This window comes from Enterobacter sp. 725m/11, assembly GCF_011683705.1.
Lineage (GTDB): Bacteria > Pseudomonadota > Gammaproteobacteria > Enterobacterales > Enterobacteriaceae > Enterobacter > Enterobacter bugandensis.
Genome location: NZ_JAAQOK010000006.1, coordinates 57,672 through 115,342, shown reverse-complemented (window position 1 = coordinate 115,342; position 57,671 = coordinate 57,672). Strand labels below are relative to the sequence as shown.

At 55.8% G+C, this 57,671-nt stretch carries 46 protein-coding genes (2 of these 46 cut by a window edge); 30 read left to right on the top strand and 16 right to left on the bottom strand.

Going from position 1 to position 57,671, the window contains the following annotated elements:
- A protein-coding gene (gene poxB / locus HBA26_RS04290) for a ubiquinone-dependent pyruvate dehydrogenase (protein ID WP_041910648.1) crosses the window boundary here: on the bottom strand, positions 1–1,035 show its 5' portion. 684 nt of this gene lie to the left of the window's left edge; only the first 1,035 of its 1,719 coding nucleotides appear in the window; its start codon is at positions 1,033–1,035; the stop codon falls past the left edge of the window.
- Between the two features lie 151 nt (positions 1,036–1,186).
- On the opposite strand from poxB, the gene HBA26_RS04285 reads away from it, so the two are divergent.
- On the top strand, positions 1,187–1,621 hold the full coding sequence (locus HBA26_RS04285; RefSeq protein WP_126345185.1) for a DoxX family protein: 435 nt from the start codon (positions 1,187–1,189) through the stop codon (positions 1,619–1,621).
- 274 nt (positions 1,622–1,895) lie between these two features.
- Here HBA26_RS04285 and hcr read toward each other — a convergent pair whose 3' ends face one another.
- The 4 genes from hcr to aqpZ all read right to left on the bottom strand — a co-directional run bounded on the left by hcr (position 1,896) and on the right by aqpZ (position 6,448).
- Positions 1,896–2,864 (bottom strand): NADH oxidoreductase, encoded by a 969-nt coding sequence (gene hcr, locus HBA26_RS04280; RefSeq protein WP_100170538.1) that lies wholly within the window; start codon positions 2,862–2,864, stop codon positions 1,896–1,898.
- Positions 2,865–2,874: 10 nt separating this feature from the next.
- Positions 2,875–4,527: a hydroxylamine reductase gene (gene hcp, locus HBA26_RS04275; protein WP_088204926.1), complete on the bottom strand. Its 1,653-nt coding sequence runs from the start codon at positions 4,525–4,527 to the stop codon at positions 2,875–2,877.
- A 144-nt stretch (positions 4,528–4,671) separates the two neighbouring features.
- The gene (locus HBA26_RS04270) at positions 4,672–5,571 is read right to left on the bottom strand and encodes a lysine exporter LysO family protein (protein ID WP_028012543.1); all 900 of its coding nucleotides are present in this window, start codon (positions 5,569–5,571) and stop codon (positions 4,672–4,674) included.
- A 181-nt stretch (positions 5,572–5,752) separates the two neighbouring features.
- Positions 5,753–6,448, bottom strand: a complete 696-nt coding sequence (gene aqpZ / locus HBA26_RS04265) for an aquaporin Z (protein WP_126345186.1) — start codon at positions 6,446–6,448, stop codon at positions 5,753–5,755.
- 291 nt (positions 6,449–6,739) lie between these two features.
- Between aqpZ and HBA26_RS04260 the strand changes: the two genes are divergently transcribed.
- Entirely contained in the window at positions 6,740–8,398 is a 1,659-nt protein-coding gene (locus HBA26_RS04260) for an ATP-dependent endonuclease (protein WP_041910643.1), read from the top strand.
- Here HBA26_RS04260 and HBA26_RS04255 read toward each other — a convergent pair.
- Complete coding sequence (locus HBA26_RS04255) at positions 8,395–9,351, bottom strand: VirK/YbjX family protein (protein ID WP_045630014.1); 957 nt, start codon at positions 9,349–9,351, stop codon at positions 8,395–8,397. The genes HBA26_RS04260 and HBA26_RS04255 overlap by 4 nt on opposite strands.
- Positions 9,352–9,510: 159 nt before the next feature.
- Between HBA26_RS04255 and macA the strand changes: the two genes are divergently transcribed.
- Together macA and macB are read left to right on the top strand one after the other, a co-directional pair.
- Positions 9,511–10,626 (top strand): macrolide transporter subunit MacA, encoded by a 1,116-nt coding sequence (gene macA / locus HBA26_RS04250; protein ID WP_041910641.1) that lies wholly within the window; start codon positions 9,511–9,513, stop codon positions 10,624–10,626.
- A complete protein-coding gene (gene macB / locus HBA26_RS04245; protein ID WP_048999361.1) occupies positions 10,623–12,563 on the top strand; it encodes a macrolide ABC transporter ATP-binding protein/permease MacB in 1,941 nt (646 codons plus the stop codon). The genes macA and macB overlap by 4 nt, the downstream gene beginning before the upstream one ends.
- A 70-nt stretch (positions 12,564–12,633) precedes the next feature.
- Here macB and cspD read toward each other — a convergent pair whose 3' ends face one another.
- Positions 12,634–12,855 carry a cold shock-like protein CspD gene (gene cspD, locus HBA26_RS04240; RefSeq protein ID WP_006809408.1) on the bottom strand — a complete coding sequence of 74 codons (222 nt, stop codon included), beginning with the start codon at positions 12,853–12,855 and terminating at the stop codon, positions 12,634–12,636.
- A 267-nt stretch (positions 12,856–13,122) separates the two neighbouring features.
- Here cspD and clpS point away from each other — a divergent pair, with 267 nt between their 5' ends.
- From clpS to HBA26_RS04225, 3 genes are all read left to right on the top strand, one after another.
- Positions 13,123–13,443 (top strand): ATP-dependent Clp protease adapter ClpS, encoded by a 321-nt coding sequence (clpS, locus tag HBA26_RS04235; RefSeq protein WP_006174393.1) that lies wholly within the window; start codon positions 13,123–13,125, stop codon positions 13,441–13,443.
- A gap of 27 nt (positions 13,444–13,470) precedes the next feature.
- The gene (gene clpA, locus HBA26_RS04230) at positions 13,471–15,750 is read left to right on the top strand and encodes an ATP-dependent Clp protease ATP-binding subunit ClpA (protein WP_028012550.1); all 2,280 of its coding nucleotides are present in this window, start codon (positions 13,471–13,473) and stop codon (positions 15,748–15,750) included.
- Positions 15,751–16,153: 403 nt separating this feature from the next.
- Positions 16,154–16,603, top strand: a complete 450-nt coding sequence (locus HBA26_RS04225; RefSeq protein ID WP_048999362.1) for a hypothetical protein — start codon at positions 16,154–16,156, stop codon at positions 16,601–16,603.
- A gap of 71 nt (positions 16,604–16,674) precedes the next feature.
- Here the strand turns inward: HBA26_RS04225 and infA are convergent, their stop codons facing one another.
- The 5 genes from infA to trxB all read right to left on the bottom strand — a co-directional run bounded on the left by infA (position 16,675) and on the right by trxB (position 22,498).
- Positions 16,675–16,893, bottom strand: coding sequence for a translation initiation factor IF-1 (infA, locus tag HBA26_RS04220; protein WP_002211347.1), 219 nt, complete (start codon positions 16,891–16,893; stop codon positions 16,675–16,677).
- A 284-nt stretch (positions 16,894–17,177) separates the two neighbouring features.
- Positions 17,178–17,882, bottom strand: a complete 705-nt coding sequence (gene aat / locus HBA26_RS04215) for a leucyl/phenylalanyl-tRNA--protein transferase (RefSeq protein WP_041910636.1) — start codon at positions 17,880–17,882, stop codon at positions 17,178–17,180.
- A gap of 45 nt (positions 17,883–17,927) precedes the next feature.
- The gene (gene cydC / locus HBA26_RS04210) at positions 17,928–19,649 is read right to left on the bottom strand and encodes a cysteine/glutathione ABC transporter ATP-binding protein/permease CydC (protein ID WP_166720812.1); all 1,722 of its coding nucleotides are present in this window, start codon (positions 19,647–19,649) and stop codon (positions 17,928–17,930) included.
- On the bottom strand, positions 19,649–21,415 hold the full coding sequence (gene cydD, locus HBA26_RS04205; RefSeq protein ID WP_126345188.1) for a cysteine/glutathione ABC transporter permease/ATP-binding protein CydD: 1,767 nt from the start codon (positions 21,413–21,415) through the stop codon (positions 19,649–19,651). The genes cydC and cydD overlap by 1 nt, the downstream gene beginning before the upstream one ends.
- A gap of 114 nt (positions 21,416–21,529) precedes the next feature.
- Positions 21,530–22,498 (bottom strand): thioredoxin-disulfide reductase, encoded by a 969-nt coding sequence (gene trxB / locus HBA26_RS04200; RefSeq protein ID WP_028012555.1) that lies wholly within the window; start codon positions 22,496–22,498, stop codon positions 21,530–21,532.
- A gap of 544 nt (positions 22,499–23,042) precedes the next feature.
- Between trxB and lrp the strand changes: the two genes are divergently transcribed.
- The 10 genes from lrp to HBA26_RS04150 all read left to right on the top strand — a co-directional run bounded on the left by lrp (position 23,043) and on the right by HBA26_RS04150 (position 37,074).
- Positions 23,043–23,537 (top strand): leucine-responsive transcriptional regulator Lrp, encoded by a 495-nt coding sequence (gene lrp, locus HBA26_RS04195; protein WP_000228469.1) that lies wholly within the window; start codon positions 23,043–23,045, stop codon positions 23,535–23,537.
- A 135-nt stretch (positions 23,538–23,672) separates the two neighbouring features.
- Complete coding sequence (locus HBA26_RS04190; protein WP_126345189.1) at positions 23,673–27,368, top strand: DNA translocase FtsK 4TM domain-containing protein; 3,696 nt, start codon at positions 23,673–23,675, stop codon at positions 27,366–27,368.
- A gap of 127 nt (positions 27,369–27,495) precedes the next feature.
- Positions 27,496–28,110 (top strand): outer membrane lipoprotein chaperone LolA, encoded by a 615-nt coding sequence (gene lolA / locus HBA26_RS04185; RefSeq protein WP_028012557.1) that lies wholly within the window; start codon positions 27,496–27,498, stop codon positions 28,108–28,110.
- Positions 28,111–28,119: 9 nt separating this feature from the next.
- Positions 28,120–29,463 (top strand): replication-associated recombination protein RarA, encoded by a 1,344-nt coding sequence (gene rarA, locus HBA26_RS04180; protein WP_028012558.1) that lies wholly within the window; start codon positions 28,120–28,122, stop codon positions 29,461–29,463.
- A 92-nt stretch (positions 29,464–29,555) separates the two neighbouring features.
- Positions 29,556–30,848 carry a serine--tRNA ligase gene (gene serS, locus HBA26_RS04175; RefSeq protein ID WP_008499983.1) on the top strand — a complete coding sequence of 431 codons (1,293 nt, stop codon included), beginning with the start codon at positions 29,556–29,558 and terminating at the stop codon, positions 30,846–30,848.
- 211 nt (positions 30,849–31,059) lie between these two features.
- On the top strand, positions 31,060–33,504 hold the full coding sequence (gene dmsA / locus HBA26_RS04170) for a dimethylsulfoxide reductase subunit A (protein ID WP_126345190.1): 2,445 nt from the start codon (positions 31,060–31,062) through the stop codon (positions 33,502–33,504).
- Positions 33,505–33,514: 10 nt separating this feature from the next.
- Positions 33,515–34,132 (top strand): DMSO/selenate family reductase complex B subunit, encoded by a 618-nt coding sequence (locus tag HBA26_RS04165; RefSeq protein ID WP_014883208.1) that lies wholly within the window; start codon positions 33,515–33,517, stop codon positions 34,130–34,132.
- Between the two features lies 1 nt (position 34,133).
- Positions 34,134–34,997 (top strand): dimethyl sulfoxide reductase anchor subunit family protein, encoded by an 864-nt coding sequence (locus tag HBA26_RS04160; RefSeq protein WP_166720811.1) that lies wholly within the window; start codon positions 34,134–34,136, stop codon positions 34,995–34,997.
- A 275-nt stretch (positions 34,998–35,272) separates the two neighbouring features.
- Entirely contained in the window at positions 35,273–36,421 is a 1,149-nt protein-coding gene (locus HBA26_RS04155; RefSeq protein ID WP_126345191.1) for an MFS transporter, read from the top strand.
- Positions 36,422–36,543: 122 nt separating this feature from the next.
- Positions 36,544–37,074 (top strand): anti-virulence regulator CigR family protein, encoded by a 531-nt coding sequence (locus tag HBA26_RS04150; protein ID WP_047368209.1) that lies wholly within the window; start codon positions 36,544–36,546, stop codon positions 37,072–37,074.
- Between the two features lie 36 nt (positions 37,075–37,110).
- On the opposite strand, the gene pflA is transcribed toward HBA26_RS04150, so the two are convergent.
- The 4 genes from pflA to ycaO form a co-directional block, all read right to left on the bottom strand.
- The gene (gene pflA, locus HBA26_RS04145; RefSeq protein WP_028012563.1) at positions 37,111–37,851 is read right to left on the bottom strand and encodes a pyruvate formate lyase 1-activating protein; all 741 of its coding nucleotides are present in this window, start codon (positions 37,849–37,851) and stop codon (positions 37,111–37,113) included.
- A 203-nt stretch (positions 37,852–38,054) separates the two neighbouring features.
- Positions 38,055–40,337, bottom strand: coding sequence for a formate C-acetyltransferase (pflB, locus tag HBA26_RS04140; RefSeq protein WP_023338210.1), 2,283 nt, complete (start codon positions 40,335–40,337; stop codon positions 38,055–38,057).
- A gap of 51 nt (positions 40,338–40,388) precedes the next feature.
- Positions 40,389–41,246 (bottom strand): formate transporter FocA, encoded by an 858-nt coding sequence (focA, locus tag HBA26_RS04135; protein WP_028012564.1) that lies wholly within the window; start codon positions 41,244–41,246, stop codon positions 40,389–40,391.
- 406 nt (positions 41,247–41,652) lie between these two features.
- Positions 41,653–43,413: a 30S ribosomal protein S12 methylthiotransferase accessory factor YcaO gene (gene ycaO, locus HBA26_RS04130; RefSeq protein ID WP_164558219.1), complete on the bottom strand. Its 1,761-nt coding sequence runs from the start codon at positions 43,411–43,413 to the stop codon at positions 41,653–41,655.
- A 127-nt stretch (positions 43,414–43,540) separates the two neighbouring features.
- Between ycaO and HBA26_RS04125 the strand changes: the two genes are divergently transcribed.
- The 13 genes from HBA26_RS04125 to HBA26_RS04065 form a co-directional block, all read left to right on the top strand.
- Complete coding sequence (locus HBA26_RS04125; RefSeq protein WP_028012566.1) at positions 43,541–44,233, top strand: DUF421 domain-containing protein; 693 nt, start codon at positions 43,541–43,543, stop codon at positions 44,231–44,233.
- Positions 44,234–44,395: 162 nt separating this feature from the next.
- Positions 44,396–45,484, top strand: coding sequence for a 3-phosphoserine/phosphohydroxythreonine transaminase (gene serC / locus HBA26_RS04120; protein ID WP_126345193.1), 1,089 nt, complete (start codon positions 44,396–44,398; stop codon positions 45,482–45,484).
- 69 nt (positions 45,485–45,553) lie between these two features.
- A complete protein-coding gene (gene aroA / locus HBA26_RS04115; protein WP_126345194.1) occupies positions 45,554–46,837 on the top strand; it encodes a 3-phosphoshikimate 1-carboxyvinyltransferase in 1,284 nt (427 codons plus the stop codon).
- A 185-nt stretch (positions 46,838–47,022) separates the two neighbouring features.
- Entirely contained in the window at positions 47,023–47,706 is a 684-nt protein-coding gene (gene cmk / locus HBA26_RS04110; protein WP_013097305.1) for a (d)CMP kinase, read from the top strand.
- 111 nt (positions 47,707–47,817) lie between these two features.
- The gene (gene rpsA, locus HBA26_RS04105) at positions 47,818–49,491 is read left to right on the top strand and encodes a 30S ribosomal protein S1 (protein ID WP_008499966.1); all 1,674 of its coding nucleotides are present in this window, start codon (positions 47,818–47,820) and stop codon (positions 49,489–49,491) included.
- A 170-nt stretch (positions 49,492–49,661) separates the two neighbouring features.
- Positions 49,662–49,949, top strand: coding sequence for an integration host factor subunit beta (ihfB, locus tag HBA26_RS04100; RefSeq protein WP_008499965.1), 288 nt, complete (start codon positions 49,662–49,664; stop codon positions 49,947–49,949).
- Between the two features lie 214 nt (positions 49,950–50,163).
- The gene (locus HBA26_RS04095; protein WP_126345195.1) at positions 50,164–52,428 is read left to right on the top strand and encodes a ComEC family protein; all 2,265 of its coding nucleotides are present in this window, start codon (positions 50,164–50,166) and stop codon (positions 52,426–52,428) included.
- A 36-nt stretch (positions 52,429–52,464) separates the two neighbouring features.
- On the top strand, positions 52,465–54,213 hold the full coding sequence (gene msbA, locus HBA26_RS04090) for a lipid A ABC transporter ATP-binding protein/permease MsbA (RefSeq protein WP_028012570.1): 1,749 nt from the start codon (positions 52,465–52,467) through the stop codon (positions 54,211–54,213).
- Positions 54,210–55,187, top strand: coding sequence for a tetraacyldisaccharide 4'-kinase (gene lpxK, locus HBA26_RS04085; protein ID WP_126345196.1), 978 nt, complete (start codon positions 54,210–54,212; stop codon positions 55,185–55,187). Before msbA ends, lpxK begins: the two co-directional genes overlap by 4 nt.
- 44 nt (positions 55,188–55,231) lie before the next feature.
- Positions 55,232–56,461: a winged helix-turn-helix domain-containing protein gene (locus tag HBA26_RS04080; protein ID WP_126345197.1), complete on the top strand. Its 1,230-nt coding sequence runs from the start codon at positions 55,232–55,234 to the stop codon at positions 56,459–56,461.
- Between the two features lie 45 nt (positions 56,462–56,506).
- Positions 56,507–56,689 (top strand): protein YcaR, encoded by a 183-nt coding sequence (gene ycaR, locus HBA26_RS04075; protein WP_006174474.1) that lies wholly within the window; start codon positions 56,507–56,509, stop codon positions 56,687–56,689.
- Positions 56,686–57,432 (top strand): 3-deoxy-manno-octulosonate cytidylyltransferase, encoded by a 747-nt coding sequence (kdsB, locus tag HBA26_RS04070; protein WP_126345198.1) that lies wholly within the window; start codon positions 56,686–56,688, stop codon positions 57,430–57,432. Before ycaR ends, kdsB begins: the two co-directional genes overlap by 4 nt.
- Before the next feature lie 141 nt (positions 57,433–57,573).
- Positions 57,574–57,671 carry the 5' end (the start) of a YcbJ family phosphotransferase gene (locus HBA26_RS04065; protein ID WP_126345199.1) on the top strand. It continues 796 nt past the right edge of the window, so the window shows 98 of its 894 coding nt (coding positions 1–98); the start codon lies at positions 57,574–57,576; the stop codon falls past the right edge of the window.

Sequence of the window (57,671 nt, the reverse complement as noted above, 5' to 3'; positions counted from 1 at the left end):
CCCCTTGCGCGCGTCGCGATAATCGCTCAATGCCTTATCCAGGAATTTGCGGTCGGTTTTCTCTTCCAGCAGCGGCAGCAGGGCGGCAAGGGTGGATTTAATATCGCCCACCAGCGCCATATCGACCTTGCTGTGCGCACCGATGCTGGCCGGGTTGATATCAATCTGAATGATTTTGGCGTCCGTCGGGTAGAACGCGCGGTACGGGAACTGGGTGCCGAGCAGGATCAACGTGTCGGCGTTCATCATGGTGTGGAAGCCGGAAGAAAAACCGATCAGCCCGGTCATGCCCACATCGTACGGGTTATCGTATTCGACGTGCTCTTTGCCGCGCAGGGCGTGGACGATCGGCGCTTTAAGCTTTCCGGCAAATTCCAGCAGCTCTTTATGCGCGCCCGCACAGCCGCTGCCGCACATCAGGGCGATATTGCTGGAGTAACGCAGCAGCTGCGCCAGCTTTTTCAGCTCCTCTTCGGCTGGCGTTACCACCGGCTGCGGAGCGTGATACCAGTGGGTGCTGGCCCCTTCAGGTGCAGCCTTGAGCGCCACGTCTCCCGGGATAACGACCACGGAAACGCCACGGTTTAGCACGGCTTTGCGCATGGCGATCGCCAGCACCTGCGGGATCTGCTCCGGGGATGAAACCAGCTCACAGTAGTGGCTGCATTCACGGAACAGCTCCTGCGGATGCGTCTCCTGAAAATAGCCGCTGCCGATTTCGGAAGAGGGGATATGGGCGGCAATCGCCAGCACCGGCACGTGATTACGGTGACAGTCGAACAGGCCGTTGATCAGATGCAGGTTGCCAGGCCCGCACGAGCCTGCACACACGGCCAGTTCTCCTGTGAGCTGCGCTTCGGCACCGGCGGCGAAGGCAGCGACCTCCTCATGACGGGTCGGCATCCATTCGATGGTTTTCATCTTGTTCAGGCTGTCGCTGAGCCCGTTCAGGGAATCGCCGGTCACGCCCCAGATACGTTTTACGCCAGCCTGTTCGAGCGTTTTCGCTATATATGCAGCCACGGTTTGTTTCATGGTTGTCCGTCTCCTTTTTGTGATATCGCTTACAAGCTTAGAAGAAAGTCACTGTATTGCCCGTCAAATCCCCCCATTTAAAAGGTGCTTTTCACGCGCCACGCTTCGGCATAATCTGGTGATGCCTCAGTGAAAACAGGAATCATTTCAAATGGTTAAATCATTGTTAATTGCTGTTAATGAAAAGCTATCGTGCGACGATATCGGCAAACTCTTGTTACGACTTGCCGTCGGTGGGCTGATGCTTTTTCACGGTTTGCATAAGCTGTTTGGTGGCGTGGGCTTTATCAGCGGCATGCTGGTAGAGATAGGGCTGCCAGGATTTATTGCCTACGGCGTGTTGATTGGCGAAGTGGTGGCACCGATCCTGATTATTGTCGGGCTCTTTACGCGCCCGGCCGCGCTGGTGCTGGCGTTTACGATGATCGTGGCATGGCTGATGGTGGGAGTGGGTGAAACGTTCGCGCTCGATAAGGTTGGGGCATGGGCGATTGAAAGTCTGGTGTACTTCTTTGTTGGCTCGCTGGCGGTGGCGTGTTTAGGGGCAGGGCGGTTTGCGTTAGGGAAAGCGCCTGCTTGGCAATAAAGCTGGGTGCTAAAAATATAAGGGTCTCTGGACCCTTTTTTTGGAGGTTTTTAAGTCTTTGATTTTATTAAGCGGAATTATTTGTGATGAAAAAAGGGTTTAAGGGGTATTTTTTAGGGGAATTCTTTATCTGACAAGGTGATAGGTGTACATTGTTCCAGTTCACTGCCGTACAGGCAGCATGCACAACGTAGGCCGGGTAAACGCAGTGCCACCCGGCAAAAAAGCCCGGTGGCGCTGACGCTTACCGGGCCTACGATCGAACGTTTATCGCTTATGCGAGGACCAAATCCCCCTGCGGGTGGCACGAGCACGCCAGCACGTAACCCTCGGCAATTTCCGCGTCGGAAAGCGTCATGGTGCTGGTGACGGTATATTCCCCGGAAACCACTTTCGTTTTACAGCAGCCGCACACGCCCGCACGGCAGGCCGCGACTACCGGCACCTTGTTGCTTTCCAGCGCTTCCAGCAGCGTGGTGCCCACGCGGCCAAAGAAGGTCTGTGCGGGCTGCAGTTTGGTGAACTGAATCCCGCTGGTTGCCGCTTCCGCCACCGGCGTGAAGAACTGCTCTTTGAAGAAGCGGGTCACGCCAAGCGCTCTAACTTCTTTCTCCACGATATCCATGTACGGCGCCGGGCCGCAGGTCATCACGGTACGGTTCGCAATGTCCGGCACGCTTTGCAGCAGCTCGCGGCTCAGGCGACCGGGCACAAAACCGTGGGTCGCGTTGTGTTCCGCCACCAGCGTCACCGGATAATTACGCCACTCATCGGCAAAAATCACATCTTCCGGAGAGCGCACGCTGAAGATTGTCTGCACGTCGGCCTGCGGGCGGTTCTTCGCCAGCCAGCGGCGCATCGACATGATCGGCGTTACGCCACAGCCCGCCGCCAGCAGCAGGAATTTATTGTCTGCCTTATCGTCACAGGTGAAATCCCCCTGCGCGTCAGACAGCCAGATGTAATCTCCGCGCTTCACGTCACGGGTCAGCCACTGAGAGCCTGCACCGTCATCAATGCGGCGGATAGTGAGCGTAATGTACTCGCTCACGCCCGGCGTGGAGGAGATCGTATAGGCGCGAAGCGTGTCCGCCGAGTTGCGAACGCTGACCAGCGCATACTGGCCCGCACGGTACGGATAGTAGTCGTGGCAGAGCAGCGACAGCGTCCACACATCCGGCGTCTCCTGATGGATGTGATGAACCTGCATCCGCCACGGACATTGTGAGGTTGGCATGGTCATGAATCGCTCCTTACGCGCTCAGCAGTTGCTTCATATCATCTTCAACGTTGGTCACGGAACGCAGACCGAATTTCTCGTTCAGCACCGCCAGCAGGTCCGGCGTCAGGAAGCCTGGCGCGGTCGGGCCGGTTACGATGTTGGTCACGCCGAGAGAGAGCAGGGTAAGCAGAATGACAATCGCTTTCTGCTCGAACCAGGAGAGCACCAGCGACAGCGGCAGATCGTTGACGCCGCAGCCGAGTTTTTCCGCCAGCGTGACCGCCAGAATGATGGCCGAGTAAGCATCGTTGCACTGGCCTGCATCAATCAGGCGCGGCAGGCCTTCGATGTTGCCGAAGTCCAGCTTGTTGAAACGGTATTTACCGCACGCCAGGGTCAGGATCAGGCAATCATCCGGCACGCTGGTGGCGAAATCGGTGAAGTAGTTACGCTCGCCGCGCGCGCCGTCGCATCCCCCAACGAGGAAGATGTGGCGCAGCTTTTCACGGCTGACGAGGTCAATCAGAGAATCTGCCGCACCCAGCAGCGTTTCGCGACCGAAGCCAACGGTGATCAGATGTTCGATTTCGCTGTACGGGAAGCCCGCCATCTGCTGCGCCTGCTCGATAACCGGACCGAAATCGTCGCCTTCAAGGTGGCTCACGCCCGGCCAGCCGACGATGCTGCGGGTCCAGATGCGGTCGTCATACGCGCCCACGGTAGGGTCGATGATGCAGTTGGAGGTCATCACGATAGGGCCAGGGAAGCGGGCGAACTCTACCTGCTGATTCTGCCAGCCGCTGCCGTAGTTACCCGCCAGATGCTTGAACTTGCGCAGTTCCGGGTAGCCGTGGGCGGGCAGCATTTCGCCGTGGGTATAGACGTTAACGCCGGTGCCTTCGGTCTGCTTCAGCAGGTTGTAGAGATCTTTCAGGTCGTGCCCGGAAATCAGGATGCATTTGCCTTCGGTCGCTTTGACGTTGACCTGCGTCGGGGTCGGATGACCGTAGGTGCTGGTTTCACCGGCATCCAGAATGCTCATGACCTTGAAGTTCATCTGGCCGATTTCCATTGCGCACTCGAGCAGGGCGTTCATGTCGGAAGGCCAGGTGCCGAGCCACGCCATAATTTTATGGTACTGGGCGTAAATGTCGTTATCTGACTTCCCGAGAACGTGCGCGTGTTCCATATAAGCCGCTGCACCTTTCAGGCCGTACAGGCACAGCAGACGCAGGCCGAGGATATTCTCGCCAATCGCCGCTTTGTCCTTATTAGGGGTAAATTCTGCGGCCTGGCGCTGTAGCTCGCCCAGGTCGTCGCTCACCAGCTGAAGCTCCGCCATTGGGTTGTCCACGCGGGCACTGGTATCGGCATTCAGGCACTGCGCTTTCAAAGCTTCGCGCAGGGCAATCGCTTCGCGGGCATAGCCGACGATGCGCGGAGAATCGAAGTTGACGTTAGTCAGCGTGGAGAAAAACGCGCGCGGCGCGAAGCTGTCGACGTAATGGTCGACGATGCCGTATTCACGGGCTTTGAAGGCCCAGGCGGAAAGACCATGCAGGGCGGCTATCAGCAGATCCTGCAGGTCTGATGTTTCTGCGGTTTTACCGCACATACCCTGCGCGTAAGAGCAGCCATTGCCTGCCGGGGTACGGATGGTTTGTTCACATTGCACACAAAACATAATCACACCTGTAAAAGTTATATTTAATATACATGTTTAAGGGTATGCCTGTGCCAGAACGGTGAAAAGAGCTTTCTGCGACAAAATAGAGGGAGATTGATTTAGCGCAATTTTGGCGGCAGGAGCCCTACCGCCACAGAGGTATCAGGCAGAGAAAAACGCCATCAGGACGGGAACCAGCAGGCTCAAAATAAAGCCGTGAACGATGGCTGCGGGCACCATCTCCAGCCCGCCCGACCGCTGGAGGACCGGCAGGGTAAAGTCCATCGACGTGGCGCCGCACAGGCCCAGTGCCGTCGAGCGGCTGCGGCGAACCAGACCCGGGATCAGCATGATGGCAATCAGCTCTCGAGCCAGATCGTTAAAAAAGGCAGCGCTGCCGATCACCGGGCCGAAGGATTCGGTCAGCAGAATACCGGAGAGGGAGTACCAGCCAAACCCGGAGGCCATCGCCAGGCCGGTTTTTAGCGGCAGATCGAGAATAAAGGCATTAATCACGCCCGCGACCATGGAGCTGACGACAACCATAACGGCAACGATCATTCCCCGACGGTTCAGGACAATCTGTTTCAGCGTCATACCGTTATTTCGCAGCTGAATACCAATCAGGAACAGCAGGAAGATCAGGGTATATTCGCTGGCGTCCGTCGCGTGCTGCAAAAATGTCCATCCGGTAAGGCCCAGAAGAAATCCAAGCACCACGACGCCGCAGAGCTTTAATGATTCCAGCGCCATTGCAATTCGGGAGGGAAGCTTTTCCTGGTGGTGATTATTTTTCCACGGAATAGTGCGTTCCAGCCACAGCAGGGCGGCAATATTGCACAGCAAAATAACCACCACGGTGACCGCAGAATAATGCAGGATGGAAAGTAAATTTGTCGCCAGATTATCCAGGAAGGCCAGGCTGATCCCCATAAAGAACAGAATGACGTAAACAATCCAGCTGAGAAAACGGTTAATAAGCTTTAAGGCCGATTCATGACGCAGCGGAATAAGATAGCCCACAATCAGGGGCAGCAGAATAATGAGGAGTCCTGAAAACATGAACAGCCGGTCCTTTTGAGTTTCTGTTAAGCGCCAGAGACACTACCCAATAAAGGCTGTCAGGTAAAGGAGCAATAAAAAAGCCGGGTGGCGGCTGCGCCTTACCCGGCTTGTGTCTATGTGGGGGTGCGGCCTGTTGCCCTCACCCCGGCCCTCTCCCACGGGGAGAGGGAGGGAAAGATTAATCGCGTTTTTCCAGCAGAGTGCGGTACAGCACGCCGCCCAGAATACCGCCGACGATCGGCATCACCCAGAACAGCCACAGCTGTTCAAGCGCCCAGCCGCCCTGGAAAATGGCGACGGCGGTGCTGCGCGCCGGGTTAACGGAGGTGTTGGTCACCGGAATGGAGATCAGGTGGATCAGCGTCAGCGCCAGACCAATGGCGATGGGAGCGAAGCCTGCAGACGCGTGTTTGTCGGTTGCACCGTGGATCACCAGCAGGAGCCCTGCGGTCAGTACAATTTCAATTACAATGGCAGAAAGCATGGAATAACCGCCCGGAGAGTGTTCGCCGAAGCCGTTAGAGGCGAAGCCGCTGGCCGCCGCGTCAAAGCCTGCTTTACCGCTGGCAATGACGTACAGCACGCCCGCCGCAATAATACCGCCAACCACCTGCGCCACGATGTAGCCAATAACCTCTTTCGCCGGGAAACGCCCGCCCGCCCATAAGCCTAATGTCACCGCCGGGTTAAAATGACCGCCGGAAATATGCCCCACGGCGAAAGCCATGGTTAATACGGTTAAGCCAAAGGCCAGCGCGACGCCGACAAAACCAATACCTAATTCCGGGAATGCTGCTGCCAGAACGGCGCTACCGCAGCCACCAAATACCAGCCAGAATGTACCAAAGCATTCTGCTGCCAATTTTCTAAACATAACCACCTCAAAATAATTTTCCACGCGTTTTCCCGCGCGCGGGATATATCGCCATAAAGGGATGACGACTCAAAGAGCCCGTATTTTAAAAACCAACAACATCCCTTCGCCACTTAAATAAATTCGGTTAATTTGATTTAAGGCAATGTGATGTCAATCCTTGTTCAAATCAGCGGTAAATAGAGCATAGTTCAAATCCCGCAAGGTTGAATGTTCTGCTGTCGTGCCAGGGTTCCTGCCGCTATACTGCTGATAACTTAAAGGAAAAAGTGATCATTTCGCGGGGGATTTATGCTTCTCGAACGTGTGGAAATTGTCGGGTTTCGCGGTATTAACCGCCTGTCGCTGCAGCTGGAGCAGAACAACGTCCTGATCGGCGAGAACGCGTGGGGTAAGTCCAGCCTGCTGGATGCGCTGACGCTGCTGCTTTCACCCGAAGATAAGCTGTATCACTTCGTCCACGATGATTTCTGGTTCCCGCCCGGCGATATCGCGGGCCGCGAGAAGCACCTGCATATCATCCTGACGTTCCGTGAATCCGAACCCGGCCGTCACCGCGTGCGTCGCTTCCGCCCGCTGTCGCCCTGCTGGGTGCCCTGCGACGACGGTTTCCACCGGATTTTCTATCGGCTGGAAGGTGAGATGGCGGAAAACGAGGGGGTACTGACCCTGCGTGAATTCCTCGATGAGAAAGCCAACCCGATTCCGCTGGAGAATATCGACGATCTGGCGCGTCATCTTATCCGCCTGACGCCGGTGTTACGCCTGCGCGATGCGCGCTTTATGCGCCGTATTCGTAACGGCACCGTACCGAATATGCCGGAGGTGGAAGTCACCGCCCGCGAGCTGGATTTCCTGGCGCGAGAGCTGGTGTCGCGTCCGCAAAACCTCACCGATGGTCAAATTCGTCAGGGGCTGTCGGCGATGGTGCAACTGCTGGAGCACTATTTTTCCGAGCAGGGCACCTCGGAGTCGCGCCATCGTTTGATGCGCCGCCGTTCTCATGATGAACAGCGCAGCTGGCGCTATCTCGACATCATCAACCGGATGATCGACCGGCCCGGCGGGCGTACCCATCGGGTGATTTTGCTGGGGCTGTTTTCAACGCTTCTGCAGGCGAAGGGCACCGTACGTCTTGACCGGGATGCCCGCCCGCTGCTGCTGGTGGAAGATCCGGAAACGCGCCTGCACCCCATCATGCTCTCCGTGGCGTGGCACCTGCTGAATCTGCTGCCGCTCCAACGGATTACCACCACCAACTCCGGTGAGCTGCTATCGCTGACGCCGGTGGAGCACATCTGCCGTCTGGTGCGCGAGTCCTCCCGCGTATCCGCATACCGCCTCGGGCCCGGCGGGATGAACGCCGAAGACGGGCGGCGAATCGCGTTTCATATACGCTTTAATCGCGCCTCGTCGCTCTTCGCCCGCTGCTGGCTGCTGGTGGAGGGGGAAACGGAGACCTGGGTCATCAACGAACTGGCGCGCCAGTGCGGCCACCATTTTGATGCCGAAGGTATTAAGGTGATCGAATTTGCCCAGTCGGGATTAAAACCTCTGATAAAATTTGCCCGCCGAATGGGAATTGAATGGCATGTGCTGGTGGACGGCGACGAGGCGGGGAAAAAATATGCCTCAACCGTGCGCAGCCTGCTGAACAACGAGCGGGAAGAAGAACGGGATCATTTAACGATGCTGCCCGCGATGGACATGGAGCATTTTATGTACCGTCAGGGCTTTGACGACGTATTCCACCGCATTGCGATGGTGCCGGTCGACGTCCCGATGAACATGCGGCGCGTGATCGCCAAAGCTATTCACCGTTCGTCGAAACCGGACTTAGCCATTGAAGTGGCGACGGAAGCGGGAAGGCGGGGCGTAGAGGCGGTTCCGACCCTGCTGCGGAAAATGTTCTCCCGCGTGCTGTGGCTGGCACGCGGAAGGGCGGATTAACGTTCGGTCGCCTGTTTCACCTGCTGAATCAGGCTATCCAGCAGCGCGTAGCGGCGACGGTATTCGGCGCGTTTTTTGCTCGCGATCTCTTCTACGGGTTTACGCGGCATGGCAAGCGGCAGCATAAAGTGGCCGCTCTCCTGTTTTTCCCCACCGAGGGAACTCCAGAAGCCGTCGTAATCGGCCAGCAGTTTTCCCTCTTTTTTCTTGCGGTAGCGCCAGCTGCGATAAATATGGGTGGCATTACTGACGGCAACAATCTGCGCGACCGGGAATGCGGCGCCGAACGTCATGGCGGCTTCAACCAGCAGGCGTTTCGGGAACAGACCGTGGCAGGCCTTCGTCGCTTTCTGGATCAGCTCATGGGGAACATGCGCTTTCGCGCCCTGCAAACCGCCGATGAACAGCGTCGATTTTCCTTCAAACTGGCAGAGCGTAAAGGTTAGCTCCGCCAGCACCGTATTCTGAACGTCGCAGAAGGTGAGGGTGGCCTCTCCCTCTTTATCCAGGAACGCATCGGCACACAGGCGGACGGTAAATTGCTGTTCATCTTTCCCGGTTAAGGTCAGCAGTGTAGTCCCCTGCGTCGAAAGATAGCCCTTCAGGAGCGTGGCCGGGAGCTGGCGGCTCATGGCCTGATAATGCCAGTTCAGGGATTCCAGCGCGTGCTGGCGATCCATCTTCACCGTCAGCCAGGGACGATGAAGCCGACACGGCAGACCGGGCTGCACCTGCAGCATCTGCATCAAACGCGGCTGCTTAGCGAGGTTTGTTAACAGGCGAGAGGTGCTCACGGGCGTCGCCAGAGAACGCAGCATGAACTTACGGCGATAGGCGGGGTTCTGCCATGCAAGGCCGGGCGCGATCTTGCCGAACGCCAGATTTTTGAAGAGCTGCCAGCCGGATGTCGGCTGCGTCAGGTTTGGAAGAGGTGTATCGACGATAGAAGACATGATAAATCCTGAGTCTTTTGGAATACCGCTATTTCAGCAGGGGAAATATCAACGTCTTGTAAACAAATTAGGGTGATTTCGGAGAACAGGGGTTTCGTTAAGGAGTCGTTTAGATAGAATCAACGTTTATTATTGCCAGAACATTTATTTGGAATATTTATGAACCTCAAGGGAAAACGCAGAACGCTGTTTCTGCTGCTGGCGCTGGTGATTGTAGCCGGTGGATTCTGGTTATGGCAGGTGCTTAACGCGCCTGTGCCGCAGTACCAGACGCTGATCGTTCGTCCGGGTGAACTGCAGCAAAATGTCCTTGCGACGGGCAAACTTGATGCGCTGCGCAAAGTTGACGTCGGCGCTCAGGTCAGCGGCCAGCTGAAAACGCTGTCGGTAGAGATTGGCGACAAGGTGAAAAAAGGCCAGCTGCTTGGCGTTATCGATCCCGAGCAGGCTGAGAACCAGATCCGCGAAGTGGAAGCGACGCTGATGGAACTGCGCGCGCAGCGTGCGCAGGCGCAGGCAGAGCGTAACCTGGCGCAGGTGACGCTGACGCGCCAGCAGGCGCTGGCGAAAACCCAGGCTATCTCGAAACAGGATTTAGACACCGCCGCGACTGAACTGGCGGTGAAACAGGCGCAGATTGGCACGATCGACGCGCAAATCAAGCGTAACCAGGCCTCGCTGGATACGGCGAAAACCAATCTTGATTACACAAAAATCGTCGCGCCGATGGCCGGGGAAGTGACGCAAATTACCACGCTGCAGGGCCAGACGGTGATTGCCGCCCAGCAGGCGCCAAACATTCTGACGCTGGCGGACATGAGCACCATGCTGGTGAAGGCCCAGGTCTCCGAGGCGGACGTGATCCATCTTAAGCCGGGGCAGAATGCCTGGTTTACCGTACTCGGCGATCCGCAGACCCGCTACGAAGGCGTGCTGAAAGACATTCTGCCGACGCCGGAAAAGGTTAACGACGCCATTTTCTACTATGCGCGTTTTGAAGTGCCAAACCCGAAGGGCGTGCTGCGCCTGGACATGACCGCGCAGGTGCACATCCAACTGACCGGCGTGAAGAACGTGCTGACCGTTCCGCTCTCCGCGCTGGGTGAATCCGCCGGGGACAATCGCTACAAGGTGAAAGTGCTGCGCAACGGTGAAACGCGCGAGCGCGAGGTGGTGATTGGCGCGCGCAACGACACCGACGTGGTGGTGGAGAAAGGGCTGGAAGAGGGCGAGGAGGTTGTTGTCAGCGAAAGCCTGCCCGGAGCCGCTAAATGACCGCGCTGCTTGAGCTGAAGGACATTCGTCGCAGCTATCCGTCCGGCGACGGCCCGGTGGAGGTGCTGAAGGGCATCTCCCTGCGCGTCGAAGCGGGCGAGATGGTGGCGATTGTAGGCGCATCGGGCTCCGGTAAATCGACGCTGATGAACATTCTCGGCTGTCTGGATAAACCCACCAGCGGTACGTACCGCGTGGCCGGGACGGACGTCTCGACGCTGGACGGCGACGCGCTGGCGAAGCTGCGCCGGGAACACTTTGGCTTTATCTTCCAGCGTTACCACTTGCTCTCTCACCTGAGCGCGGCGCAGAACGTGGAGGTTCCCGCGGTGTATGCGGGCGTTGAGCGGAAGAAACGCCTTGAGCGCGCGAAGGCGCTGTTAACGCGTCTGGGGCTGGCGGAGCGGGTGGAGTACCAGCCGTCGCAGCTGTCCGGCGGCCAGCAGCAGCGCGTGAGTATTGCCCGCGCCCTGATGAACGGCGGGCAGGTGATCCTCGCGGATGAACCGACCGGGGCGCTCGACAGCCGCTCCGGCGAAGAGGTGATGGCGATCCTGCACCAGCTGCGCGATCAGGGCCACACGGTGATTATCGTTACCCACGATCCGCAGGTAGCGGCGCAGGCCGAACGGATTATAGAGATCCACGACGGCGAGCTGGTGAGCAACCCGCCGCCGCGTGAGTCCCGCGCGGCGGCACCGAAGGAAGCGCTGCCTGCGTCGACCGGCTGGGCGCAGTTCTCCAGCGGCTTTCGTGAAGCGCTGACCATGGCCTGGCTGGCGATGGCGGCCAACAAAATGCGCACCCTGCTGACCATGCTCGGCATCATTATCGGTATTGCCTCGGTGGTGTCGATTGTGGTGGTGGGCGACGCGGCCAAGCAACTGGTGCTGGCGGATATCCGCGCCATCGGGACCAACACCATTGACGTTTATCCCGGCAAAGACTTCGGCGACGACGAGCCGCAGTATCAGCAGGCGCTCAAGTATGACGATCTGGCGGCGATTCAGAAGCAACCGTGGGTGAACTCCGCCACGCCTGCGGTCTCGCAAAACCTGCGTCTGCGCTACGGCAACATCGACGTGGCGGCCAGCGCCAACGGCGTGAGCGGCGACTACTTCAACGTCTACGGCATGACCTTCAGCGAAGGCGCCACCTTCAACGCCGAACAGCTGGCGGGGAGGGCGCAGGTGGTGGTGCTGGACGCCAACTCGCGCAGGCAGCTTTTCCCCAATAAAGCGAACGTGGTGGGCGAAGTGATCCTCGTCGGCAACATGCCTGCCACGGTCATTGGCGTGGCGGAAGAGAAGCAGTCGATGTTCGGCAGCAGCAAGATCCTACGCGTCTGGCTGCCGTATACCACCATCTCCGGGCGGATTATGGGCCAGTCGTGGCTTAACTCCATCACCGTGCGCGTGAAGGAGGGCTACGACAGCGCGCTGGCGGAACAGCAGCTGGAACGGCTGTTAACGTTGCGCCATGGGAAGAAGGATTTCTTCACCTGGAATATGGACGGCCTCTTGAAAACGGCGGAAAAGACCACACGTACTCTTCAGTTGTTCCTGACGCTGGTGGCGGTGATCTCGCTGGTTGTTGGCGGTATCGGGGTGATGAATATCATGCTGGTGTCGGTAACTGAACGCACCCGGGAGATTGGCATCCGCATGGCGGTCGGGGCCAGGGCCAGCGACGTGCTTCAGCAGTTTTTAATTGAAGCGGTGCTGGTATGCCTGGTGGGCGGCGCGATGGGCATTGCGCTCTCGATGATGATTGCCTTTGCGCTCCAGCTTTTTTTACCCGGCTGGGAGATTGGCTTCTCGCCGATGGCGATACTCACCGCGTTTTTGTGTTCCACCTTTACCGGGATTTTGTTTGGCTGGCTGCCTGCGCGCAACGCGGCGCGGTTGGATCCGGTGGACGCGCTGGCTCGGGAATAACCCGAAAATAAAAATGCCAGCCGATCGGGCTGGCATTTTGACTGCGTGATGTACACAATAAAACAGAGAGCTATGCAACCGTTTCTGCTTCAACGGGTACGATTAGGCTTGCATGATTGCCTTTTGGTCCCTGGTGTACATCGAACCGGACGGACTGCCCGGCTTTGAGCGTCCTGTAACCATCCATCTGAATGGTGGAATAGTGAGCGAAGATATCTTCGCCGCCGCCTTCGGGGCAGATGAAGCCAAACCCCTTGGCGTTGTTGAACCACTTAACAGTACCCATTTCCATGCTTCGACATCCTTCGTAAATCTTATAAATTAAGATGGAATGAACCGGTGGTGGAGTGGGGGCTGTTCAAAACCTCGCCATCTCACGCTTGTACAATTTAGATAAACGAAAGACGTCGTCAAGCGTTTGGCGCTGGAGTTGGGACAATAATCAACCAAAGTTTGAAGCAGTTAACGCTATTGCAACAGTTTGTGACAGACATCGCGGATGACAGTAATAGATGATTGTTATCTAACATCTGAGGTAGATTCAAAGTGGTTATGCAAAATGGGTAAGACCAACGACTGGCTGGATTTTGACCAGCTGGCGGAAGATAAAGTGCGCGACGCGCTAAAACCGCCATCTATGTATAAAGTTATGTTAATGAACGATGATTACACGCCGATGGAATTTGTTATTGACGTGCTACAAAAGTTCTTTTCTTATGATGTAGAACGTGCAACGCAACTGATGCTTACCGTTCATTATCGTGGCAAAGCTATCTGCGGCATTTTTACCGCCGAAGTGGCGGAAACCAAAGTGGCGATGGTGAACGACTATGCGAGGGAGAACGAGCATCCGTTGCTGTGTACGCTGGAAAAGGCCTGATAAGGCATAAAATTGGGGGAGGTGCCTATGCTCAATCAAGAACTGGAACTCAGTTTAAACATGGCTTTCGCCAGAGCGCGTGAGCACCGACATGAGTTTATGACCGTCGAGCATTTACTGCTCGCACTGCTTAGCAACCCATCTGCCCGCGAAGCGCTGGAAGCCTGCTCCGTGGATCTGGTGGCGCTACGTCAGGAACTCGAAGCCTTCATCGAACAAACCACACCGGTGCTGCCAGCCAGTGAAGAGGAGCGCGACACGCAGCCGACGCTCAGCTTCCAGCGCGTGCTGCAGCGCGCGGTATTCCACGTCCAGTCTTCCGGACGTAGCGAAGTGACTGGCGCAAACGTCTTAGTCGCCATCTTCAGCGAGCAGGAGTCACAGGCTGCCTATCTGCTGCGCAAACACGAAGTCAGCCGCCTCGACGTGGTTAACTTTATTTCTCACGGAACGCGCAAAGACGAGCCTAACCAGGCATCGGATTCCAGCAATCAGGTCAATAACAATGAAGAGCAAGCAGGCGGGGAGGATCGTATGGAAAACTTCACCACCAACCTTAATCAGCTTGCTCGCGTTGGCGGCATCGACCCGCTGATTGGCCGCGATAAAGAGCTGGAGCGCGCGATTCAGGTGCTGTGCCGTCGCCGCAAGAACAACCCGCTACTGGTGGGCGAGTCAGGCGTGGGTAAAACGGCGATTGCCGAAGGTCTTGCCTGGCGCATTGTGCAGGGCGACGTGCCGGAAGTGATTGCCGACTGCACCATCTACTCGCTGGATATTGGCTCGCTGCTGGCGGGCACTAAATACCGCGGTGATTTTGAAAAACGCTTCAAGGCGCTGTTGAAACAGCTGGAGCAGGACACCAACAGCATCCTGTTTATCGATGAGATCCACACCATCATCGGCGCAGGTGCGGCCTCCGGTGGCCAGGTGGATGCGGCAAACCTGATCAAACCGCTGCTTTCAAGCGGCAAGATCCGCGTGATGGGCTCCACGACGTACCAGGAGTTCAGCAACATTTTTGAGAAAGATCGCGCGCTGGCGCGTCGTTTCCAGAAAATCGACGTCACCGAGCCGTCGGTTGACGAAACGGTGCAGATCATCAACGGCCTGAAAACCAAGTACGAAGCGCACCACGACGTGCGTTACACCGCGAAAGCGGTGCGTGCGGCGGTGGAGCTGGCGGTGAAATACATCAACGACCGTCACCTGCCGGATAAGGCGATTGACGTGATTGATGAGGCCGGGGCGCGTGCGCGCCTGATGCCGGCCAGCAAGCGTAAGAAAACCGTGAACGTGGCGGATATCGAGTCCGTGGTCGCCCGCATCGCGCGTATTCCTGAGAAGAGCGTTTCTCAGAGCGACCGCGATACGCTGCGCACCCTCGGCAATCGCCTGAAAATGCTGGTCTTTGGTCAGGATAAAGCCATTGAGGCCCTAACCGAAGCGATCAAGATGGCCCGTGCCGGCCTGGGGCATGACCACAAGCCCGTTGGTTCCTTCCTGTTTGCCGGCCCGACCGGCGTGGGGAAAACCGAGGTGACGGTTCAGCTCTCTAAGGCGCTGGGCATCGAGCTGCTGCGCTTTGATATGTCCGAGTATATGGAGCGTCACACCGTCAGCCGTTTGATTGGTGCACCTCCGGGCTACGTGGGCTTTGACCAGGGCGGCCTGCTCACTGACGCGGTGATCAAGCATCCGCATGCGGTCCTGCTGCTTGATGAAATCGAGAAAGCGCATCCGGACGTGTTCAACATCCTGTTGCAGGTGATGGACAACGGGACGCTGACCGATAACAACGGGCGCAAGGCGGACTTCCGCAACGTGGTGCTGGTGATGACCACTAACGCCGGGGTACGTGAAACCGAGCGCAAATCCATCGGCCTGATCCACCAGGATAACAGCACCGATGCGATGGAGGAGATCAAGAAGATCTTCACGCCGGAGTTCCGTAACCGTCTGGACAACATTATCTGGTTCGATCACCTGTCTACCGAGGTGATCCATCAGGTGGTGGATAAGTTCATCGTCGAGCTGCAGGTTCAACTGGATCAGAAAGGCGTCTCGCTGGAAGTGAGCCAGGAGGCCCGCAACTGGCTGGCCGAGAAAGGCTACGACCGCGCGATGGGGGCCCGTCCGATGGCGCGCGTGATTCAGGACAACCTGAAGAAACCGCTGGCGAACGAGCTTCTGTTTGGCTCGCTGGTGGACGGCGGTCAGGTGACCGTGGCGCTGGATCAGGCGAAGAACGAGCTGACGTACGATTTCCAGAGTGCGGCGAAGCACAAGCCGGAAGCGGCTCACTGATTTCTTACGTAGGTCTAAAAACCGGGCTATAGCCCGGTTTTTTTATGCCTGCTTTTTTCCTTTCGCTGTGGGAGAGGGCAGCAGGCCGCAGAGGAATTTTGCGAGGCGCTTTCCAGTTTCTTTCGACGTTTGTTGCTGGATAAAACCACAGTAATAGAATGGCGGCGCACCTGCAAAATCAGGTGCCGGGATTGGCGTCCTGAAAGTGTGTGAGCAGCAGTAATGCTGAAGGCTTCGTTCGCCCTAAGGAAAGGGGTATAATTCTGCATCTGGCGGGCGAATCGGAAGCTTCTCTTGAAGCGCCAGTAGCACACACACTGGTACGCCAATTCCTTTTCGTCCGCCGCCAGCGAATTGGCGTTTCCTGCGGTGGTAAATTCAAAGTGTGTGAAGGAATTACCCAATGAATACAGAAAACAATTTGGCCCATTTATATAGCGAACTCTCCCTCAACCCCGATCTCTCAACCCTGGCCGAGCGCTGCAACCTGCTCACCGAAATCCTGCTCGACTGCAAATCACTCCCACAAACGCAGCCCGTATGTCGTTGCCTCGGGGCTTATCTGGAAGTAGTTAAAACCGGACTCGCAGAATCCATGCGTGATTTTCAGGTGATGGAATTTGAGGAAGAAGCGGAACAACCGCGACAAAAGGAATGGCTGCTGGAAGATACAGAAACAAAGTGTGATTACTGCCGGGCGTTGAATCATGTGTTGCTGGTGTCGCATTTTGACCGCGATATGCTGCCGCACCTGACGGGACTACTGCATGACATTACCCACGCGATAGCTGAAGATTTAATCGTACCTATGAACCCGAGCATGACTATACATCTGCCGACACAGCCACACTAAGACCATAAATAAAAAAGGCCGGGAATATCCCGACCTTTTAAATATTCATCTGCCATTACAGGCGAAAACAATTAGCGACTACGGAAGACAATGCGGCCTTTGCTCAGGTCGTACGGGGTCAGTTCAACAGTCACTTTGTCGCCCGTCAAAATGCGGATGTAGTTTTTGCGCATTTTACCGGAGATGTGCGCAGTTACCACGTGACCGTTTTCCAGCTCTACGCGAAACATGGTATTAGGCAACGTATCAAGTACGGTACCCTGCATTTCAATATTGTCTTCTTTGGCCATCTAATCCTCTGGGGTATCACTACCAAGTTTTGAACCGGCAAGATAATGCCGAAATTCATCAATTAAGTAAAGAATTGCGCGATTAAAACGCAGCAAAACAGTTTCGGCGCATTGCCCAAGCGTCACGGTACAACCGAACAGGAAGCGCATTCGTAAAGGGGAGACGACAGGATAAACGTCAGGACGTTATCTGAAGCGAGGGTCCCAAACGGCGGCGGGGCAACAGGCAGAAGCTACTCTGCGGCATAATTATAACACCCTCACAAAAAATATGCGGAAAACATTTAAGCATTGGGCATAAAGAGCGTTCTGGGGATCCAGAAGTCGCGCGGGAGCTTCTCCTGACGGCAGGCGTCCAGATGCTCGATATACTGTCGTCGCGGGATGTCAACTGCACCGAGAGAGGCCGTGTGCTCGTTGAGCACCTGACAATCGATCAGGCGTCCGCCGCGCTGGGCAAAGGCCTCGCAGAAGACCAGCAGCGCGGTTTTCGAGGCGTTAACCGCACGGGAGAACATCGATTCGCCGCAAAACAGCGTCCCTTGCGCCACGCCGTACATGCCGCCAACCAGTTCCCCCTTTTCCCAGACCTCAATGGAGTGGGCGTAGCCAAGCTCATGGAGCTGGTGGTAGGCGTTGACGATATCGCGGGTGATCCACGTCCCTTCATGGCGATCTTCGGCACAGCCTTCTATCACCTGCCCAAAGGCGTGATTCAGCGTGACGCGATATGGGGATTTAGCATGGAAACGCTTCATGCTGCGGCTCAGATGGAACTGCGCTGGCCACAGCACGGCGCGCGGGTCGGGAGACCACCATAAAATCGGGTCGCCGGGAGAAAACCACGGGAAGATGCCGCGCTGGTAGGCCATTAATAGCCGCGCAGGGCTAAGGTCACCGCCAAGGGCCAGCAGCCCGTTGGGCTCACGCAGCGCTCCCTCCGGCGAAGGAAACGCGATGTTATGACGAGAAAGCTGGACCAGGCGCATGACAGCAAAACTCCAGTACGCGAGTGAGGACGCTACAAATATAGTCTACAGACGCTGTTTGAACTGGTAGTAGCGACCCTGTTTCGCCAACAGCTCTGCGTGACTACCTTGCTCAATAATGTGTCCGTTGTCTATCACAATTATCCGATCAAAACTTGCCAGCCCGCGCAGGCGGTGCGTCACCATCAGGACGGTTTTTCCTGCCATAACGTTTGCCAGTAAATCAAGGATTTGACTCTCGGTTGTCGCATCAAGCCCTTCTGTAGGTTCGTCGAGCAGCATCAGAGGTGCATCATGCAGCAGCGCACGCGCAATGGCCAGACGGCGCAGCTCTCCGCCGGAAAGCTGACGACCGCCTTCTCCCAGCCAGCTGTTCAGTCCTTCGTCCTCAAGCAGCTTTTGCAGTCCGACCTGCTCCAGTACGGCGCGAAGATCATCGTCCGAAGCCTCTGGCGCGGCCAGCAGCAGGTTATCGCGCAGGGTGGCGCTAAACAGATGCACGCGCTGTGGAACAACGCTCACGGTCTTGCGCAGGGCCTGCTCGCTGAAATCAGTCAGCAACGTGTTATTAAAACGAATCTGACCGTGCTGTGGATCCCAGGCGCGCGTCAGCAGCTGCAGCAGCGTCGACTTACCGCAGCCGGTACGGCCGAGGATCGCAATCCGCTGCCCTGCATTAACGGAAAGGTTGATACCCTCCAGCGCGTTCTGCGCCTGTTTGTCATAGGCGAAGGTCACGTTATCAAGCGTCAGCGCCACCTGCTCAGGCACGGTGGTTTGCCCGGCACTGAACGTGACTTCAGGCTCCTGTTCGGCAATCTGGGTGATGCGCAGGGCAGAGGCGATCACCTGTCCAAGATGCTGGAAAGCGCCCGTCACCGGGGCCAGAGCCTCAAATGCGGCCAGCGCGCAGAAAACAAAGAGGGCAATAAGAGGGCCTGGCTGGGTATTACCGCCAATGCCGCCTGATGCCAGCCATAGCATGGCGATCACCGCCACGCCGCCGATTAACACCATCAGCGCCTGCGAGAAGGCCGTCAGTTCCGACTGGCGGCGCTGGGCTTCATGCCAGTTCAGCTCCGTACTTTCCATTCGGGCACGGTAGCGCTTGCTGGCTCCAAAAATGGTCAGCTCCGCCTGGCCCTGAAGCCAGGAGGTCAGCTGCTGGCGGTAATCCCCGCGCAGCCGCGTCAGGTTTTCCCCGGTGGATTTCCCGGCGCGATAAAACAGCGGCGGCAGAATAATGAGCGTCAGCAGCATAATTCCACCCAGCGTCAGCGCAACGGGAACATCCAGAACGGACAGCCCCAGCGTAACTACCGCAATCACCACAAACGCGCCCACTATCGGGGAGATCACCCGCAGGTATAGGTGGTCCAGCGTGTCGACATCCGCAACGACACGGTTCAGTAATTCGCCCTGGCGAAAACGCGCCAGCCCGGCAGGGGAGAGGGGAAGCAGTTTACTGAAGGTGTAAATGCGCAGGTGCTGCAGGACGCGGAACGTCGCGTCGTGGCTGACCAGCCGCTCGAAATAGCGTCCGGCAGTACGGGTAATGGCGGTACCCCGCACGCCTGCCGCCGGCAGCATATAGTTGAAGCTGTATAATCCGGCGAACCCGGCTACGGCGGAGGCCGACAGGAACCAGCCGGAAAGCGTGAGCAGGCCGATGCTGGCGAGCAGCGTGACAATCGCCAGCACGATCCCCAGCGTCAGCATCCACTTGTGGCGTTTATAGAGCGCAAGATAAGGCAGCAGAGCACGCATCAGATGTCCTCCTGACGGTTCGCCAGCAGGGCGGCGAACGGCCCCTGCGCGGCAACAAGCGCGGCGTAATTGCCTTGCTCAACAATATGACCGTTTTCCATCACCCAGATCTCATCCCAGTCAGCAATGCCTTCCAGCTGATGGGTAACCATAAGGGTGGTTTGCTGCAGGGAAGCGGCGCTCAGGGCCGCCATGACGCGCTGTTCACTGTGTGAATCCAGGCTGGCAGCAGGCTCATCCAGCAGCATCAGCTGGCACGGGTTCAGCAGCGCACGGGCGACGGCCACGCGCTGTGCCTGGCCGACAGACAGCCCGGCAGACTGATCGCCTACCACGGTATCGACACCCTGCGGGAGCAGCGGCAGAAATTCACTGACCCACGCGCGGTCGAGAACGGACTGCAGTTCGTCTTCACGAGCATCCGGGCGTGCCAGGAGCACGTTTTCGCGCAGCGTGGAAGCAGGTAGCTGAGGGTTTTGTCCGACCCAACTGAGCTGCTTACGCCAGGCGTCGGGATCGAGATTACGCAGTTCAGTTTTGTTTATCCGCAGCGAACCGGTGTAGGCCATAAAACCGGATAACGCATTCAGCAGAGAACTCTTCCCTGAACCGCTGGTGCCGACCAGCACCACGCGTTTTCCGGCGGGCAGGCTAAAGTTCAGCGGGCCAGCCAGCACTTTTCCTTCCGGCGAGAGAATGCAGAAATCGCTCGCTTCGACGGTTACCGGCTCTTTAGCGTTTAGCGCCACGTCACCGCGCTCCGGGTGCGCCAGCGGCGTCTCCAGGAAGGTTTTCAGGCTGTCGGCCGCGCCAACGGCCTGCGCTTTGGCATGATAGAAGGTCCCCAGGTCGCGAAGCGGCTGGAAAAACTCCGGAGCCAGGATGAGCGCGAGGAAACCGGCAGAAAGGGTCACCGCCGTGCCGTAGTGGCCGAAATCCAGCGCGCCGAGATAGGAGAAACCGAAATAAACCGCCACGAGGGCAATCGACAGCGAGGTAAAGAATTCCAGCACGCCGGACGAGAGGAACGCCAGGCGTAACACTTCCATCGTGCGCTGGCGGAAGTCCTGTGATGCCTGGCGAATGTTCTCGGTTTCCGCTTCACCGCGACCAAAAATACGCAGGGTTTCCATCCCGCGCAGACGATCGAGGAAATGTCCGCTCAGCCGGCCCAGCGCCAGGAAGTTGCGGCGGTTGGCATCAGCCGCCCCCATGCCGACCATCGCCATAAACAGCGGGATCAGCGGGGCGGTCCCCAGCAGGATCAGCGCCGCCACCCAGTTAACCGGGAAGATGGCAATAACAATCAACAGCGGCACAAAAACCGCCAGCGCCATCTGCGGAAGATAGCGCGCGTAGTAATCGTGCATATCGTCGATCTGCTCAAGGATCAGCGTCGCCCAGCTTCCGGCCGGTTTACCCTGGATCCACGCGGGCCCGGCTTCCTGCAGGCGGTCGAGCACCTGACGACGGATCTCGTAGCGGATATGCTGTCCGGCGTGGAAGCCAACACGTTCACGCAGCCACACCACCCAGGCGCGCAGGACAAAAACCAGGATCAGAACGATAAAGGGCAGCAGGAGCGCTTCGCGGGGAATGTTCTCCATAATCATGTGATTAAGAATGCGGGCCAGCAGCCATGCCTGGGCAACAATCAACAGACCGCTAACGAACCCCAGAAGACGGGAGATCGTAAGCCAGCGGCGGGAAATAACGCTTTGCTGTTTCAGCCAGCGTGTTAACTCTTGTTGACGGGTTTTTTCCATTGCGTATTTTGCAGGTGACGTTATAAGAAATTAGACATCTGCATGTTACACGCGAGCAAAAATAAAGGCGACCTGTGGCCGCCTTTATTTACGTTTGTTACTGACTTGTAAAGATTATTTACCTTGTTCAGCCAGTCCGTCGAGGTAGCGTTCAGCGTCCAGCGCGGCCATACAGCCGGTGCCCGCAGAGGTGATCGCCTGACGATAAATATGGTCCATCACGTCACCGGCAGCGAACACGCCCGGGATGCTGGTCTGGGTCGCGTTACCGTGAATGCCGGACTGCACTTTGATATAGCCGTTTTCCAGCTCCAGCTGGCCTTCGAAGATCGCGGTGTTCGGGCTGTGGCCGATTGCCACAAACAGGCCCGCCACTTCCAGCGTTTCGACGTTATCGGTGTTCTGGGTATCACGAATGCGCAGTCCCGCAACGCCCATCTGATCGCCGGTGACTTCTTCCAGGGTACGGTTGGTGTGCAGCACGATGTTGCCGCTCGCTACTTTATCCATCAGGCGCTTAATAAGGATCTTCTCGGCGCGGAAGGTGTCACGACGGTGGATCAGATGCACCTCAGAGGCAATGTTCGCCAGGTACAGCGCTTCTTCCACCGCGGTATTACCGCCGCCGATAACCGCGACTTTCTGGTTACGGTAGAAGAAACCGTCGCAGGTCGCACAGGCAGAGACGCCGCGGCCTTTGAACGCTTCTTCAGACGGCAGGCCGAGATAGCGGGCAGAGGCGCCAGTGGCAATGATTAGCGCATCGCAGGTGTATTCACCGCTGTCACCCGTCAGGCGGAACGGACGGTTCTGCAAATCCACTTTATTAATGTGGTCGAACAGGATTTCGGTTTCGAATTTGGCGGCATGCTCGTGCATGCGTTCCATCAGCAGCGGCCCGGTCAGATCGTTCGGGTCGCCCGGCCAGTTTTCCACTTCCGTGGTGGTGGTCAACTGACCGCCTTTTTCCATGCCGGTGATCAGTACCGGCTGCAGGTTTGCGCGTGCAGCATAGACCGCCGCGGTATATCCCGCAGGTCCAGAACCAAGGATTAACAACTTACTGTGTTTGGTCGTGCCCATGAGATCCCCATTGTTGTTGGCAGGCAATGGGCTGGATTGTAGGGAATTTGTTGCCGTAAAAAAAGAGCACTGGGATTTTGCTTTCGATATATGTAATAGCTGCGCCCGATGAATCCAGTGCCGTTACGTCACGTTTTCTACTGAAAACCGCTCGTTTATAAAGCAGTAAAATGAGGATTAATACCCCCCCGTAATGAATATCCGGCATCTTGTACTAAAAAACGATGTTTTGCTTTGACAATCCCCTGCGCATTTGCGAAAACATTCAAGGAAGAAAAAAAACCGCGTTAACCGTATGCCGCATAGGCATGCACGTAAATGCCATTTTTACCGTGTCAGTGAAATCTACGCATGGCGTGGACAGACGCCATACGTGATGTCGGTGACAGCCTTCGGGCAGCGGTCTTCTTACCAACAGAACCCGAATCCGCATCGCGTCTAATACATAACCAGGCGATGTGATGACTAACGGGTACAGGCTCTGAACAGTGATGTGCACAGGGTCCAGGCAGGAGTAGGGAAGGAATACAGAGAGACAATAATAATGGTAGATAGCAAGAAGCGCCCTGGCAAAGATCTCGACCGTATCGATCGTAACATTCTTAATGAATTGCAAAAGGATGGGCGTATTTCCAACGTCGAGCTTTCAAAACGTGTGGGACTTTCCCCGACGCCGTGCCTTGAGCGTGTGCGCCGACTGGAAAGACAGGGTTTTATTCAGGGCTATACGGCTCTGCTGAACCCGCATTATCTGGATGCCTCACTTCTGGTATTTGTTGAGATTACTCTGAATCGTGGTGCGCCGGATGTGTTTGAGCAATTTAACGCCGCTGTACAAAAACTTGAAGAAATTCAAGAGTGTCATCTGGTGTCCGGTGATTTCGACTACCTGTTGAAAACCCGTGTGCCTGATATGTCCGCCTACCGTAAGCTGCTGGGGGAAACCCTGCTGCGTCTGCCAGGCGTGAACGACACCCGTACCTATGTGGTGATGGAAGAGGTTAAACAGAGCAATCGTCTGGTTATTAAGACGCGCTAACACGGAACAGGTGCAAAATCAGCGTAGTTTGATTACACTCCTGTTAATCCATACAGCAACAGTGCCGGGGAGCCCCGGCGCTGTTGTCCGTTTTAGCAAACAGGCAGGATATGCCTGATACCTGGAGAGCCTTTCTTGAGCCAGGAATACACTGAAGACAAAGAAGTCACACTATCGAAGCTAAGCAGCGGACGTCGTCTCCTCGAGGCTTTGCTGATCGTTATTGCCCTTTTTGCCGTCTGGCTGATGGCAGCCTTACTCAGTTTCAACCCCTCCGATCCCAGCTGGTCGCAAACCGCGTGGCATGAGCCTATCCATAATTTAGGCGGCGTACCCGGAGCCTGGCTTGCGGACACGCTCTTTTTCATTTTCGGTGTGATGGCCTACACCATTCCCGTCATAATCATTGGCGGATGCTGGTTTGCATGGCGTCATCGTCAGAACGATGATTACATCGACTATTTTGCGGTTTCCCTGCGCCTGATTGGCGCCCTGGCGCTGATCCTCACCTCCTGCGGGCTGGCGGCGATTAATGCCGATGATATCTGGTACTTCGCCTCCGGTGGGGTGATTGGCAGCCTGCTGAGCTCTGCGCTACAGCCGATGCTTCACAGCAGCGGCGGCACGCTGGCGCTGCTCTGCATCTGGGCGGCCGGGCTGACGCTGTTTACCGGCTGGTCATGGGTGAGCATTGCCGAAAAGATCGGCAGCTTTATTCTTACGATCCTGACCTTCGCGAGCAACCGTACCCGCCGCGACGACACGTGGGTCGATGAAGAAGAATATGAAGATGAGTACGAAGAGGAAGACGATGCGCCGGTGCAACGTCGAGAATCTCGTCGTGCCCGTATTCTGCGCGGTGCCCTGGCGCGTCGCCAGCGCGTTGCTGAAAAATTTGCAAACCCGCTTGGACGTAAAACCGACGCGGCGCTCTTCTCCGGTAAGCGTATGGATGAAGACGAGCAGGTGGAGTACCGCGCAGCGGGTAGTGCAGTCGATCCTGACGATGTGCTTTTCTCCGGCAACCGTGCGATGCCGGGTGATTTCGATGAATACGATCCGCTGCTTAACGGCCATACCGTTACCGCGCCGGTTGCCGCGGCCGCAGCCGCAACGACAGCATCACAGGCGTATGCCGCGCCTGTCGAAGCCGTGATGCCATCCGCGCCGGTTCCGCCTCCGGAATCCGCTATTCAGCAGCCTCAGGTTGCCTGGCAGACCGCGCCGGGTGTCCACACGCCGGAGCCTGTTATCGCGCCGGAACCAGAGAGCTATATCCCCGTGCAACAGGAGCAGTGGCAGCAGCCCTATCAGCAGCCGCAACCTGAGTATGAACAGCAGCACTATGAGCAGCCTGTGGCCCAGCCTTATCAGGAGTACGTGCCTGAACCGGTTGAACCTGTGCAGCCTTATGTCGAGCCTCAGCCTGAACCTGAGGTGGTGGAAGAGGTGAAACCGTCTCGTCCGCCAATGTACTATTTTGAAGAAGTTGAAGAACGCCGTGCTCGTGAGCGCGAACAGCTGGCGGCATGGTATCAGCCTGTGCCTGAACCGGTGCAGGAACCTGCTCCAAAAGCCCCGTCGGTTTCGGTTCCACCGGTCGACCCGACGCCTGCTGTTGCCCCCGTAGCGGAAAGCGTGAAGCAGGCTACCGCAGCCGCAGCGGCGGCGGCACCTGTCTTTAGCCTGGCAACGGGCGGTGCGCCGCGTCCACAGGTGAAAGAGGGAATTGGTCCGCAACTGCCTCGCCCTAACCGCGTCCGCGTTCCAACTCGTCGTGAGCTTGCCTCCTATGGGATCAAGCTGCCTTCCCAGCGGATGGCCGAAGAGAAAGCGCGTGGGACGGACTACGAAGATGATGCTGATGAAATGCAGCAGGACGAGCTGGCGCGCCAGTTCGCCGCGCAGCAGAATCAGCGCTACGGTGAAGACTATCAGCATGATGAACCGATGCTGGAGGACGAAGATGACGCGGCTGAAGCCGAATTAGCACGTCAGTTTGCGGCAACCCAGCAGCAGCGTTACTCAGGTGAACAGCCAGCTGGTGCGAACCCGTTCTCATTATCGGATTTCGAGTTTTCGCCGATGAAAGATCTGGTGGATGATGGCCCGAGCGAGCCGCTGTTCACCCCAAGCGTGATGCCTGAAGCAGAGCCTGTGCGTCAGCCGCCAGCGCCGCAGGCACAGACTTACGCGCAGCCGCAGCAACCTGTTCAGCAGCCGTATGCGCAACCGCAGCAGCCACAACAGCAGCCGCCGCAGTACCAGCAGCCAGCACCGCAGCCGCAGGAGAGCCTGATTCACCCGCTGCTGATGCGTAACGGTGATAGCCGTCCGCTGCAGCGTCCGAGCACGCCGCTGCCGTCGCTGGATTTGTTGACGCCGCCACCGGCTGAAGTCGAGCCGGTTGATACGTTTGCCCTGGAGCAGATGGCCCGTCTGGTGGAAGCCCGTCTGGCAGACTTCCGCATCAAGGCGGACGTGGTGAACTACTCGCCGGGTCCGGTGATCACCCGTTTCGAGCTGAACCTGGCGCCGGGCGTCAAAGCCGCGCGTATTTCTAACCTCTCCCGCGACCTGGCGCGTTCTCTGTCGACCGTGGCGGTACGTGTGGTGGAAGTGATTCCGGGTAAACCGTACGTTGGCCTTGAGCTGCCGAACAAGAAACGTCAGACCGTTTACCTGCGTGAAGTGCTGGATAACACCAAGTTCCGCGATAACCCATCTCCGCTGACCGTGGTGTTGGGTAAAGATATCGCCGGCGACCCGGTAGTGGCAGACCTCGCTAAAATGCCTCACCTGCTCGTAGCGGGTACCACCGGTTCCGGTAAATCGGTCGGCGTGAACGCCATGATCCTTAGCATGCTCTACAAAGCGCAGCCTGAAGACGTGCGTTTCATCATGATCGACCCGAAAATGCTCGAACTGTCGGTCTACGAAGGCATTCCGCACCTGCTGACGGAAGTGGTCACCGACATGAAGGACGCCGCCAACGCCCTGCGCTGGAGCGTCAATGAAATGGAGCGTCGCTACAAGCTGATGTCTGCGCTGGGCGTGCGTAACCTGGCCGGTTATAACGAGAAGATCGCCGAGGCGGCGCGCATGGGTCGTCCGATTCCGGACCCATACTGGAAGCCGGGTGACAGCATGGATGCCCAGCATCCTGTGCTGGAGAAACTGCCTTATATCGTCGTGCTGGTGGATGAATTCGCCGACCTGATGATGACTGTCGGGAAGAAAGTGGAAGAGCTGATCGCGCGTCTGGCACAGAAAGCGCGTGCGGCAGGTATTCACCTGGTGCTGGCGACCCAGCGTCCGTCCGTGGACGTTATCACCGGTCTGATTAAGGCGAATATTCCGACCCGTATTGCGTTTACCGTTTCGAGCAAAATCGACTCCCGTACTATTCTTGACCAGGGCGGCGCTGAGTCGCTGCTGGGAATGGGTGATATGCTGTACTCCGGCCCGAACTCCACCTCTCCGGTGCGCGTACACGGCGCGTTTGTTCGCGACCAGGAAGTACACGCCGTGGTGCAGGACTGGAAGGCGCGCGGACGTCCGCAGTACGTTGACGGCATTACCTCCGACAGCGAAAGCGAAGGCGGCGGTGGTGGCTTTGACGGCGGCGAAGAGCTGGATCCGTTATTCGACCAGGCGGTTAATTTCGTTACTGAAAAACGCAAAGCGTCCATCTCTGGCGTGCAGCGTCAGTTCCGCATCGGCTATAACCGCGCGGCGCGCATCATCGAGCAGATGGAAGCGCAGGGCATTGTGAGCGAGCAGGGGCACAACGGTAACCGTGAGGTGCTGGCTCCGCCGCCGTTTGATTAACCTTCAGCGATTGCAAAGAAGGGTAAATCAGCAAAAATTAAGCATATTCTTCTGTCGCCTGCCTTCGGGCAGGTCCAGAATAGAAACGGAAACCCCATTTCGGGAAGACGTATTTTAAGGAATAACAATGAAAAAAATCGCCATCGCCTGTGCATTACTCACCAGTTTTGTAGCCAGCAGCGTCTGGGCTGATGCAGCCAGCGACCTTAAAAGCCGACTGGATAAAGTAAGCAGCTTCCACGCCAGCTTCACGCAAAAAGTGACGGACGGCAGCGGCAACGCGGTGCAGGAAGGACAGGGTGATTTGTGGGTGAAACGCCCCAATCTGTTTAACTGGCATATGACCCAGCCGGATGAGAGCATCCTGGTTTCTGACGGTAAAACCCTGTGGTTCTTCAACCCGTTTGTTGAGCAGGCCACTGCGACCTGGCTGAAAGACGCGACCAGCAATACGCCGTTTATGCTGATCGCCCGCAACCAGACCAGCGACTGGCAGCAGTACAACATTAAACAGAACGGTGATGAGTTTGTCCTGACGCCGAAAGGCAGCAACGGCAATCTGAAGCAGTTCACCATCAACGTAAGTACCAACGGTACCATTAATCAGTTCGGCGCGGTTGAGCAGGACGATCAGCGCAGCAGCTACCAGCTTAAGTCTCAGCAAAACGGCGCCGTTGACGCATCGAAATTCACCTTTACCCCGCCGCAGGGCGTAACGGTGGACGACCAACGCAATAAGTAAGAGGCGTGAGTGAGCAACCTGTCGCTCGATTTTTCAGATAATGCGTTTCAACCTCTGGCCGCCCGTATGCGGCCAGAAAATTTAGCGCAGTACATCGGTCAGCAGCATCTGCTGGCTGCGGGGAAACCCTTGCCGCGCGCTATTGAGGCGGGGCATCTGCACTCCATGATCCTCTGGGGGCCGCCCGGCACCGGAAAAACCACGCTCGCTGAAGTGATAGCCCGCTATGCCAACGCGGACGTTGAGCGTATCTCGGCGGTAACGTCTGGCGTGAAGGAGATCCGCGAGGCGATCGAGCGCGCGCGTCAGAACCGTAATGCCGGACGCCGCACCATTCTCTTTGTCGATGAAGTCCACCGCTTCAACAAGAGCCAGCAGGATGCTTTCCTGCCGCACATTGAGGACGGGACGATCTTCTTCATTGGTGCGACCACCGAAAACCCGTCGTTTGAACTCAACTCGGCGCTGCTGTCCCGCGCCCGCGTCTACCTGCTTAAATCCCTGACCACGGAAGATATCGAAAAGGTTCTGACCCAGGCAATGGACGACAAAGCGCGGGGTTACGGTGGGCAGGATATCGTTCTGCCTGACGACACGCGACGTGCGATTGCGGAGCTGGTCAACGGCGATGCGCGCCGCGCGCTGAACACGCTCGAAATGATGGCCGATATGGCAGAAGTGGACGATGCGGGCAAGCGCGTATTGAAGCCTGAACTGCTCACGGAAATTGCCGGAGAGCGCAGCGCGCGTTTCGATAATAAAGGCGACCGTTTCTACGACCTGATCTCGGCTCTGCATAAATCCGTACGCGGCAGTGCGCCGGATGCGGCGCTCTACTGGTACGCACGTATCATTACCGCAGGTGGCGATCCGCTATACGTTGCGCGCCGCTGTCTGGCGATTGCGTCAGAAGATGTTGGCAATGCCGACCCGCGCGCCATGCAGGTTGCGCTTTCAGCCTGGGACTGCTTCACCCGCGTAGGCCCGGCAGAAGGCGAACGCGCCATTGCGCAGGCAATTGTCTATCTGGCCTGCGCGCCTAAAAGCAATGCGGTCTATACCGCGTTCAAAGCGGCGATGTCGGATGCGCGCGAGCGCCCGGACTACGATGTGCCGGTTCATCTGCGCAATGCGCCAACCAAACTGATGAAAGAGATGGGTTACGGGCAGGAGTATCGCTACGCCCATGATGAGCCTAACGCCTACGCCGCCGGGGAGGAATATTTCCCGCAGGAGATGGCACAAACGCGCTATTATCATCCCACAAACAGAGGTCTTGAAGGCAAGATTGGTGAAAAGCTCACCTGGCTCGCCGGACAGGATCAAAATAGCCCTATAAAACGCTACCGTTAGTTCAATCGTTGCGGTAATGTTGGCAATTGTATCCTTGTGACCGCAGGCTGTGGTCACATTTTCTATTTTAATTCGATAAGCACAGGATAAGCATGCTCGATCCCAATCTGCTGCGTAATGAGCCAGACGCAGTCGCTGAAAAACTGGCACGCCGGGGCTTTAAGCTGGATGTAGATAAGCTGCGCGCTCTTGAAGAGCGTCGTAAAGTACTGCAGGTACAAACTGAAAATCTGCAGGCAGAGCGTAACTCTCGATCGAAATCCATTGGCCAGGCGAAAGCGCGCGGGGAAGATATTGAGCCATTACGCCTGGAAGTGAACAAGCTGGGTGAAGAGCTGGATCAGGCGAAAGCGGAGCTGGATGTTCTTCAGGCCGAAATTCGTGACATCGCTCTGGCTATCCCGAACATTCCTGACGACAGCGTGCCTGTCGGCAAAGACGAGAACGACAACGTTGAAGTGAAGCGCTGGGGTACGCCTCGCGAGTTTGACTTCGAAGTGCGCGATCACGTGACGCTGGGCGAAATGCACGCGGGCCTGGACTTTGCCGCTGCGGTTAAGCTGACCGGCTCTCGCTTCGTAGTAATGAAAGGTCAGATTGCCCATCTGCACCGCGCCCTGGCGCAATTCATGCTGGATCTGCACACCGAGCAGCACGGCTACAGCGAAACCTATGTTCCGTATCTGGTTAACCACGATACGCTGTACGGTACGGGCCAGCTGCCGAAATTTGCCGGCGATCTGTTCCATACCCGTCCGCTGGATGAAGAAGCAGACAGCAGCAACTATGCGCTGATCCCAACCGCGGAAGTGCCGCTGACCAACCTCGTGCGTGATGAGATCATTGACGAAGACGATCTGCCAATCAAGCTGACGGCACACTCTCCGTGCTTCCGTTCAGAAGCCGGTTCTTACGGTCGCGACACCCGTGGTCTGATCCGTATGCACCAGTTCGACAAAGTCGAGATGGTGCAGATTGTCCGTCCGGAAGAATCCATGGACGCGCTGGAAGAGATGACTGGCCATGCGGAAAAAGTGCTGGAGCTGCTGGGCCTGCCGTATCGCCGCATGGCGCTGTGCACCGGTGACATGGGCTTTGGTGCCTGCAAAACCTTCGACCTGGAAGTCTGGGTGCCTGCACAGAACACCTACCGTGAAATCTCCTCATGCTCTAACGTCTGGGATTTCCAGGCGCGCCGCATGCAGGCACGCTGCCGCAGCAAATCTGACAAGAAAACCCGTCTGGTGCATACCCTGAACGGTTCTGGTCTGGCTGTTGGCCGTACGCTGGTTGCCGTGCTGGAAAACTACCAGCAGGCAGATGGCCGCATCGAGATCCCTGAAGTGCTGCGTCCATACATGAAAGGCCAGCAGTACATCGGCTAATTCTTTGCCTCACAACAAAAAAGCGCCTTCGGGCGCTTTTTTTATGCCTCTGAATTGACACGACGCAATACCCCCTCCCTCTAAAGTAGTAATACTCCTCCGAATGAAAGTCAGCATAAGACGCAGATAACGAAGAAATTCGTTATTTACAAAACTATATAGCGGTTCGTGCCGCCTCTTTTTTCTTTGTGAGCAACCAAAGTGAGTCTCTATGAAAATCAAAGCGCCTGAAGCGTTAATGGCTGCCGAGGTCACTCGCCGTGGGTTGATGAAAACCACGGCAATAGGCGGCCTGGCTGTAGCCAGCAGCGCCTTCACGCTCCCTTTTACCCGGCTGGCGTCGGCGGCGGACGCACTATCCGCAGCCGCAGCTCCGGAAAAAGTGGTGTGGAGTGCGTGTACCGTAAACTGCGGTAGCCGTTGTCCGCTGCGTATGCACGTTGTGGATGGCGAAATTAAGTATGTCGAAACCGACAACACCGGGGACGATAACTACGAAGGGTTACACCAGGTTCGCGCCTGCCTGCGCGGTCGGTCCATGCGTCGCCGCGTCTACAACCCGGATCGTCTGAAATACCCAATGAAGCGTGTCGGTAAGCGTGGGGAAGGGAAGTTTGAGCGCATTAGCTGGGACGAAGCCTACGACATTATCGCCACCAACATGCAGCGCCTGATCAAAGAGTACGGCAACGAGTCCATCTACCTGAACTATGGCACCGGGACGCTGGGCGGCACGCTGACCCGCTCCTGGCCACCGGGTAAAACGCTGGTCGCGCGTCTGATGAACTGCTGCGGCGGTTATCTCAACCACTACGGCGACTACTCTTCCGCACAGATTGCCGCAGGTCTGAACTATACCTACGGCGGCTGGGCCGACGGCAACAGCCCGTCCGATATCGAAAACAGTAAGCTGGTCGTCCTGTTCGGTAACAACCCGGGCGAAACCCGCATGAGCGGCGGCGGGGTGACGTACTACCTCGAACAGGCTCGCGCCAAATCCAATGCCCGCATGATCATTATCGATCCGCGCTATACCGACACCGGTGCCGGGCGCGAAGATGAGTGGATCCCCATTCGTCCCGGTACCGATGCGGCACTGGTTTCCGCGCTGGCGTGGGTGATGATTACTGAAAACCTCGTCGATCAGCCGTTCCTTGATAAATACTGCGTCGGTTATGACGAGAAAACGCTGCCAGCCAGTGCCCCTGCCAATGGTCACTACAAGGCATATATTCTCGGCCAGGGCAGCGACGGCGTAGCGAAAACGCCGGAGTGGGCCTCCACCATCACCGGTATTCCGGTCGAGCGCATTGTTCAGCTGGCGCGTGAGATAGGTTCAGCTAAACCGGCCTACATCAGCCAGGGCTGGGGACCGCAGCGTCATGCGAATGGTGAAATCGCCACCCGCGCTATCTCCATGCTTTCAATTCTGACCGGCAACGTCGGCGTTCATGGCGGTAACACCGGCGCGCGCGAAGGTTCTTATGAAGTGCCGTTTGAGCGGATGCCGACGCTGGATAACCCGGTTCAGACCAACATCTCCATGTTTATGTGGACTGACGCAATCGAGCGCGGTCCTGAAATGACCGCGCTGCGCGACGGCGTTCGGGGCAAAGACAAGCTGGATGTGCCGATCAAGATGATCTGGAACTACGCCGGCAACTGCCTTATCAACCAGCACTCGGAAATCAACCGCACCCATGAAATTCTGCAGGACGACAAGAAGTGCGAGATGATTGTGGTGATCGACTGCCACATGACCTCCTCGGCAAAATATGCCGATATTCTGCTGCCGGACTGCACCGCGTCTGAGCAGATGGATTTCGCGCTGGACGCTTCCTGCGGCAACATGTCCTACGTGATCTTTACCGACCAGGCCATCAAGCCGCGCTTCGAGTGCAAAACCATCTATGAGATGACCTCCGAACTGGCGAAGCGATTGGGCGTCGAACAGCAGTTTACCGAAGGGCGTACTCAGGAAGGGTGGATGCGCCATCTGCACGAGCTCTCTCGTAAAGCCATTCCAGACCTGCCGGACTTCGACACCTTCCGCAAGCAGGGCATGTACAAGCAGCGTGACCCGGAAGGGCATCACGTGGCGTATAAAGCGTTCCGTGAAGATCCGCAGGCGAATCCGCTGACCACGCCGTCGGGCAAAATCGAAATCTACTCCGAAGCGCTGGCAAAAATCGCGTCTACCTGGGAGCTGCCGGAAGGAGATGTTATCGATCCGCTGCCGATCTACACGCCGGGGTTCGAAAACTATAACGATCCGCTGACGGCGAAATTCCCGCTGCAGCTGACCGGTTTCCACTACAAGGCGCGCGTGCACTCCACCTACGGTAACGTTGACGTACTGAAGGCCGCCTGCCGCCAGGAGATGTGGATCAACCCGATGGATGCCAAAGCACGTGGTATCCGTAACGGGGATCGCGTGCGTATCTTTAACGGTCGCGGCGAGGTACACATTGAAGCCAAAGTGACACCGCGCATGATGCCTGGCGTAGTGGCACTGGGGGAAGGGGCCTGGTACAGCCCGGATGCCAACCGCATCGACCAGGCAGGCAGTATTAACGTCCTGACCACGCAGCGTCCGTCGCCGCTGGCGAAAGGCAACCCGTCTCACACAAACCTTGTCCAGGTTGAAAAGGTTTAAGGAGTAACCGATGACAACCCAGTATGGATTTTTCATTGATTCCAGCCGTTGCACCGGGTGCAAAACCTGCGAGCTGGCCTGTAAAGATTATAAAGATCTCACCCCGGACGTGAGTTTCCGCCGCATTTACGAATACGCCGGGGGCGACTGGCAGGAAGATAACGGCGTCTGGCATCAGAACGTCTTTGCCTATTACCTGTCGATTGCCTGTAACCACTGTGAAGATCCGGCCTGCACCAAGGTGTGCCCAAGCGGGGCGATGCATAAGCGGGAGGACGGTTTTGTGGTGGTGGATGAAGATGTCTGCATCGGCTGTCGCTACTGCCATATGGCGTGCCCGTACGGCGCGCCGCAGTACAACGCCGCCAAAGGACATATGACCAAGTGCGACGGCTGCCACAGCCGCGTAGCGGACGGCAAAAAGCCAATCTGCGTCGAGTCCTGCCCGCTGCGCGCGCTGGATTTTGGTCCGATAGAAGAGCTGCGTCAGAAACACGGTCAGCTTGCCGCAGTGGCACCGCTGCCGTCAGCGCACTTCACCAAGCCGAGTATTGTCATTAAACCTAACGCCAACAGCCGTCCGACGGGTGACACCACCGGCTACCTGGCAAATCCGAAGGAGGTGTGAGATGGGAAGTGGATGGCATGAATGGCCGCTGATGATCTTCACGGTCTTTGGGCAGTGCGTAGTGGGCGGCTTCATTGTTCTGGCGCTGGCGCTGTTAAAAGGGAACCTCAATGCCGAACAGCAGCAGCGTTTGGTGTTGAGCATGTTTGGCCTGTGGGTGCTGATGGGGATTGGATTTATCGCCTCTACGCTGCACCTGGGCTCACCGATGCGCGCGTTCAACTCCCTGAACCGCGTGGGGGCGTCGTCGCTCAGTAACGAAATTGCCAGCGGGGCAATCTTCTTTGCCGTCGGCGGGCTGGGGTGGCTGCTGGCTGCGTTGAAAAAATTGCCTGCGGGCCTGCGCAGCCTGTGGCTGATCGTCACCATGGTACTGGGCGTGGTGTTCGTGTGGATGATGGTGCGCGTCTATAACACCATCGATACCGTTCCAACCTGGTACAGCGTCTGGACGCCGATGAGCTTCTTCCTGACGATGTTTATCGGTGGGCCGCTGCTGGGCTACATGCTGCTGCGCGTGGCGGGGGTAAACGGTTGGGCAATGCGTCTGCTGCCAGCCGTTTCGCTGCTGGCGCTGGTGGTGAGCGCGATGGTCGCCCTGATGCAGGGGGCCGAGCTGGCAACCATTCACAGCTCTATCCAGCAGGCTTCTGCGCTGGTGCCGGACTACGGTTCGCTGATGGCCTGGCGCGTGGTGTTGCTGGCAGCTGCGCTGGTGTGCTGGATCGGCCCTCAGCTTAAAGGTTATCAGCCTGCACTGCCGCTCCTGTCACTGGCTTTTGTGCTGGTGCTGGCAGGGGAGTTAATTGGTCGCGGTGTGTTTTACGGCCTGCATATGACGGTCGGTATGGCTATCGCCAGCTAATTTCATTTTTCGTTATAAAAAGCCGGGACATAGCGCCCGGCTTTTCTTTTTTTCATTCATGAAATTTTTCGACTGTCGTTTTGTTTTAATTTCGGTCATTAATAAATAAAAACAGATACATAATTAATATCTATAGCAGGCGCTGCATTAGCAGGATAAGTTTTTTAAATCGACAGGGAACATATTGTGCGAGCCGGCTAAATCTGTGGATTGACTTTGTTTTTGCCAGTGGCATGATGCGCACGAAATCTGAACTTCCTCACGGTTTTTAATCCATGACCACCTATACCCGGCCAGTGCTCCTGTTGCTCTGTGGCCTGCTTCTGTTGACCCTGGCGATCGCCGTGTTAAACACGCTCGTCCCGCTGTGGCTCGCCCATGAAAACTTACCGACCTGGCAGGTGGGTATGGTCAGCTCGTCCTTTTTTACCGGGAACCTGTTGGGCACATTATTAACCGGTAGCCTGATTAAGCGTTTTGGCTTTAATCGCAGCTATTATCTGGCCTCGCTGATTTTCGCTGCCGGGTGCGCCGGTCTGGGTCTGATGGTGGGCTTCTGGAGCTGGATGGCATGGCGCTTTATCGCCGGCGTCGGCTGCGCGATGATTTGGGTGGTGGTTGAAAGCGCGCTGATGTGTAGCGGTACCTCCCGCAACCGCGGACGTCTGCTGGCGGCCTATATGATGGTTTACTACGTCGGTACCGTTCTGGGTCAACTGATGGTCAGCAAACTGCCAACCGACCTGATGAGCGTGCTGCCGTGGGTAACCGGCATGGTGCTGGCCGCGATCCTGCCGCTGCTCTTTACGCGCATTGTGAACCAGAACAGCGAACATCAGGAAGCGACCCACGTCTGGCCGATGTTGAGACTTCGTCAGGCGCGTCTGGGCGTAAACGGCTGCATTATTTCGGGAATTGTACTGGGCTCGCTCTATGGCCTGATGCCGCTCTACCTGAATCATCAGGGCGTCAGCGATTCCGGAATTGGTTTCTGGATGGCGGTGATGGTCAGTGCGGGTATTGTGGGGCAATGGCCGATTGGCCGCCTGGCGGACCGTTTTGGTCGTCTGCTGGTGCTGCGCGTTCAGGTTTTCGTGGTGATCATGGGATGCCTTGCGATGCTCAGCAACGCCGCGATGGCGCCTGCACTGTTTATTCTCGGGGCCGCAGGATTCACGCTTTACCCGGTCGCGATGGCGTGGGCCTGTGAGAAAGTAGAACATCACCAGCTCGTGGCAATGAGCCAGGCGCTATTATTAAGCTATACCATCGGTAGCCTGCTGGGACCGACATTTACCGCGATGCTGATGCAGAATTATTCCGACAATTTGCTGTTTATCATGATTGCCAGCGTGTCGTTTATTTATCTCCTGATGCTGCTGCGCAAAGCGGGCGAGCATCCAACCCCTGTGGCGCACGCCTGATTAAATAAAAGCCTGTCGATGACAGGCTTTTTTGTCCCTGTCACATATAAGACTTTTACACATTGTTTGTTTTCCCCGCCTGGCGATAATTCAAATGAGTTCTACCACAAAAGGCAACAATCATGTCTATACGTCGTTTTTCCACTACCGCACTTGCCGTAGTGTTGTCTTTAACGTTTGCAACGGCTCCGGTCATGGCTAATCCTGGAAACGGGAATGGCGGTGGTCATGGAAACAGTGGCGGACAAGGTAATGGCGGCAATCATGGTAACGGAAATTCTGGTAATTCCGGTAACCATGGTAATAAGCAAAATAGCGGAAAGGAAAACCCTGGAAAATCGGATAAGAGCTTCAAAAACAGCAAAGATGTCGGTAATGACGTCGACGCTCGCGTGAGCTTCGATCATGCCCGCCACCTGGCCCTGAATTATGGCTTAACGGGCTATGAGTCTCTGCCTCCGGGGATTGCGAAAAACCTCGCACGCGGTAAACCGCTTCCTCCGGGCATTGCGAAGAAGACTGTGCCAGCCTCTATGCTCGGCCAGCTTCCTTCCTACCCGGGCTATGAATGGCGCGTGGTCGGGGACGACCTGGTCTTAATTGCGCTGAGTACGGCGATTGTGACCTCCGTAATTAACGGCGTCTTTAAATAGAATATAAAAAGGCCCGGTGTTTACCGGGCCTTCTCTTTAATACATGACCTTGTGGCCGTACTGCTCAAGAATACCTTTCACGCGTTCCATCGTCTCTTTTTTCGGCGGCTTCACCCCATCAAGCTTGTACTCTTCGCCCATCGCCACCCATTTATGTTTACCCAGTTCGTGATAGGGCAGAAGCTCAATTTTCTCGACGTTGCCCATGTCGCGGGTAAATTCACCCAGGCGATGTGCGGAGTCATCGTCATCTGACCAGCCGGGAACAACAACGTAGCGGATCCAGGTTTTGATGCCTTTATCGGCGATGTATTTGGCAAACTCCAGCGTACGGTGGTTAGAAACACCAACCAGATTCTGGTGGATCTCATCATTCATCTGTTTGAGATCGAGCATCACCAGATCGGTCACGTCGAGCAGTTCATCAATGACCGGATCGTAGCGGCGCACAAAGCCGTTGGTGTCGAGACAGGTATGAATGCCTTCTTTATGGCAGGCGCGGAACCAGTCGCGGACAAATTCAGCCTGAAGAATAGCTTCACCGCCGGACGCGGTCACGCCACCGCCGGATGCGTTCATAAAGTGGCGGTAGGTCACCACCTCTTTCATCAGATCTTCCACGGTGACTTCTTTACCGCCGTGCGTGTCCCAGGTGTCGCGGTTATGGCAGTACAGGCAGCGCATCAGGCAGCCCTGGAAAAAGGTAATAAAGCGGATCCCCGGGCCATCGACGGTGCCACAGGATTCAAAGGAGTGAATGCGACCAATAGTTGACATTGCGGTGATATCTCCGAATTTGGCCCATCCGGGGGCCTGTGTAGTTGCACAGCTCAAAGGCTATGTCGAGTCTGTTTTGGCTGTTATCCATAAAGTATAGATAGCGGACAAAAGAGACTGGTGAAGCGAGGGTGTTAAAAAGGCCCCACTTGCGTGGAGCCTTTATTGTACGCTTTTTAACGCGTGATTTCAGTCAATTCCACTTACATGGACTGAGTGAAAGTACGGGTGATAACGTCCTGCTGCTGTTCTTTCGTCAGGGAGTTAAAACGTACTGCGTAGCCAGATACGCGGATGGTCAGCTGAGGATATTTCTCAGGATGTTCCATCGCGTCGAGCAGCATTTCACGGTTCATTACGTTCACGTTCAGGTGCTGACCACCTTCGATGGACGCTTCATGGTGGAAGTAACCATCCATCAGACCCGCGAGGTTAGTTTTACGCACTTCGTCGTCTTTACCCAGCGCGTTTGGCACGATAGAGAAGGTGTAAGAGATACCATCTTTCGCGTAAGCAAACGGCAGTTTAGCAACGGAGGTCAGAGAAGCTACAGCACCTTTCTGGTCACGACCATGCATTGGGTTAGCACCTGGGCCAAATGGCGCGCCAGCACGACGACCGTCTGGGGTGTTACCGGTTTTCTTACCATACACAACGTTAGAGGTGATGGTCAGAACAGACTGTGTCGGGATAGCGTTACGGTAGGTAGTGAGTTTCTGAATTTTCTTCATAAAACGTTCTACCAGGTCAACCGCCATGTCATCAACGCGAGCGTCGTTGTTACCAAACTGCGGGTATTCGCCTTCGATTTCGAAGTCTACGGCCAGGCCGTCTTCGTCACGAATTGGTTTAACTTTCGCGTATTTGATTGCAGACAGGGAGTCAGCCGCAACGGACAGACCTGCGATACCACACGCCATGGTGCGGATAACGTCACGGTCGTGCAGCGCCATCAGAGAGGCTTCGTAGCTGTATTTGTCGTGCATGTAGTGGATAACGTTCAGCGCGGTCACGTACTGCTTAGCCAGCCAGTCCATGAAGTGGTCCATGCGCTCCATGACTTCGTCATAGTTCAGCACGTCACCTTTAATTGGCTCAGACTTAGGACCAACCTGCATTTTCAGTTTTTCATCAACGCCGCCGTTGATAGCGTACAGCATGGTTTTCGCCAGGTTTGCACGCGCACCGAAGAACTGCATTTGTTTACCAACAACCATTGGGCTTACGCAGCAAGCGATAGCGTAGTCGTCGTTGTTGAAGTCCGGACGCATCAGGTCATCGTTCTCGTACTGCAGAGAAGAGGTGTCGATGGACACTTTAGCGGCGAATTTCTTGAAGTTCAGAGGCAGTTTTTCAGACCACAGAACGGTGATGTTCGGCTCCGGAGAAGGACCCATGGTGTACAGGGTGTTCAGGAAGCGGAAGCTGTTTTTGGTTACCAGCGTACGGCCGTCAACGCCCATACCACCGATAGATTCGGTTGCCCAGATTGGGTCACCAGAGAACAGTTCATCATATTCTGGGGTACGCAGGAAGCGAACCATACGCAGTTTCATGACCAGGTGGTCAATCATTTCCTGAGCGTCTTGCTCGGTGATTTTGCCTGCTTTCAGGTCACGTTCGATGTACGCATCCAGGAAGGTGGATACGCGGCCGAAGGACATTGCTGCACCGTTCTGAGACTTAACAGCGGCCAGGTAGCCGAAGTAGGTCCACTGAATAGCTTCCTGAGCGTTGGTCGCAGGACCAGAGATATCACAGCCATATTTAGCCGCCATCTCTTTGATCTGACCCAGCGCGCGGTGCTGTTCAGCAATTTCTTCACGCAGACGGATAGTCGCTTCCAGGTTCACGCCGTTTTCCAGGTCAGACTGCAGGGAAACGAACTGCGCGTATTTGTCTTTCATCAGGAAGTCGATACCGTACAGCGCAACGCGACGGTAGTCACCGATGATACGGCCACGGCCATAGGCATCTGGCAGACCGGTCAGAACGCCAGATTTACGGCAGTTCAGAATGTCTTTGGTATAAACATCGAATACGCCCTGGTTATGGGTTTTGCGGTATTCGGTGAAGATTTTTTTCAGCATTGGGTCCAGCTCGCGGTTATACGCTTTGCAGGAACCTTCAACCATTTTGATACCACCGAACGGGATGATGGCGCGTTTCAGTGGTGCTTCAGTCTGCAGACCAACAATTTTCTCAAGGGCTTTGTTGATGTAGCCAGCATCGTGAGAAGTGATGGTGGATGCAACGGAGGTGTCAAAATCAACTGGCGCGTGAGTGCGGTTTTCCAGTTTAACGCCTTCCATTACGCTGTCCCACAGCTTGGTGGTCGCGTCAGTTGCGCCAGCCAGGAAGGATTCGTCACCTTCATACGGGGTATAGTTTTTCTGAATGAAGTCACGGACGTTGACTTCATTCTGCCAGTCACCTTTCGCAAAACCTTCCCAGGCTGTGGCTAACTTTTCATTAAGCTCGGACATGTAACACCTACCTTCTTAAGTGGATTTTTTATTTACTGCCTGAGACAACCATTAATGATGGTCGCCGCCACGCAGGTAAATGACCCAGTATGTCAACCCAACTAACAGACCCCCACCGATAATGTTCCCGATAGTGACGGGGATCAGGTTATCAGTAATGAAATTCATAATAGTCAGGTGAGAGAAACTTTCCGGGGATGAACCAACTGCGGTCCAGAACTCCGGGCTTGCAAAGTTGCGGATAACAATCCCCATCGGGATCATGAACATATTCGCAATACTGTGCTCGAAGCCGCTGGCAACAAACATCGCAACCGGCAGAACCATAATCATGGCTTTATCCATCAGGCTACGGCCAGAGTAGCTCATCCAGACCGCCAGGCAGACCATCAGGTTTGCGAGGATGCCGAGAGCAACGGCTTCGATAAATGTGTGATGCATTTTGTGGTCAGCGGTTTGCAGGACATTAAGCCCCCAGCCACCGTTGGCGGTCATATACTCGCCAGAGAGCCACATCAACAGAACAAAGAGCAGACAGCCAATCAGGTTACCAACGTAGACGTTAAGCCAGTTGCGCGCCAGTTGACCCCAGGTAATTCTTCCGCTGGCTTTCGCCACAACAATCAGCACCGTTGAGGTGAAGAGGTCGGCGCCGCAAATGACGCAGAGAATCAGACCCAGTGAGAAGCAAATGCCGCCAATCAGTTTGGCCATGCCGAAAGGCATTCCGGCAGTACCGGTGGTGGCGGTGATGTAGAAGACGAAAGCGATAGAGATGAACACACCAGCGGTGATCGCCAGATAGAACGTCTTCATCGGGTGTTTCGTTGCTTTATAGACACCCGCTTCTTCGGCAACTTTTGCCATCGCGGCGGGGAGTAAAAGATCAAAAGGGTTGTCAGCTTTCACACTAACTCTCTCTTTATTAAGTCGGCGACGAGATACTAACAAAGCATTATAGAAGAGAAATTGATATAGATCATATCTCGCCTGGCTTATAGGCCCGCAGTGTGTATGGTTTTACAACAAATGCGGAGTAAGTATTTGATTATCCGTATAAAAATAAATTTTAAAAGTTATGAAAAGAGTTGAATTTTTTCGTTCGGCCCCCTTCGAAACAGTTAATTAATATGGAGTATTTACCATAAAAAGTAACAATAAAGCCCAGGCAAATATTATTATATTTACCCGTGTTTAACTTTATTATTACAATCAACAATCATTGCCGAAGAGAATAAAAAACGGGGCAATGAAATTGCCCCGTAATATAGCCCAGACGATTGAATACGCCTACTGCCGTTAATGTTATATGCGCTTATTTTGACCAGTAAGCAGCTTTTGCTTTCTGCAGTTTTTCATAGGCCTTCAGCAGAGACTGATGCGCCGGGAAGGCTTTCAGATCGCTGTCAACCGCCTGCAGACCGTAGAACGGCTCTTCACCGCTCAGCGCCGCGCTGGCGGCTTCAACCGCTTCAGCACCGTACATACGTACAAAAGCGTTCAGGTACTGCAGTGGCTCGCGATCGTCTTCCTGTGCAAGCAGCAGCAGGGTTTGCAGGCAGCGGTAATAGTTGGTGCGCTCGGCGGAGAAGACCGACTGGTTAAACTCCATGGTCCATTCTGTCCAGGCCAGAGCCTGATCCAGATCGCCGCCCGCGAGGGCCAGCATCGCTTTCAGTTCACCGATGCGCAGCGTGTACCAGCCGTTGTCTTTCCCGGTCGCCAGACCCAGCAACTCGCGCACGCGGGTAAAGTCATCGTGGCCTTCATCGTCCAGCTGGGCTATCAGGTTGAGATAATCTTCTTTTTCCCACTCGCTGCCCGGCAGGGAGAGTAGGGTTTCACGCAGGTGCGCGCCCATGCTGTTGTTTGCGAGCCACAGATCTTCCGCCGGGTAGATATCGGACATGCCAGGTACGATGATGCGGCACGCGTAAACGCCCAGGTGTTCGTAGTCGGCAATGTAGACTTCCTGATCTTCGGCGTCGAAGATTGCCATCAATGTAGCGAACTCTTCTTCGGTGGTACCGGCAAAGCTCCAGTCCACGAACGGAAAGTCCGCGTCCTGCTTGAACATATCCCAGGAGATCAAACCGCTGGAGTCGATGAAGTGGGTTTCGAGGTTGGTGTGCTCGGCCACTTCTTCATCGTCAAACGTTGGCGGGGTGAATACGTCGAGATCTTTCAGGCTACGGCCCTGCAGCAGCTCGGTCACGGTACGCTCCAGCGCCACGCCGAAGTCAGGGTGCGCGCCGAAGGAGGCGAAGCAGGTTCCGTTAGTCGGGTTAAACAGCACGACGCAGATAACCGGATATTTACCGCCCAGCGAGCCGTCATAGGCAAAGATTGGGAAACCTTCCGCTTCCAGTTTGGCGATGGATTCCACCACGCCCGGGTAGCGCGCCAGCACGTCTGCCGGAATTTCAGGCAGGCTGATGGATTCGGCAATAATGCGGTTTTTGATATGACGCTCGAACACTTCAGACAGGCCCTGCACGCGCGCTTCATTGCGGGTGTTACCGGCGGACATACCGTTGGACACATACAGGTTGCCGACGATGTTCATCGGGATATAGACGGTCTGCTCGTCAGACTGACGGGTGAACGGCAGGGCGCAGATCCCACGCTCTTCATTCCCAGACTGCAGATCGATCAGCATGCTGGCGGTCAGTTCGTTTTCCGGATCGTAGAAGGCACGCAGACGGCCATCCAGAATGCCTTCCGGCAGTTCATCGTCTTCGGTCAGCGGGAACCATTTTTCGTTCGGATAGTGAACGAACGGGCCGTTGGCGATGGTTTCACCCAGCCAGAAGTCAGCGAAGAAATAGTTGGTGGACAGACGCTCAAAATACTCACCCAGCGCAGAGGCCAGTGCCGCTTTTTTCGTCGCACCTTTACCGTTGGTAAAGCAGAGCGCGCAGTCTTTGTCGCGAATGTGCACGGACCAGACGTGAGGCACCGGGTTCAGCCAGGAGGCTTCTTCGATGTTAAAGCCCAGGTCGGTCAGTTTCTGCTGGAAGCGAGCGATGGAATCTTCCAGAGCGGCGTCTTTGCCGGGGATAAACGTTTGAGTCATGGCGTTCACTTTTATCGTACGTAAAGCGCGCAATGATACGGGTTTTGCGTGACGGGTGCTATCTCCGGCGAAAATAAATGGCTGAGCTATGCTTAGTAGCAGTAACTGACTGTTAAGGCATAGAAAAATGAAAGCATTTGATCTCCAGCGGATGGCGTTTGATAAAGTTCCACCTGAATTTCTGGGCGAAGTGGCGCTGCGCAGCCTGTATACCTTCGTACTCGTCTTCCTGTTTCTCAAAATTACCGGTCGTCGTGGCGTTCGTCAGATGTCGCTGTTTGAAGTGCTGATCATCCTGACGCTGGGCTCGGCGGCGGGGGACGTCGCGTTTTATGACGACGTGCCGATGGTGCCGGTGTTTATCGTTTTTGTTTCCCTCGCCTTGCTTTACCGGCTGGTGATGTGGCTGATGTCAAAAAGTGAAAAGCTGGAAGATCTGCTTGAAGGGAAACCGGTCGTTATTGTCGAGGACGGTCAGCTGGCCTGGGAAAATGTGCAAAGCGCCAATATGACCGAGTTTGAGTTCTTTATGGAGCTGCGCCTGAATAGCGTTGAACAGCTCGGACAGGTGCGGCTGGCGATCATGGAAACCAATGGGCAAATCAGCGTCTATTACTATGCTGATGACGACGTTAAGCCCGGCCTGTGTATCCTGCCGGATATGTTAGTAGAACGGTTCAGGGTGATACCTGAAACCGGGGAGTATGCATGTATAAAATGTAGTCATGTTGTGGGGATGCATGCGGGCGATCATCAATTATGCCCTCGTTGTGCAAATCCGGAATGGACAAAGGTTAGCCGGGCTAAACGCCTCGTCTGACAGCGATTTTGTCGGTTTTGTGACGACGAGGCGGTAGATTGTTTTGTGTGACGAAGGGCACATTTCCCCGGTCATAAGTTTTAGACATTGCGGCGCGTGTCACTGAATGATAAAACCGATATCCACAGTTATAACTTATGGCTTTTAGCGTGGTGAGGGGAAATGGCTCAAGTTTTTAATTTCAGTTCAGGTCCGGCAATGTTACCGGCAGACGTACTCAAACAGGCTCAACAGGAACTGTGTGACTGGAACGGTCTGGGTACGTCGGTGATGGAAATCAGCCACCGGGGTAAAGCGTTTATTCAGGTGGCGGAAGAGGCAGAAAAGGATTTTCGCGATCTGCTGAACATTCCCTCGAACTACAAAGTATTGTTCTGCCATGGCGGTGGACGCGGTCAGTTTGCGGGCATCCCGCTCAATCTGCTGGGCGACAAAACCACCGCTGATTACGTCGATGCCGGCTACTGGGCAGCCAGTGCGTTAAAAGAAGCGCACAAATACTGCACGCCGAACGTTATCGACGCCAAAGTGACCGTTGACGGTCTGCGCGCCGTGAAGCCGATGAGCGAGTGGCAGCTGTCTGCCAATGCCGCGTATCTCCACTACTGCCCGAACGAAACCATCGACGGCATCGCCATTCACGAAGAGCCAGACTTTGGCGACAATGTCATTGTGACGGCGGACTTCTCTTCAACCATTCTGTCCACTCCGCTGGACGTCAGCCGCTACGGCGTCATTTACGCAGGTGCTCAGAAAAACATCGGTCCTGCTGGGCTGACTATTGTCATCGTCCGTGAAGACCTGCTGGGGAAAGCCCATAAGTCCTGCCCGTCAATCCTGGATTACACCGTCCTGAATGACAACGACTCCATGTTCAACACCCCACCTACGTTTGCCTGGTATCTCTCCGGCCTGGTCTTCAAATGGCTGAAGCAAAACGGCGGCGTGGCGCAGATGGACAAGATCAATCAGCAGAAAGCCGAACTGCTGTACGGCACGATCGACAAGAGCGATTTCTACCGTAACGATGTGGCGAAAGCGAACCGTTCCCGCATGAACGTACCGTTCCAGCTGGCAGACAGCAGCCTGGACAGCGTGTTCCTGGAAGAGTCGTTCGCGGCGGGTCTGCACGCGCTGAAAGGCCATCGTGTGGTGGGCGGGATGCGTGCTTCCATTTATAACGCCATGCCGCTGGAAGGCGTTAAGGCCCTGACCGATTTCATGATCGACTTCGAACGTCGTCACGGTTAACGGGCTGTTTTTCACCCCCGCAGCGTCCCTGCGGGGTTTTTATTATGTTGAGTTGAGAGTTTAGTTTTCATGGAATCCCTGACGTTACAACCTATCGCGCGGGTAGATGGCACCATCAATCTGCCTGGTTCAAAAAGTGTCTCGAACCGCGCTCTGCTGCTGGCAGCTCTGGCAAACGGCACCACCGTCCTCACCAACCTGCTGGACAGCGATGACGTGCGCCATATGCTCAATGCGCTGAAAGCGTTGGGCGTTCATTACACACTCTCTGACGATCGCACCCGCTGCGAAGTGACCGGCAACGGCGGCGCGCTGCAGGCGAGTGACGAGCTTGAGCTGTTTCTGGGTAACGCGGGTACCGCGATGCGTCCGCTGGCGGCGGCCCTGTGCCTCGGGAGCAATAACATCGTGCTGACCGGCGAGCCGCGCATGAAGGAGCGTCCGATCGGCCATCTGGTAGATGCCCTGCGTCAGGGCGGCGCGCAGATTGAGTATCTGGAGCAGGAAAATTACCCGCCACTGCGTCTGCGCGGGGGCTTTACCGGCGGTACCGTCGAGGTTGACGGCAGCGTCTCCAGCCAGTTCCTGACGGCGCTGCTGATGACCGCGCCGCTGGCCCCGCAGGATACGGTTATCACGATTAAAGGTGAGCTGGTCTCCAAACCGTATATTGATATTACGCTGCATCTGATGAAAACCTTCGGCGTTGAGGTTGAAAACCAGTCTTATCAGCGTTTCGTGGTTCGCGGCGCGCAGCAGTACCAGTCGCCGGGCAACTACCTGGTTGAAGGCGATGCTTCATCCGCGTCCTATTTCCTTGCCGCTGGCGCGATTAAAGGCGGTACGGTAAAAGTGACCGGCATTGGCCGCAACAGCGTGCAGGGCGATATTCGTTTTGCTGACGTGCTGGAAAAAATGGGCGCGGTTGTCACCTGGGGGGATGATTTCATCTCCTGTACCCACGGTGAGCTGAACGCCATCGACATGGACATGAACCATATCCCGGATGCGGCGATGACCATTGCCACGGCGGCGCTGTTTGCCAAAGGCACCACCACGCTGCGCAACATCTATAACTGGCGCGTAAAAGAGACGGACCGCCTGTTCGCGATGGCAACCGAGCTGCGTAAAGTCGGCGCTGAGGTAGAAGAGGGCGAAGATTACATTCGCGTTACCCCTCCGGTAAAACTGAACTTTGCTGAAATCGGGACCTATAACGATCACCGTATGGCGATGTGTTTCTCGCTGGTGGCGCTGTCCGATACCCCTGTGACCATTCTCGATCCGAAATGTACGGCGAAAACCTTCCCGGACTATTTCGAACAGCTGGCGCGCATTAGCACCCTGGCATGATGAAGTCTTGCCGCATCATCTGATGCGGCATTTCCTTACGCTTCCTGACGATCTTTCCCGCTCATTTCTTCTACACTCTGCTTCTATCATTCCGTAATTTGCACGCAAAGGTAACAGTTGCGCACGTTGGCGCGTATAATGCGCGGCGTTCATGTTAACGGTATGCCTTATTTAAGGAGAAAAAGATGACGGCAGTTGCCCCGGTAATCACCATTGATGGGCCGAGTGGCGCAGGGAAAGGTACTCTGTGCAAAGCGATGGCGGAAGCATTGCAATGGCATCTTTTAGATTCGGGAGCAATCTATCGCGTGCTGGCGCTGGCTGCGCTGCATCATCACGTGGATGTCGCCTCTGAAGAAGCGCTGGTACCGCTGGCTGCGCATCTGGATGTGCGTTTTGTTTCTACCGATGGCAACCTGGAAGTGATCCTGGAAGGGGAAGACGTGAGCGGCGAAATCCGTACGCAGGAAGTCGCTAATGCGGCCTCCCAGGTGGCGGCTTTCCCACGCGTTCGCGAGGCGCTGCTGCGTCGCCAGCGAGCGTTTCGTGAAGCCCCGGGTCTGATCGCTGATGGACGCGACATGGGAACCGTAGTCTTCCCTGATGCGCCAGTAAAAATCTTCCTTGACGCCTCTTCGGAAGAACGTGCTCAACGCCGTATGCTTCAGTTGCAGGAAAAGGGGTTTAGTGTTAACTTTGATCGCCTTTTATCCGAGATAAAAGAGCGCGATGACCGCGATCGTAACCGCGCCGTCGCACCGCTTGTTCCTGCAGAAGATGCATTAGTTCTGGATTCAACCAGTTTAACTATTGAGCAAGTGATTGAAAAAGCGCTACAATATGCGCGCCAAAAACTGGCACTCGCGTAATCGCGACCGATTTAGCAGTACCCCCGCTGCAATGGATTGACGGCGGGTATGTGAAACAACCCCATCCGGCACGGAGCCAGGTGGACGTTAATATTAACCTGAAGATTAAACATGACTGAATCTTTTGCTCAACTGTTTGAAGAATCCTTAAAAGAAATCGAAACCCGTCCGGGTTCCATCGTTCGCGGTGTTGTTGTTGCTATCGACAAAGACGTAGTACTGGTTGACGCCGGTCTGAAATCTGAGTCCGCCATTCCGGCTGAGCAGTTCAAAAACGCCCAGGGCGAGCTGGAAATCCAGGTTGGTGACGAAGTTGACGTTGCTCTGGACGCAGTAGAAGACGGCTTCGGCGAAACCCTGCTGTCTCGTGAGAAAGCTAAACGTCACGAAGCATGGATCACGCTGGAGAAAGCTTACGAAGAAGCTGAAACTGTGGTCGGTGTTATCAACGGCAAAGTTAAAGGTGGCTTCACTGTTGAGCTGAATGGTATTCGTGCGTTCCTGCCAGGTTCACTGGTAGACGTTCGTCCAGTCCGTGACACCCTGCACCTCGAAGGCAAAGAGCTTGAGTTCAAAGTAATCAAGCTGGACCAGAAGCGTAACAACGTTGTTGTTTCCCGTCGTGCCGTTATCGAATCCGAAAACAGCGCAGAACGCGATCAGCTGCTGGAAAACCTGCAGGAAGGCATGGAAGTCAAAGGTATCGTTAAGAACCTCACTGACTACGGCGCATTCGTTGACCTGGGCGGCGTTGATGGCCTGCTGCACATCACCGACATGGCGTGGAAACGCGTTAAGCACCCAAGCGAAATCGTGAACGTGGGCGACGAAATCACTGTTAAAGTGCTGAAGTTCGACCGCGAGCGTACTCGTGTATCCCTCGGCCTGAAACAGCTGGGCGAAGATCCATGGGTAGCTATCGCTAAGCGTTACCCAGAAGGTACTAAACTGACTGGTCGCGTAACCAACCTGACCGACTACGGCTGCTTCGTTGAAATCGAAGAAGGCGTTGAAGGCCTGGTGCACGTTTCCGAAATGGACTGGACCAACAAAAACATCCACCCATCCAAAGTTGTTAACGTTGGTGATGTAGTGGAAGTGATGGTTCTGGATATCGACGAAGAACGTCGTCGTATCTCCCTGGGCCTGAAGCAGTGCAAAAACAACCCATGGCAGCAGTTCGCGGAAACCCACAACAAGGGCGACCGTGTTGAAGGTAAAATCAAGTCTATCACTGACTTCGGTATCTTCATCGGCCTGGACGGCGGCATCGATGGCCTGGTTCACCTGTCTGACATCTCCTGGAACGTTGCAGGCGAAGAAGCAGTTCGTGAATACAAAAAAGGCGACGAAATCGCTGCAGTTGTTCTGCAGGTTGACGCAGAGCGTGAGCGTATCTCCCTGGGCGTTAAACAGCTCGCAGAAGATCCGTTCAACAACTGGGTTGCACTGAACAAGAAAGGCGCAATCGTAAACGGTAAAGTGACTGCAGTTGACGCTAAAGGCGCAACCGTAGAACTGGCTGACGGCGTTGAAGGTTACCTGCGCGCTTCTGAAGCTTCACGTGACCGCGTTGAAGATGCCACTCTGGTTCTGAACGTAGGCGACGACGTTGAAGCTAAGTTCACCGGCGTTGACCGTAAGAACCGTGCAATCAGCCTGTCTGTACGTGCTAAAGACGAAGCTGATGAGAAAGATGCAATCGCAACTGTTAACAAACAGGAAGATGCAAACTTCTCTAACAACGCAATGGCTGAAGCTTTCAAAGCAGCTAAAGGCGAGTAATATCAGGTTCTCAGCATCATTTGAGCTGTAACGTATTTACAGCGCGAAGGATGATGAGCAGACTTGACAGATTGCAGGATTCGTCCTGTAATCAATAACAAAGGGCGGCTACGGCCGCCCTTGTTTAATGAGCTGTTCAGCTAATTGGTTTGAAAGGAACCGGAGGAATCATGACCAAGTCAGAATTGATTGAAAGACTTGCCAGTCAGCAACCGCATATCCCTGCCAAGGCAGTGGAAGATGCCGTAAAAGAGATGCTGGAGCATATGGCCTCCACTCTTGCCCAGGGCGAGCGCATTGAAATCCGCGGTTTCGGTAGTTTTTCTCTGCACTATCGTGCTCCACGTACCGGGCGTAACCCGAAAACTGGTGATAAAGTCGAGCTGGAAGGGAAGTACGTTCCACACTTTAAGCCGGGTAAAGAACTGCGCGATCGCGCCAATATTTACGGCAACTGAGTTTAGCCAGCCGGTTAAACTGGGTTCGAAAGAAAGCACCTGCGGGTGCTTTTTTTGTCTCCGTCACTTTCATTCTGAAGGTGTCTCGCATTTTAAGTTGCGTTTTCTGCAACGCGCTAAAAACCTTGCAGCGCTTGCTGTAGATTGCATTTTTCATACCTGACACCCCGCTCGATCTGCCCGCATACTGCCACCCAGAAACAGGGAGGTAGCAATGGGAATTCCCGCTTTAGGCATCTGCGCCATTCTGGCGATAGCCCCGTTACTCTGGTTACCTGAACTGCCATCGCGTTATACCATCTGGATAATGATGGCTGGCGGGGTTGCACTGGCCGCACGCCAAAACGTACGGCTGAAGTATGTGGGGTTGACGCTGTTATTTTGCGTGTGGGGCATTCTGGCCGCGCAAGAGAGCGTCTGGCCGATGCAGCATTTAACCGCAGGTGCCGTGCAGGCCGAGGTGGAGATCGCCGCGACTGATGGTTCCACTGTGCATCAGGGAAAAATACTCACCGTTGATGGCCAGCGCTGGTGGGCGTCAACGGGCGTAACGCTTTATGGTCATTATCTGCCGCAGAAAGCGTGTGCCGGTCAGCGTTGGGCGATGACGCTCCGGCTCAGGCCTGTACACGGCGAACTGAACGACGGAGGGTATGACCCCCAGCGCAGCGCTATTGCCCGCCATCAAACGCTAAGTGGGCGTTTTACCCATGCAGAACTCATCGATGGACGCTGCAGCCTGCGAGCGCAATACCTGACATCGCTGCAAAACCGACTTTCAGTTTATCGCTGGGGCGCGGTTATCCTCGGGCTGGGCATGGGAGAACGTCTGGATGTCCCCAGGGAAGTAAAAGACCTGATGCGTGAAACCGGCACGCTGCATCTGATGGCGATTTCGGGTCTGCATATCACGCTGGCGGCCTCCATCGTCTGGTTTCTTGTACGCGGGCTTCAGTTTTTATTACCTTGCCATCGGGTCAACTGGCAAATGCCTCTGCTGGCGGGGTTATTCTTTGCTGCTTTCTACGCCTGGCTGACCGGTCTGCAACCGCCCGCGCTACGCACGGTCATCGCACTTGCTGTACTGGCGGCGCTGCGGATCGGTTCCCGGCAATGGTCTCCATGGCAGGTGTGGATCTGCTGTGTCGCGACGATCCTGATAAGCGATCCCTTAGCCATACTTTCGCAGAGTCTGCTTTTGTCTGCATTTGCCGTCGCCGCGCTGATTTTCTGGTTTCAGTGGTTGCCGCTTCCTCACTGGCAGTGGGCTCGCCGGATACGTCCGCTGCTGAACCTGGTCTATCTGCAGGTCGGCATGCTGTTACTTCTCATGCCGCTACAGGTTCTGATTTTCCATGGCTTTAGCATTTCATCGTTGATCGCCAATTTCTTTGCCGTGCCGTTGGTGACGTTTGTCTGCGTACCGCTGATTTTACTCGGCATGCTGCTCCATCTGCTGCCGCTGGCGGGGCTGGAAAGCGGCATCTGGTATGCAGCCGATAAGACGCTTGCCGGGTTGTTCTGGTTGCTGATGCGCCTGCCAGACGGCTGGCAGAGTGTGGACCAGCGCTGGCAGTACATGACGTTACTGCCGTGGCTTATCCTCATCGGCTGGCGTTTCCGTGCCTGGAAAACCGTTCCTGCCGTTTGTCTGGCGGGAAGTGTCTTGCTGGCTTCTCCCCTCTGGCGGACGGCGAAAAGCGACGCCTGGACGCTCCATATGCTGGACGTGGGGCAGGGACTGGCAATGGTTATTGAACGACAGGGAAAAGCCATTCTTTACGATACCGGGCTTGCCTGGCCGGGCGGGGATAGTGCACAGCGGTTAATTATTCCATGGCTGCGCTGGCATCATCTGCAGCCGGAAGGCGTTATTCTCAGCCATGAGCATCTCGACCATGCGGGAGGCCTTGTATCGCTGCAAAAAACATGGCCTGAAATGTGGGTAAGAAGTCCGTTGCACCAGACTGGGCATCGACCCTGCTTTCGCGGGCAAAGATGGCAATGGCAGGGTTTAACGTTCACCGTCCACTGGCCCACTGAAAATTATCCGGCTCAGGGTAACAATCACTCCTGCGTAGTAAAAATTGACGACGGCGAGCAGAGCGTTCTGCTGACGGGAGACATTGAAGCACAGGCAGAACAGGCTATGCTTAGCCATTACTGGCAGCATCTGACGTCCACCCTCATACAGGTACCTCATCACGGCAGCAATACCTCGTCGTCATTGCCGCTGGTACAGCGGGTTGAGGGGCTGATAGCTCTGGATTCAGCGGCCCGCTATAACGCATGGCGATTCCCGTCTGCTAAAGTAGTCCGGCGCTATCGAAAAGAGGGATATATCTGGCACGATACCCCCCATTCCGGGCAAATATCGGTGACATTTTCGCACCATCGCTGGCAAATCCGGCGCGTGCGGGATCAATTTTTACCCCCCTGGTATCATCAGTGGTTTGGCGCGCCCGTAGATAACGGGTAGAATATGCGGCTATTTCAACAAATGCTGGTTTTTTGAATGCATAACGACAAAGATCTCTCCACGTGGCAAACCTTCCGCCGACTCTGGCCGATGATTGCTCCCTTTAAAGCAGGCCTGATCGTGGCGGGTGTAGCGTTAATCCTCAACGCAGCCAGCGATACTTTTATGTTATCGCTCCTCAAACCGTTACTGGACGACGGTTTTGGTAAAACGGATCGCTCAGTGTTGCTATGGATGCCTCTGGTGGTTATCGGGCTGATGATCTTACGTGGTATCACCAGCTATATCTCCAGCTACTGCATTTCCTGGGTTTCCGGGAAAGTGGTTATGACCATGCGCCGTCGTCTGTTCAGCCACATGATGGGCATGCCGGTCTCATTCTTTGACAAGCAATCCACCGGGACGCTGCTGTCTCGTATTACCTACGATTCAGAGCAGGTTGCCTCCTCCTCTTCAAGCGCGCTGATTACCGTCGTGCGCGAAGGAGCGTCGATCATCGGTCTGTTTGCAATGATGTTCTATTACAGCTGGCAGCTGTCGCTGATCCTTATCGTGCTGGCACCGGTCGTGTCCATTGCTATCCGCGTCGTCTCAAAGCGCTTCCGCAATATCAGTAAGAATATGCAGAACACCATGGGGCAGGTGACGACCAGCGCAGAACAGATGCTGAAAGGGCACAAAGAAGTGTTGATCTTCGGCGGTCAGGAAGTTGAAACCAAACGCTTTGACAAAGTCAGCAACAAAATGCGTCTGCAGGGGATGAAGATGGTCTCGGCCTCTTCCATCTCTGACCCGATCATTCAGCTGATTGCCTCACTGGCGCTGGCGTTCGTTCTTTATGCGGCAAGCTTCCCGAGCGTAATGGAGACGCTGACGGCGGGTACTATCACCGTAGTCTTCTCCTCGATGATTGCCCTGATGCGCCCGCTGAAATCCCTGACCAACGTGAACGCCCAGTTCCAGCGCGGGATGGCCGCCTGCCAGACGCTGTTCAGCATTCTGGATTCTGAACAGGAAAAAGACGAAGGTACACGCGAGGTAGAGCGCGCCCGTGGCGACGTGGAGTTCCGCAACGTGACCTTCACCTATCCAGGCCGCGAAACGCCGGCTCTGCGCAATATCAACCTGACGATTCCGGCAGGTAAAACCGTTGCGCTGGTAGGCCGCTCCGGCTCCGGTAAATCCACCATTGCGAGCCTCATCACTCGTTTCTACGATATTAACGAAGGTGAGATCCTGCTGGATGGTCACGATCTGCGGGAGTACACCCTGCAGTCGCTGCGTAACCAGGTTGCGCTGGTTTCTCAGAACGTGCATCTCTTCAACGATACGGTTGCCAACAACATTGCTTATGCACGCACTGACGAGTACAGCCGCGAGCAGATTGAGAACGCCGCGCGTATGGCGTATGCAATGGACTTTATCAACAAGATGGATAACGGTCTGGACACGATAATCGGTGAAAACGGGGTACTGCTCTCCGGCGGTCAGCGCCAGCGTATCGCCATTGCGCGCGCGCTGCTGCGCGATAGCCCGATACTGATCCTGGACGAAGCAACCTCTGCACTGGATACGGAATCTGAACGCGCGATTCAGTCGGCGCTGGATGAACTGCAAAAGAACCGTACTTCGCTGGTGATTGCGCACCGTCTGTCCACTATTGAGCAGGCAGATGAGATCGTCGTGGTTGAGGACGGCATCATTGTTGAACGCGGAAGCCATGCCGATCTGCTGGAACATCGTGGCGTTTACGCCCAGCTTCATAAGATGCAGTTCGGCGAATGATTGCACGCATCTGGTCCGGTGAATCCCCGCTGTGGCTGCTGCTTTTGCCGCTCTCCTGGCTGTACGGTTTGGTGAGCGGCATTATTCGCCTGTTTTACCGTCTGGGGATCAAGCGTGCCTGGCGCGCGCCGGTTCCGGTAGTCGTGGTGGGTAACCTCACGGCGGGCGGCAACGGCAAAACGCCAGTGGTGATCTGGCTGGTGGAGCAGTTGCAAAAACGCGGCATCCGCCCCGGCGTGGTGTCGCGTGGGTATGGTGGTAAAGCGGCGCACTACCCATTGCTGCTGTCGGCGGAAACCACGACCGCAGAAGCGGGTGATGAGCCAGTATTGATTTTCCAGCGTACCGGCGCGCCGGTTGCGGTCTCCCCGGTGCGCAGCGACGCCGTGCAGGCGCTGCTTGCCGCGCATGCAGTACAAATCATTATTACTGACGATGGCCTGCAGCATTACGCTCTGGCGCGTGATAAAGAGATTGTAGTTATCGACGGCGTGCGTCGTTTCGGCAACGGCTGGTGGCTGCCCGCTGGCCCCATGCGTGAACGGGCTTCGCGTCTGAAGTCCGTTGATGCGGTGATTGTTAACGGCGGTGAAGCAAAGTCGGGTGAAATTCCTATGCGTCTGTTACCGGGAATGGCGGTCAACCTGGTGACGGGTGAACGCCGGGCGGTTGCAGAACTGCCTTCGCTGGTGGCTATGGCGGGTATTGGTCATCCGCCGCGCTTCTTCGCGACGCTGGAACAGTGTGGCGCCCGGCTGGAAAAACGCGTTCCGCTGGCTGACCATCAGGCGCTGGTGGCAGAGCAGGTTGAGGCGCTTACCGCGCCTGGCCAGACGCTCATTATGACCGAAAAAGATGCGGTGAAATGCCGTGCCTTTGCGAAAGATAACTGGTGGTATCTGCCCGTTGACGCTGAACTCAGCGGCGAACAGCCGGAACAATTGCTTAAGGAACTGATTGCGTTGGTGCAGTAGAGGCTTACGCGGTTCTGGTGGCGCTTTGACTGACAGGAAAACGCATGTCTTTACCGCAACTCTCGCTTTCAGCCGCACGTCATTTACACCTTGCCGCGCAGGGGCTGCTCAAAAAGCCCCGTCGCCGCGCGCAGCCTGCCGATATCCTCTCTACCGTCCAGCGCATGTCGCTGCTCCAAATCGACACCATTAACATTGTCGCCCGTAGCCCTTACCTGGTGCTGTTTAGCCGCCTGGGGAGTTATCCTCCGCAGTGGCTGGATGAGGCGCTCTCCAAAGGGGAGCTGATGGAGTACTGGGCTCACGAAGCCTGCTTCCTGCCCCGTAGCGATTTCGCCCTGGTACGTCACCATATGCTTGCTCCGGAAAAGATGGGATGGAAATACCGGCAGGCGTGGATGGAGGAACATGAGGCCGAAATAGAGCAGCTTATCAGCCATATTCAGGAAAACGGCCCCGTTCGATCCGCCGATTTTGAACATCCGCGCAAAGGTGCAGGCGGATGGTGGGAGTGGAAGCCGCACAAGCGTCATCTTGAAGGGTTGTTCACGTCAGGCAAAGTCATGGTCATTGAACGGCGTAATTTTCAGCGCGTTTATGATCTGACACATCGCGTGATGCCTCACTGGGACGACGAGCGGGATCTGCTTACCCAGGAGGTGGCCGAGGCCATCATGCTGGAGAACAGCGCCCGCAGCCTGGGCATTTTCCGTCCGCAATGGCTGGCAGACTATTACCGCCTCCGTCAGCCTGCGCTGAAGCCTCTGCTGGAGATGTGGCAGCGTGAACAGCGAGTTATTCCCGTTATGGTGGAAACGCTGGGCGAAATGTGGCTGCACGCGGAACTCCTCCCGTTATTGCCTCAGGCCCTGGAGGGCAAACTTCAGGCGACCCACAGCGCGGTATTGTCGCCGTTCGACCCGGTTGTCTGGGACAGAAAACGCGCCGAGCAGCTGTTTAACTTCAGCTACCGGCTGGAATGCTATACCCCGGCGCCAAAGCGGCAATACGGCTACTTTGTTTTACCGCTGCTGCACAAGGGACAACTGGTCGGGCGCATGGATGCCAAAATGCACCGCAAGACCGGCACGCTTGAAGTCATTGCCCTTTATCTGCAAGAGGGCATCAGGGTCACGGCGAGCCTGGAAAAAGGGTTAACGTCCGCCATTAGCGAGTTCGCGCGCTGGCAGGAGGCTCGCGACGTAACGCTTGGCCGGGTACCTGACGGGTTATTCACATCCTGTCGAAGTGGCTGGGAAACAGGCACGCCCTGAAAAGGGAATGTGTTAAGCTTTAGCGATTACCCATACGGAGGAACTATGGATCACCGTTTACTTGAAATTATTGCCTGCCCGGTATGCAACGGCAAACTCTACTACAGCCAGGACAAACAGGAGCTGATCTGCAAGCTGGACAGTCTGGCCTTCCCGCTGCGTGACGGCATTCCGGTACTGCTGGAAAATGAAGCCCGTTCCCTGGTGGCAGAAGAGAGCAAACCATGAGTTTTGTTGTCATTATTCCTGCACGTTATGCCTCAACGCGTCTGCCGGGTAAACCGCTGGTAGATATCAACGGCAAGCCGATGATTGTGCATGTCCTTGAGCGGGCGCGTGAGTCCGGTGCCGACCGCATTATCGTTGCAACCGATCATCCTGATGTCGCCCGTGCGGTTGAGGCCGCAGGCGGTGAAGTGTGCATGACCCGCGCCGATCACCAGTCCGGCACCGAGCGTCTGGCTGAAGTGGTTGAGAAATGTGGTTTCAGTGACGATACGGTCATCGTCAACGTGCAGGGCGACGAGCCGATGATCCCGGCCATTATTATCCGTCAGGTGGCGGAAAACCTGGCGCAGCGTCAGGTCGGTATGGCGACGCTCGCGGTGCCTATTCATCACGCTGAAGAGGCATTCAATCCGAATGCGGTGAAGGTGGTGATGGATGCCGAAGGCTATGCGCTCTATTTCTCCCGCGCTACGATTCCGTGGGATCGCGATCGCTTTGCGCTCTCTAAAGAGACCATCGGTGATTCTTTCCTGCGTCATATTGGGATCTACGGCTATCGCGCCGGCTTTATTCGCCGCTATGTAGCCTGGGCGCCGAGCCCGCTGGAGCATATCGAAATGCTGGAGCAGCTTCGCGTGCTCTGGTATGGCGAAAAAATCCACGTTGCCGTTGCCCGCGAAGTACCGGGAACAGGCGTTGATACGCCGGAAGATCTTGAGCGCGTCCGCGCCGAGTTGCGCTAATCCCGCCTGCATCCCTCCTTTCGGAGGGATGTCCTCTCCCCGCAAATTCCCCTTTCTTTACCCTAATTGATCTCTTCCGGGTGACATCTTCACGCTGTGCGCTCATTATAAAAGCAGTGGTCTTAATGGGGGTAATCTCATATGGAACAGCTGCGTGCCGAACTTAGCCATCTGCTGGGTGAGAAGTTAAGCCGGGTCGAATGCGTGAGTGAAAAGGTCGATACCGCGCTCTGGTCGTT

Excerpts from the sequence above, each read along its gene's own strand:
- HBA26_RS04285 (WP_126345185.1), top strand. The coding sequence starts at position 1,187 with ATGGTTAAATCATTGTTAATTGCTGTTAATGAAAAGCTATCGTGCGAC.
- hcr (WP_100170538.1), bottom strand. The coding sequence starts at position 2,864 with ATGACCATGCCAACCTCACAATGTCCGTGGCGGATGCAGGTTCATCAC.
- hcp (WP_088204926.1), bottom strand. The coding sequence starts at position 4,527 with ATGTTTTGTGTGCAATGTGAACAAACCATCCGTACCCCGGCAGGCAAT.
- HBA26_RS04270 (WP_028012543.1), bottom strand. The coding sequence starts at position 5,571 with ATGTTTTCAGGACTCCTCATTATTCTGCTGCCCCTGATTGTGGGCTAT.
- aqpZ (WP_126345186.1), bottom strand. The coding sequence starts at position 6,448 with ATGTTTAGAAAATTGGCAGCAGAATGCTTTGGTACATTCTGGCTGGTA.
- HBA26_RS04260 (WP_041910643.1), top strand. The coding sequence starts at position 6,740 with ATGCTTCTCGAACGTGTGGAAATTGTCGGGTTTCGCGGTATTAACCGC.
- HBA26_RS04255 (WP_045630014.1), bottom strand. The coding sequence starts at position 9,351 with ATGTCTTCTATCGTCGATACACCTCTTCCAAACCTGACGCAGCCGACA.
- macA (WP_041910641.1), top strand. The coding sequence starts at position 9,511 with ATGAACCTCAAGGGAAAACGCAGAACGCTGTTTCTGCTGCTGGCGCTG.
- macB (WP_048999361.1), top strand. The coding sequence starts at position 10,623 with ATGACCGCGCTGCTTGAGCTGAAGGACATTCGTCGCAGCTATCCGTCC.
- cspD (WP_006809408.1), bottom strand. The coding sequence starts at position 12,855 with ATGGAAATGGGTACTGTTAAGTGGTTCAACAACGCCAAGGGGTTTGGC.
- clpS (WP_006174393.1), top strand. The coding sequence starts at position 13,123 with ATGGGTAAGACCAACGACTGGCTGGATTTTGACCAGCTGGCGGAAGAT.
- clpA (WP_028012550.1), top strand. The coding sequence starts at position 13,471 with ATGCTCAATCAAGAACTGGAACTCAGTTTAAACATGGCTTTCGCCAGA.
- HBA26_RS04225 (WP_048999362.1), top strand. The coding sequence starts at position 16,154 with ATGAATACAGAAAACAATTTGGCCCATTTATATAGCGAACTCTCCCTC.
- infA (WP_002211347.1), bottom strand. The coding sequence starts at position 16,893 with ATGGCCAAAGAAGACAATATTGAAATGCAGGGTACCGTACTTGATACG.
- aat (WP_041910636.1), bottom strand. The coding sequence starts at position 17,882 with ATGCGCCTGGTCCAGCTTTCTCGTCATAACATCGCGTTTCCTTCGCCG.
- cydC (WP_166720812.1), bottom strand. The coding sequence starts at position 19,649 with ATGCGTGCTCTGCTGCCTTATCTTGCGCTCTATAAACGCCACAAGTGG.
- cydD (WP_126345188.1), bottom strand. The coding sequence starts at position 21,415 with ATGGAAAAAACCCGTCAACAAGAGTTAACACGCTGGCTGAAACAGCAA.
- trxB (WP_028012555.1), bottom strand. The coding sequence starts at position 22,498 with ATGGGCACGACCAAACACAGTAAGTTGTTAATCCTTGGTTCTGGACCT.
- lrp (WP_000228469.1), top strand. The coding sequence starts at position 23,043 with ATGGTAGATAGCAAGAAGCGCCCTGGCAAAGATCTCGACCGTATCGAT.
- lolA (WP_028012557.1), top strand. The coding sequence starts at position 27,496 with ATGAAAAAAATCGCCATCGCCTGTGCATTACTCACCAGTTTTGTAGCC.
- serS (WP_008499983.1), top strand. The coding sequence starts at position 29,556 with ATGCTCGATCCCAATCTGCTGCGTAATGAGCCAGACGCAGTCGCTGAA.
- dmsA (WP_126345190.1), top strand. The coding sequence starts at position 31,060 with ATGAAAATCAAAGCGCCTGAAGCGTTAATGGCTGCCGAGGTCACTCGC.
- HBA26_RS04165 (WP_014883208.1), top strand. The coding sequence starts at position 33,515 with ATGACAACCCAGTATGGATTTTTCATTGATTCCAGCCGTTGCACCGGG.
- HBA26_RS04160 (WP_166720811.1), top strand. The coding sequence starts at position 34,134 with ATGGGAAGTGGATGGCATGAATGGCCGCTGATGATCTTCACGGTCTTT.
- HBA26_RS04155 (WP_126345191.1), top strand. The coding sequence starts at position 35,273 with ATGACCACCTATACCCGGCCAGTGCTCCTGTTGCTCTGTGGCCTGCTT.
- HBA26_RS04150 (WP_047368209.1), top strand. The coding sequence starts at position 36,544 with ATGTCTATACGTCGTTTTTCCACTACCGCACTTGCCGTAGTGTTGTCT.
- pflA (WP_028012563.1), bottom strand. The coding sequence starts at position 37,851 with ATGTCAACTATTGGTCGCATTCACTCCTTTGAATCCTGTGGCACCGTC.
- pflB (WP_023338210.1), bottom strand. The coding sequence starts at position 40,337 with ATGTCCGAGCTTAATGAAAAGTTAGCCACAGCCTGGGAAGGTTTTGCG.
- ycaO (WP_164558219.1), bottom strand. The coding sequence starts at position 43,413 with ATGACTCAAACGTTTATCCCCGGCAAAGACGCCGCTCTGGAAGATTCC.
- HBA26_RS04125 (WP_028012566.1), top strand. The coding sequence starts at position 43,541 with ATGAAAGCATTTGATCTCCAGCGGATGGCGTTTGATAAAGTTCCACCT.
- serC (WP_126345193.1), top strand. The coding sequence starts at position 44,396 with ATGGCTCAAGTTTTTAATTTCAGTTCAGGTCCGGCAATGTTACCGGCA.
- aroA (WP_126345194.1), top strand. The coding sequence starts at position 45,554 with ATGGAATCCCTGACGTTACAACCTATCGCGCGGGTAGATGGCACCATC.
- cmk (WP_013097305.1), top strand. The coding sequence starts at position 47,023 with ATGACGGCAGTTGCCCCGGTAATCACCATTGATGGGCCGAGTGGCGCA.
- rpsA (WP_008499966.1), top strand. The coding sequence starts at position 47,818 with ATGACTGAATCTTTTGCTCAACTGTTTGAAGAATCCTTAAAAGAAATC.
- ihfB (WP_008499965.1), top strand. The coding sequence starts at position 49,662 with ATGACCAAGTCAGAATTGATTGAAAGACTTGCCAGTCAGCAACCGCAT.
- HBA26_RS04095 (WP_126345195.1), top strand. The coding sequence starts at position 50,164 with ATGGGAATTCCCGCTTTAGGCATCTGCGCCATTCTGGCGATAGCCCCG.
- msbA (WP_028012570.1), top strand. The coding sequence starts at position 52,465 with ATGCATAACGACAAAGATCTCTCCACGTGGCAAACCTTCCGCCGACTC.
- lpxK (WP_126345196.1), top strand. The coding sequence starts at position 54,210 with ATGATTGCACGCATCTGGTCCGGTGAATCCCCGCTGTGGCTGCTGCTT.
- HBA26_RS04080 (WP_126345197.1), top strand. The coding sequence starts at position 55,232 with ATGTCTTTACCGCAACTCTCGCTTTCAGCCGCACGTCATTTACACCTT.
- ycaR (WP_006174474.1), top strand. The coding sequence starts at position 56,507 with ATGGATCACCGTTTACTTGAAATTATTGCCTGCCCGGTATGCAACGGC.
- kdsB (WP_126345198.1), top strand. The coding sequence starts at position 56,686 with ATGAGTTTTGTTGTCATTATTCCTGCACGTTATGCCTCAACGCGTCTG.